At 72.6% G+C, this 47858-nt stretch carries 50 protein-coding genes; 9 read left to right on the forward strand and 41 right to left on the reverse strand.

Going from position 1 to position 47858, the window contains the following annotated elements:
* Positions 1–176 precede the first annotated feature (176 nt).
* Positions 177–1250, forward strand: a complete 1074-nt coding sequence (locus tag AB1673_11520) for a hypothetical protein (protein ID MEW6154600.1) — start codon at positions 177–179, stop codon at positions 1248–1250.
* On the opposite strand, the gene AB1673_11525 is transcribed toward AB1673_11520, so the two are convergent.
* The 11 genes from AB1673_11525 to AB1673_11575 all read right to left on the reverse strand — a co-directional run bounded on the left by AB1673_11525 (position 1203) and on the right by AB1673_11575 (position 11449).
* Positions 1203–1604, reverse strand: a complete 402-nt coding sequence (locus AB1673_11525; protein MEW6154601.1) for an NUDIX domain-containing protein — start codon at positions 1602–1604, stop codon at positions 1203–1205. The genes AB1673_11520 and AB1673_11525 overlap by 48 nt on opposite strands.
* Entirely contained in the window at positions 1601–2089 is a 489-nt protein-coding gene (locus tag AB1673_11530; GenBank protein ID MEW6154602.1) for a GNAT family N-acetyltransferase, read from the reverse strand. Before AB1673_11530 ends, AB1673_11525 begins: the two co-directional genes overlap by 4 nt.
* 620 nt (positions 2090–2709) lie before the next feature.
* The gene (locus AB1673_11535; protein MEW6154603.1) at positions 2710–3168 is read right to left on the reverse strand and encodes a DUF4193 family protein; all 459 of its coding nucleotides are present in this window, start codon (positions 3166–3168) and stop codon (positions 2710–2712) included.
* Positions 3169–3598: 430 nt separating this feature from the next.
* The gene (locus AB1673_11540) at positions 3599–5206 is read right to left on the reverse strand and encodes an FAD-dependent thymidylate synthase (GenBank protein MEW6154604.1); all 1608 of its coding nucleotides are present in this window, start codon (positions 5204–5206) and stop codon (positions 3599–3601) included.
* Between the two features lie 13 nt (positions 5207–5219).
* Positions 5220–6407, reverse strand: coding sequence for a M20 family metallopeptidase (locus AB1673_11545; protein MEW6154605.1), 1188 nt, complete (start codon positions 6405–6407; stop codon positions 5220–5222).
* 166 nt (positions 6408–6573) lie between these two features.
* Positions 6574–6729, reverse strand: a complete 156-nt coding sequence (locus tag AB1673_11550; GenBank protein MEW6154606.1) for a CsbD family protein — start codon at positions 6727–6729, stop codon at positions 6574–6576.
* A gap of 82 nt (positions 6730–6811) precedes the next feature.
* On the reverse strand, positions 6812–7417 hold the full coding sequence (locus AB1673_11555; GenBank protein ID MEW6154607.1) for a hypothetical protein: 606 nt from the start codon (positions 7415–7417) through the stop codon (positions 6812–6814).
* Positions 7417–10071, reverse strand: a complete 2655-nt coding sequence (locus AB1673_11560; protein ID MEW6154608.1) for a DEAD/DEAH box helicase — start codon at positions 10069–10071, stop codon at positions 7417–7419. Before AB1673_11560 ends, AB1673_11555 begins: the two co-directional genes overlap by 1 nt.
* A 1-nt stretch (position 10072) precedes the next feature.
* Positions 10073–10816 (reverse strand): twin-arginine translocase subunit TatC, encoded by a 744-nt coding sequence (gene tatC / locus AB1673_11565; GenBank protein MEW6154609.1) that lies wholly within the window; start codon positions 10814–10816, stop codon positions 10073–10075.
* A 27-nt stretch (positions 10817–10843) separates the two neighbouring features.
* Positions 10844–11236, reverse strand: a complete 393-nt coding sequence (locus AB1673_11570) for a twin-arginine translocase TatA/TatE family subunit (GenBank protein ID MEW6154610.1) — start codon at positions 11234–11236, stop codon at positions 10844–10846.
* A gap of 9 nt (positions 11237–11245) precedes the next feature.
* Positions 11246–11449 carry a hypothetical protein gene (locus AB1673_11575; GenBank protein ID MEW6154611.1) on the reverse strand — a complete coding sequence of 68 codons (204 nt, stop codon included), beginning with the start codon at positions 11447–11449 and terminating at the stop codon, positions 11246–11248.
* 62 nt (positions 11450–11511) lie between these two features.
* Between AB1673_11575 and AB1673_11580 the strand changes: the two genes are divergently transcribed.
* Positions 11512–12219 carry a glycerophosphodiester phosphodiesterase gene (locus AB1673_11580; protein MEW6154612.1) on the forward strand — a complete coding sequence of 236 codons (708 nt, stop codon included), beginning with the start codon at positions 11512–11514 and terminating at the stop codon, positions 12217–12219.
* A gap of 22 nt (positions 12220–12241) precedes the next feature.
* Here the strand turns inward: AB1673_11580 and lepB are convergent, their stop codons facing one another.
* The 3 genes from lepB to AB1673_11595 all read right to left on the reverse strand — a co-directional run bounded on the left by lepB (position 12242) and on the right by AB1673_11595 (position 14782).
* On the reverse strand, positions 12242–12874 hold the full coding sequence (gene lepB / locus AB1673_11585) for a signal peptidase I (GenBank protein ID MEW6154613.1): 633 nt from the start codon (positions 12872–12874) through the stop codon (positions 12242–12244).
* A gap of 61 nt (positions 12875–12935) precedes the next feature.
* Positions 12936–13871: a WYL domain-containing protein gene (locus tag AB1673_11590; protein MEW6154614.1), complete on the reverse strand. Its 936-nt coding sequence runs from the start codon at positions 13869–13871 to the stop codon at positions 12936–12938.
* Positions 13859–14782 (reverse strand): WYL domain-containing protein, encoded by a 924-nt coding sequence (locus AB1673_11595; protein MEW6154615.1) that lies wholly within the window; start codon positions 14780–14782, stop codon positions 13859–13861. Before AB1673_11595 ends, AB1673_11590 begins: the two co-directional genes overlap by 13 nt.
* Positions 14783–14896: 114 nt before the next feature.
* Between AB1673_11595 and AB1673_11600 the strand changes: the two genes are divergently transcribed.
* Positions 14897–15556 (forward strand): HTH domain-containing protein, encoded by a 660-nt coding sequence (locus tag AB1673_11600; GenBank protein MEW6154616.1) that lies wholly within the window; start codon positions 14897–14899, stop codon positions 15554–15556.
* Positions 15557–15566: 10 nt separating this feature from the next.
* Positions 15567–16628 carry an acyl-CoA dehydrogenase family protein gene (locus tag AB1673_11605; GenBank protein ID MEW6154617.1) on the forward strand — a complete coding sequence of 354 codons (1062 nt, stop codon included), beginning with the start codon at positions 15567–15569 and terminating at the stop codon, positions 16626–16628.
* Here the strand turns inward: AB1673_11605 and AB1673_11610 are convergent.
* A complete protein-coding gene (locus tag AB1673_11610) occupies positions 16612–17610 on the reverse strand; it encodes a DUF3866 family protein (GenBank protein ID MEW6154618.1) in 999 nt (332 codons plus the stop codon). The two genes, AB1673_11605 and AB1673_11610, sit on opposite strands and share 17 nt — an antisense overlap.
* 14 nt (positions 17611–17624) lie before the next feature.
* Complete coding sequence (pafA, locus tag AB1673_11615) at positions 17625–18983, reverse strand: Pup--protein ligase (GenBank protein MEW6154619.1); 1359 nt, start codon at positions 18981–18983, stop codon at positions 17625–17627.
* A 25-nt stretch (positions 18984–19008) separates the two neighbouring features.
* Between pafA and AB1673_11620 the strand changes: the two genes are divergently transcribed.
* On the forward strand, positions 19009–19329 hold the full coding sequence (locus AB1673_11620; GenBank protein ID MEW6154620.1) for a hypothetical protein: 321 nt from the start codon (positions 19009–19011) through the stop codon (positions 19327–19329).
* Between the two features lie 7 nt (positions 19330–19336).
* On the opposite strand, the gene AB1673_11625 is transcribed toward AB1673_11620, so the two are convergent.
* The 5 genes from AB1673_11625 to AB1673_11645 all read right to left on the reverse strand — a co-directional run bounded on the left by AB1673_11625 (position 19337) and on the right by AB1673_11645 (position 26195).
* Complete coding sequence (locus tag AB1673_11625; protein MEW6154621.1) at positions 19337–20140, reverse strand: ABC transporter permease; 804 nt, start codon at positions 20138–20140, stop codon at positions 19337–19339.
* Positions 20140–20898, reverse strand: a complete 759-nt coding sequence (locus tag AB1673_11630; GenBank protein MEW6154622.1) for an ABC transporter permease — start codon at positions 20896–20898, stop codon at positions 20140–20142. Before AB1673_11630 ends, AB1673_11625 begins: the two co-directional genes overlap by 1 nt.
* A 91-nt stretch (positions 20899–20989) precedes the next feature.
* Positions 20990–21814, reverse strand: a complete 825-nt coding sequence (locus AB1673_11635; protein MEW6154623.1) for an ABC transporter ATP-binding protein — start codon at positions 21812–21814, stop codon at positions 20990–20992.
* Positions 21811–22773 (reverse strand): ABC transporter substrate-binding protein, encoded by a 963-nt coding sequence (locus AB1673_11640; GenBank protein ID MEW6154624.1) that lies wholly within the window; start codon positions 22771–22773, stop codon positions 21811–21813. Before AB1673_11640 ends, AB1673_11635 begins: the two co-directional genes overlap by 4 nt.
* 188 nt (positions 22774–22961) lie before the next feature.
* Positions 22962–26195: a BTAD domain-containing putative transcriptional regulator gene (locus tag AB1673_11645; protein MEW6154625.1), complete on the reverse strand. Its 3234-nt coding sequence runs from the start codon at positions 26193–26195 to the stop codon at positions 22962–22964.
* A 104-nt stretch (positions 26196–26299) separates the two neighbouring features.
* Here AB1673_11645 and AB1673_11650 point away from each other — a divergent pair, with 104 nt between their 5' ends.
* Positions 26300–26659, forward strand: coding sequence for a DsrE family protein (locus AB1673_11650; protein MEW6154626.1), 360 nt, complete (start codon positions 26300–26302; stop codon positions 26657–26659).
* A gap of 55 nt (positions 26660–26714) precedes the next feature.
* Here AB1673_11650 and prcA read toward each other — a convergent pair whose 3' ends face one another.
* The 5 genes from prcA to arc all read right to left on the reverse strand — a co-directional run bounded on the left by prcA (position 26715) and on the right by arc (position 31844).
* A complete protein-coding gene (prcA, locus tag AB1673_11655; GenBank protein MEW6154627.1) occupies positions 26715–27398 on the reverse strand; it encodes a proteasome subunit alpha in 684 nt (227 codons plus the stop codon).
* Positions 27395–28201 (reverse strand): proteasome subunit beta, encoded by an 807-nt coding sequence (gene prcB / locus AB1673_11660; GenBank protein ID MEW6154628.1) that lies wholly within the window; start codon positions 28199–28201, stop codon positions 27395–27397. Before prcB ends, prcA begins: the two co-directional genes overlap by 4 nt.
* A 154-nt stretch (positions 28202–28355) precedes the next feature.
* Positions 28356–28550: a ubiquitin-like protein Pup gene (locus tag AB1673_11665; GenBank protein ID MEW6154629.1), complete on the reverse strand. Its 195-nt coding sequence runs from the start codon at positions 28548–28550 to the stop codon at positions 28356–28358.
* Between the two features lie 12 nt (positions 28551–28562).
* Entirely contained in the window at positions 28563–30053 is a 1491-nt protein-coding gene (dop, locus tag AB1673_11670) for a depupylase/deamidase Dop (GenBank protein MEW6154630.1), read from the reverse strand.
* Positions 30054–30137: 84 nt separating this feature from the next.
* Complete coding sequence (arc, locus tag AB1673_11675; protein MEW6154631.1) at positions 30138–31844, reverse strand: proteasome ATPase; 1707 nt, start codon at positions 31842–31844, stop codon at positions 30138–30140.
* Between the two features lie 271 nt (positions 31845–32115).
* Here arc and AB1673_11680 point away from each other — a divergent pair, with 271 nt between their 5' ends.
* A complete protein-coding gene (locus AB1673_11680; GenBank protein ID MEW6154632.1) occupies positions 32116–32352 on the forward strand; it encodes a ferredoxin in 237 nt (78 codons plus the stop codon).
* Positions 32353–32409: 57 nt separating this feature from the next.
* A complete protein-coding gene (locus AB1673_11685) occupies positions 32410–34482 on the forward strand; it encodes a SpoIID/LytB domain-containing protein (protein ID MEW6154633.1) in 2073 nt (690 codons plus the stop codon).
* 6 nt (positions 34483–34488) lie between these two features.
* Here the strand turns inward: AB1673_11685 and AB1673_11690 are convergent, their stop codons facing one another.
* The 14 genes from AB1673_11690 to AB1673_11755 form a co-directional block, all read right to left on the reverse strand.
* Complete coding sequence (locus AB1673_11690) at positions 34489–35577, reverse strand: glycosyltransferase family 4 protein (GenBank protein ID MEW6154634.1); 1089 nt, start codon at positions 35575–35577, stop codon at positions 34489–34491.
* Complete coding sequence (locus AB1673_11695; protein MEW6154635.1) at positions 35574–36839, reverse strand: glycosyltransferase family 4 protein; 1266 nt, start codon at positions 36837–36839, stop codon at positions 35574–35576. The genes AB1673_11690 and AB1673_11695 overlap by 4 nt, the downstream gene beginning before the upstream one ends.
* On the reverse strand, positions 36823–38133 hold the full coding sequence (locus AB1673_11700) for a methyltransferase domain-containing protein (GenBank protein ID MEW6154636.1): 1311 nt from the start codon (positions 38131–38133) through the stop codon (positions 36823–36825). Before AB1673_11700 ends, AB1673_11695 begins: the two co-directional genes overlap by 17 nt.
* Positions 38130–39314 carry an ABC transporter ATP-binding protein gene (locus AB1673_11705; GenBank protein ID MEW6154637.1) on the reverse strand — a complete coding sequence of 395 codons (1185 nt, stop codon included), beginning with the start codon at positions 39312–39314 and terminating at the stop codon, positions 38130–38132. Before AB1673_11705 ends, AB1673_11700 begins: the two co-directional genes overlap by 4 nt.
* Positions 39315–39319: 5 nt before the next feature.
* Entirely contained in the window at positions 39320–40171 is an 852-nt protein-coding gene (locus AB1673_11710) for an ABC transporter permease (protein ID MEW6154638.1), read from the reverse strand.
* A 195-nt stretch (positions 40172–40366) separates the two neighbouring features.
* A complete protein-coding gene (gene msrB, locus AB1673_11715) occupies positions 40367–40804 on the reverse strand; it encodes a peptide-methionine (R)-S-oxide reductase MsrB (GenBank protein MEW6154639.1) in 438 nt (145 codons plus the stop codon).
* Between the two features lie 79 nt (positions 40805–40883).
* On the reverse strand, positions 40884–42047 hold the full coding sequence (locus AB1673_11720; protein MEW6154640.1) for a MarP family serine protease: 1164 nt from the start codon (positions 42045–42047) through the stop codon (positions 40884–40886).
* Positions 42044–42844, reverse strand: coding sequence for a tRNA (adenine-N1)-methyltransferase (locus tag AB1673_11725; protein ID MEW6154641.1), 801 nt, complete (start codon positions 42842–42844; stop codon positions 42044–42046). The genes AB1673_11720 and AB1673_11725 overlap by 4 nt, the downstream gene beginning before the upstream one ends.
* A gap of 48 nt (positions 42845–42892) precedes the next feature.
* Positions 42893–43114 carry a hypothetical protein gene (locus AB1673_11730; protein ID MEW6154642.1) on the reverse strand — a complete coding sequence of 74 codons (222 nt, stop codon included), beginning with the start codon at positions 43112–43114 and terminating at the stop codon, positions 42893–42895.
* On the reverse strand, positions 43114–43329 hold the full coding sequence (locus AB1673_11735) for a hypothetical protein (GenBank protein ID MEW6154643.1): 216 nt from the start codon (positions 43327–43329) through the stop codon (positions 43114–43116). Before AB1673_11735 ends, AB1673_11730 begins: the two co-directional genes overlap by 1 nt.
* Positions 43326–43658 (reverse strand): hypothetical protein, encoded by a 333-nt coding sequence (locus AB1673_11740; GenBank protein ID MEW6154644.1) that lies wholly within the window; start codon positions 43656–43658, stop codon positions 43326–43328. Before AB1673_11740 ends, AB1673_11735 begins: the two co-directional genes overlap by 4 nt.
* Positions 43659–43712: 54 nt before the next feature.
* The gene (locus tag AB1673_11745) at positions 43713–44330 is read right to left on the reverse strand and encodes an LON peptidase substrate-binding domain-containing protein (GenBank protein ID MEW6154645.1); all 618 of its coding nucleotides are present in this window, start codon (positions 44328–44330) and stop codon (positions 43713–43715) included.
* A gap of 62 nt (positions 44331–44392) precedes the next feature.
* Positions 44393–45817 (reverse strand): D-alanyl-D-alanine carboxypeptidase/D-alanyl-D-alanine-endopeptidase, encoded by a 1425-nt coding sequence (gene dacB / locus AB1673_11750; protein MEW6154646.1) that lies wholly within the window; start codon positions 45815–45817, stop codon positions 44393–44395.
* Between the two features lie 35 nt (positions 45818–45852).
* Positions 45853–46476: a TetR/AcrR family transcriptional regulator gene (locus tag AB1673_11755; protein ID MEW6154647.1), complete on the reverse strand. Its 624-nt coding sequence runs from the start codon at positions 46474–46476 to the stop codon at positions 45853–45855.
* A 62-nt stretch (positions 46477–46538) separates the two neighbouring features.
* Between AB1673_11755 and AB1673_11760 the strand changes: the two genes are divergently transcribed.
* Complete coding sequence (locus AB1673_11760; protein MEW6154648.1) at positions 46539–47288, forward strand: fatty acid desaturase; 750 nt, start codon at positions 46539–46541, stop codon at positions 47286–47288.
* A gap of 313 nt (positions 47289–47601) precedes the next feature.
* On the opposite strand, the gene AB1673_11765 is transcribed toward AB1673_11760, so the two are convergent.
* Positions 47602–47858, reverse strand: a 257-nt coding sequence (locus AB1673_11765; protein ID MEW6154649.1) for a transketolase C-terminal domain-containing protein, incomplete at its 5' end; no start/stop codon positions are given.

Consider the following 47858-nt stretch of genomic DNA (forward strand, 5'->3'; position numbering starts at 1 on the left):
GCGATAGGCGCACCGCCGACCGCCCCCCCCGAGGGAAGCGACCCGACGGTCCGCAGCCAGGCCGGGAGCGGGCGGCCGCCGGCCCCAACACGTCCCGGCCGAGGCCCAAGCGGCTGAACGCCGGACGAGCCCACCGTGAGGCTGTCCTGCAGAGCCTCGCCCCCGAGGAGCGGGCCGTGGCCGAGCAGGTGCTCCGAGGGGGCGTGCCCGCCGTGCGCCAGGCCGTCGAGGACCAGAACGCGACCGCCCGGGCGGCCGGTGGTCCCGAGGTCAAGGCCGGTCCCCTGGTCGCCCTGGCCGAGCAGCTCCTCCCCCGCCTGCGCTCAGCCGAGTGGCACGACCGGGCCGATGCGGCCGTGGCCGCCGGGCCCGACGTCGCCCTTCGCGACCTGCGGGCGCTGGTGGCGGGTTCCGACGCAGCCCGGGACGAGGAGGCACGAGCGTTGGCTGCCCGGTTGCGCCAGACGCTCGAGGAGCGCAGCGCAGCCGAGCGCCAGGCCTGGCTCACCGAGATCACCGATGCCCTAGACGGTGGTCGGGTCGTCCGCGCCCTGCGCACGAGCTGCCGCCCGCCCGAGCCCGGTGCCCGCTTCCCCGGTGAGCTGGCCGAGCGCCTGAGCGCGGCGGCGGCCGAGGCAATGGGCCCCGACGTGGCCCCCGACCGGTGGGCCGCCGTGCTGGAGGCGCTCACCACGTCGCCCGTGCGCCGTTCCGTCGAGCCCCGGGGCCTCCCGGCCGAGCCGCCCGCGGAGCTGCTCCATATGGTGCGCCAGGCGGCCGACCGGGTCCCCGGCCTGGCCCGCCTGCCAGGGGTGAACCTTGGCCCGCCGCCGACCATCGGCGCCCGGCGGCCGGGCCCCCCTCCCCGCCCACCCCGACCGGCCCGTCCCGGCCCACCGCCTCCTGCTTCTTCTGCGTCGACCATCTCCACGCCGGTCGGTGTGGCCCCTTCGTCGGCCCCCGCCCCGGGCACCGACCCAGCTCCGGAAGGCACGGCGGCTCCGGCGCGGCCCGCGGCCGGGACCGCCGAGGTCGCGCGTGCCCCGGAACGTGCGGGCGACCCCGAGAAGGAGACGGCGCCCGCCGGCACGGCCGTGCACCCCGAGCCCCCCGGCGACGCCGAGCCCCCGGCCAACGGCGTGTCGGCCGATGACAGGCGCCCGTCGGGCGGCGAAGGCGGCGAAGCCCACGGCCAGAGTCAGTCAGGTGATGACGGAGACGATGCCGTGCTCGTGGAGGAGCTCGGCTAGCCCTTCGGTGAGGCGGCGATGGAGTACCTCGTCGAGGGGCACCCACTCGGCCTCGGCGGCATCGCTCCCCGCTCGCGGTTGCCCGGGCTCGAGGACGGTGACCCGGAAGTCCAAGATCACGTAGTGGGACCCGGCTTCGATGCGCTCGACCCATCCCACCAGCCGGTCGCACACGCCTTCGACCCCCGTCTCCTCGGCCAGCTCCCTGACCACCGCCTCGGCCAGAGTCTCGCCCGCCTCGACCCGCCCGCCCGGCACCGACCAGTCGCCGGCCGCCGGGCCGTGGCCCCGCCGTACGAGGAGCAGGCGGTCGTCGTAGACCGCGATCGCCCCTACGCACAGCTGCGGTCTCATGGCTCGGGCCGGGCCTCGGCCTCCAGCGAGTGGTACATGACAAGCTTGCGGGCCGTGAAGCCCGACTCCTCGAAGAAGTTCTTCGTGGACCGGTGGCCGGGGAGGGCCATGGCGTCCATCCCTACGCACCCCTTCTGCCGGCACCAGGCGACCAGGTCCTCCATCATGGCCTCGCCCAGCCCGACCTCGCGGGCACCGGGGTCGACGTAGATGTCCTCGACGACTCCCAGCCGGGTGCCGTCGCCCAGTTCCTCCACCCGGGCGACCGCGTAACCGAGGGGCACGCCCGCGATGGTGCCCACCAGGGCCCGGGCGTCGTCGTCGGCCAAGTCCCGCCGCAGGGATTCCTCCAGGGGCTCGCGGCGGGCCTCACGCGCCCTCCAGATGGCCCCACCCCGCATGGGGGCCAGTTCGGCTATGGCGTCGCGTGCCAGCCGGGCGACGGCGGCGACGTCGGCGTCGGTCGCGGGCCGGGCTTCTTCCATTCCGGTAGCCAGGTCAGGGCGTGGCCCGGAGCTGGGCCACCCGCAGGAGGATGGTCTTGCGGCTCCGCGACCCCTCCTCGTAGGTCCGCACCGCCTCGAGCTCGTCGGCCGTCAAGCCGGGCAGCCGCTGGACCACCTGGGAGGCCGACAGGCTGTCGTAGCCTGGTATCGGGAGCTCGGAGGCCCCGGGAACGTCTTTGCCGCTCTCGGCTGTGCCTTCGCCGTGGCCCCCCCGCCGGCTCCCGCCGGGGCTGGGCCCGGGACGCGCCCTTGGAGCGTCGGGACGATCGGGGCCGTCGGCCGCTCCCGGCCGGCGACCCGGTGCCTGCCGGGGCCGGGGCCGGTGCCGTGCCCTCGGTGGTCGGGCGCTCGGGCGCCAGGAGGCTGCCCAGCGCGCTCTCGACCTGGCGGCGGCCCTGGGCCACGGCCATCTGGCCGACCATGCGGGCCAGGCTGGCCTGGGGGCCGAACTTGGCCCGGGCGTGGGAGGCCAGCTTCGGCACCTCCTCGCCGGCTCGTAGCACCAGCCCCAAAGGGGCGTAGAAGACCACGTCGAGCAGCCGGTCGAGGGGGCCGGGGCCGGAGCTCATGTCCGCCGGGCCCTCACCGGTGGGCGGGCCTCATACGCAGTCCCGGCACAGCATACGGGCCGGGTCGGCCAACTGGCTGGGGTGCTTGAGCAGGAAGCACGACTCGCAGCGGAACTCCCCGGGACGCTTCGGGAGGACTTTGGTGGACCCGTCGCCACGGTCATCTGCATCGGGGGCCTCGTCCTCGTCGTCGTCTTCGTCGACCGCCACCAAACGGTCCTTGAGGATGACATCTAGGCCGGCCTCGACGTCGTCGGGATCGAGCACGTCGTCTTCGTCGTCGTCGTCGTCATCGTCGTCCGCCGAGGCCGGCTCTCCGTCGCCGCCGTCCGCCTCTTCGTCTTCGTCGCTGTCGACATCGAGGGCGTCGTCGAGGTCTTCGATCTCGTCGTCGTCATCGAGCAGGTCGTCGTCGTCCAAACCCTCGAGATCGACCGCGTCAGGGTCATCAGGCTCGTCGGTCTCGTCGAAGTCGTCATCATCGGCCATGCAAGAAGGTCCTCACCCCGGCGCTCGGGGCCGGGAGTGTAGACGACCCTGGGAGTCGTCGGTGCCGCGCCCGGTCCCAGGCCCGCGGTCGGGCCCACTGGTCGGCAGGGAAGCCAGGGGACCGTTGGTGCCGTTCGTTAGCCCGCCGCCCTCCGTCTCGAAGAGAGCTGCGGGTTATTTGAACGTTGTCTACTTGGTCCCCCGTGCTCCCTGCCTTGCCCTTCCACCACCCCTTCGGGGCCGCCACTCGTTCGTGCGGCCCCGAAGCCCACGACCAGGTGTGGGGGCTTCAGGGACGGATGTACCTTCGCTGCTCGGTCGGCCCCTGTCAACTCGTTCGAGGGCTCTCGGCAACCCCCGTGACCAGCCACTTCGCGTAACGCCCCAGGTCAGGCAGGGCGCGTGGATTGGCTCGACAATCGGTTTAGAGTTAGCTCCCGGCAGCCGCCTGGCGACGCTTGGTAGCGGCCCTGCGCTCTCCCTCCAGGCGCTCCAGGCCGGCGTGGCTGTGGTCCACGAAACCCATGGCCGCGGCCACCGCCCGGTGCCCGGCCTGGTCGGCGATGAGCCGGTGCATCTCCTGGCAGACCCGCCGGTAGCCGGGGTGGCCCGCGGGCTGGGTCCGCAGCTCGAGCAGGTGGAGCGCCGACCGGGCGTTGATGTCGATGGCGTAGCGGGCCCGGAAGGCCAGGGCCACGGCGTAGGCGGCCTGGGACGGGAACCGGTCGGCCAATGCCCCGTGCAGGGCCGCCGAGCGGCCCAGGGCGTCCTCGAAGCGCTCGGCCACCCCGGCGGCCGTTATCTCCTCGGGAACCTCCCAGCCGTGGTCGGGGGCCAGCGGCTGCCACTGGATGGTCAGCATGCGGTGGCGCTGGAGGTCGCGGAAGGCCCCGTAGTCGCTGAGCACGTCGAAGCGGTAGGACACCGTCTCGAGGGCCCGCCCCGGCTTGTGGCGCCGGTTGGACCTCTCCCCCACCCAGGCGGCCAGCAGTTCCTCGCGCTCGGACGGGCTCAACCGGGCCACGATGGCGCGCAGCTGGGTGTCGGGGAGGTTGGAGTGGGGATAGAGGACGGCGGCCAGAAGCTTGTCCTCGGCGTCGGGGTCCCAGTCGACGAGGGTGACGGCCGGGGCCGGTTCGGGCTCCACCCCGGCGAGCAGGCGCCCCGCGACCTCGGCGGTGGCGGCCGCGGTGGACGCCAGGTAGGCCGTCCACGCTCCCCCCCGGTCAGGACGGTCGACCCGGGTGAGAAAGGAGGGGATGACCTTGCGCAGCTCGGCCAGCACGAGGTCGGCATAGGCCCGGGCCTCGGGCAGCGGGTGGGCCCGCATCCGCAGCACGAGGTGCTCGTAGGCCTGCCCGCTGCCGTAGATCCCCACGTTGGACAGCGAGGCAGCCGGGAGCAGGCCCCGCAGCGAGTCGAAGGCCTTGGCCCGGATGGCCCGGCGGTACACCAGGTCGGGGTCGCCGGCCTCGCGGGGGTGGCGCTCGCGGAACCACTCGACCATCACCGGGAGCAGTTCGGCGTAGGTCTCGAACATGAAGTCGAGGTCGGCCACATAGCGGGTGCCCAGCGGAGAGGAGAGCACCTCGGGCGGCCGGTGGTAGCGGTAACGCCCTCCCAGGCGGGTGTCGTAGGCCAGGTAGCGGGTCGACTGCTCCAGGTAGGACATCAGCCGACCCCACTCCAGCACCTTGGTGAGCAGGTTGGAGGCCTGCTCGCAAGCCAGGTGCACGCCGCCCAGCTGGGCCACCGAGTCGTCGCCGTACTCGAAGAAGACCCGCTGGTAGAGCTCCTCGGCCCGCTGGAGGCCGACGGTGGCGTCGACCGATGCGTCCCCGGTGGTGTCCAGCTCGCCCACGAACTCGTCGAGGAACAGCCGGCGCAGGCTCTTGTGGGTACGCGAGTAGCGGGCGAACAGGGCCCCTTTGACCACCTCGGGCAGGTTGACCAGGGCGAAGACGGGCCCGTCGAGGTTGGTCACGTAACGCCGGAGGACATCCGCCTCCTCCTCGGTCCACTCCTCCTCTACGTACATCGCGCAGGGGAGACTACGGCCCAGGGGCGAACGCAGCGCGGATGTCGGCCGCCGCCCCCGGCCGCACCCACACGTCGACGGCTGTCATGGCCATGGCCGCGGCCCCGTCGAGCACGGCCTGGCGGGCTTCGGGCGTGGCCCCCGCCCAGCGGGCGAACTCCTCGGTGTGCAGGGCCACGCCCGGCGGGGCCACGGCCACCAAGGGGTGGACCGAAGGGACGGCCAGGCTCACGTTGCCCATGTCGGTGCTCACGGTCACCCTGCGGTCGGCCCCCGGCCCGGGGTCGGGCACCGGCCGCCCCAGGGACTCGCTGTTGGCCTGGTACATCTCGACCATCGGCCGGTTGGTACGTAGCTCGGAATACTCCGGGCAGGTCGGGGTGATCTCGATCTCGCAGCCCGCGGCCACCGCCCCGGCCTGCAGGCAGGCCCGCACCCGGCCCTTGAGGGCGGCCAGGCCGGCCAGGGTGGGCGAACGCACATACCACTCGGCCACGGTGTGGGACGGGACGATGTTGGGCTTGTCCCCGGCCTTGGTGAAGACGCCGTGCACCCGCTCGCGCGGCCCGATGTGCTGGCGCAGGGCGGCCACCGCGTTGTAGCCGAGCACGGCCGCGTCGAGGGCGTTGCGCCCCTGCTCGGGGGACGCGGCCGCGTGGGCGCCGACACCCCGGTAGTCGACCCGCCACGATGCGATGGCGATCACGTCTGCCTCGGACACGTCGACGGCCGCCGGGTGGACCATCATGGCCGCGTCGACCCCCTCGAAGGCTCCCGCTTCCAGGAGCTTGACCTTGCCCCCGCCCCCCTCCTCGGCGGGCGTGCCCAGGACCACGAGACGGCCTCCGGCCTCGGCCGCTACGGCAGCAGCCGCCAAGCCGGCACCCAGGCCGGCGGCCGCTATCAGGTTGTGCCCGCACCCGTGGCCGATGCCCGGCAGGGCGTCGTACTCGCACAGCACGGCCACCAGCGGGCCGTGGCCGTTGCCGGCGCGGGCCGCGAACGCGGTGGGCACACCGTAGGCCCCTCGCTCGACCTCGAGGCCGGCCGCCTCCAGTTCGGAGGCCAGGAGCCCGGCCGCGAAGTGCTCCTCGTAGAGCAGTTCGGGCCGGGCGTGGACCTGGGCGGCGATCTCCTGGAGCCGCCCGTCGAGGCGCTCGACCTCGGAGCGGACGCGCTGTTTGGCCGTCTCCAGGTCCACCCCGCGAGCCTAAAGGACGCGGGGGGTCGGCTAGGAGGCTGGTGTCCTTCGCGTTCGGCGCTGCGCGCCGAGGCAACCGACCTACACCCCCACCAGCACCTTTGCGATACCGCCGAGCCGCGAACTGGGCGGTCGGCCGCCGAAGGAGGGTCTAGACACCACCCTCCTAGTCGCCCTTCAGCTTGTCCCCGATCTTGTCGACGGCGTCCTTGACCTTGCCCTTGCCCTGGTCGAGCTTGCCCTCACGCTTGAGATCGTCGTCGTCAGTCAGGTCGCCGGCCGCTTCTTTCATCCGGCCCTTGGCTTCGTCGTAGCTGCTCATGGTGCCTCCTGGGACGTCTGGGACTGGTCCCTCGGTGGTACCCACCGGCCCAGTCCCCGGAAACCCGCCCGTCAACCCGCCCTCAGGCCACGACGACCAAGGCGTCGGGCAGGGCTCTCACTTCAATCACCGTGGCCCGGCCCACGGGTACGCCGTCGAGGCGCACAGGCAGCGGCCGGGCCAGCTCGGTCCGGTGGGCGGCCGTGCGGCGCTCGCGGATGGCCGGGTGGGGCAGGTGGGCGCCGTGGTGGAGCCGGGCCCGCACGGCCGCCAACTGGCCCAAGGGGAGGCGGGCGTCGTAGGTGTCGAGCAGGCCGTCGTTGGGGTGGGCGCGCGGCCCCAGGTTCCAGTCGCCCAGCCACTGGGCGTTCATGGCCACCAAGGCCCTGGTCCACAGGCGGTTACGGGCCACCAGGTGGGCCACGAACAGGTATGGCCGGCCGTCGAGCACGGCCTCGCCCACGTCGAGCGTGAACCGGGTGCCCGCCCCCGCCTCGAGCCGGTCCCCGCCCCCGCCCAGGGTGTGGCACAGGTCGCCGCCGAGCAGGCCCAGGGGGGGGAAGGGCCGGCCCCCGGCCCGGGCCTCCTCCAGCACCGAACGGGCCTCGCCGTCGGAGGCCACCAGGCGGGTGCCGGGGGGTAGGGCGTCGACCGGCTCGCCCCAAGGCTGGCCCTTGGCGATGGGCATCAGGGGCCGACGACCGACGAGGCCGACACCACGCCCCGGAACAGGCGGTCGGCCGCCTCCCGGGCCGCCTTGGCCGTCGCCGGTTCGGGGGCCACGTCGCCCAGCTGGCGCAGCAGGTCGATGAGCTGCTTGACGTTGCGCACGAAGTCGCCGCCGGTGATCTCCTCGTCGGCGATGACCTCGGCCAGGCCCTCTCCGGCGGCCCAGCCGTAAGCCGCCGCGAAGAAGCCAGGGTCGGGTGGACGGGTGAGGGGCAGGCCGGCTTCGTCCTCGGCCTGGTTGAGGTCACGGGCCAGTTTCTCCAGTTCGGCCCACCGCCGCTTGACCCGGGCCGAGGGGAACCATGGGGCGGGGCGGGCGGCCGATGCCGCCGGGCCGCGGGTCTCGTAGGTGAAGGCCGACGCCAGGGCGGCCACAGCCGCCGGGTCCAGGCCGTCGAACAGGCCGGCTCGCACGGCCTCGGCCACCAGCAGGTCACACTCGTGGTAGATGCGGGTCAGCAGTTCGCCGCCGGCCGTGAGCGACCACTCGTCGACATAGCCGAACGCCCCCATGACCCGTAGCACCCGGTCGAACTGGCGGGCGATCGACTCCGTCCGCCCCGCGATGGTGCGCTCCAGGCGGCGGATGTCCTTCTCCATGCGCTCGGCCCGTTCCAGCGCACGCACGTGGCGGCGGCGGTCGGGGCAGGTGTGGACGGGGTGGTTGACGGGGCCGGCCGGCCCTGCTTCGGGACCGGCCCGGCCCCGGCGCCGGTCACGGTTGCGGGCGGCCGTGACGGGCCGGCGGGCGGGCCGCAACCGGGCCCGGACGAGGGCGTCGGCCACCTTGCGCTGGAACCCCGGGTTCCGCGGGGCGTAGGGCGTGGGCAGGCTGACCCGGCCGACAACGGCCGGTGGGACGGGGAAGTCCCGGGCCGACAGCGTGAGGTAGCGGCGGTCGGCGCCCACCGCCCCCAGGCGCACGTCGCCCCCCTTGCGGTGACTGACCGACACGACCACGGCCGGCCCGCCCGACTTGCCGCCCTCGACTACGACAACGTCGCCCAGGCGCACCTCGTCGAGCGTCCCGGCCTTGGCGAGGGGTGCGGGGCGGGCCTCCCCCGCTGCCGCCCGCACCAGGTCGCGGTAGGTGGCCACGTCTCCTAGTTCGCACTCGGCGTCACGGCGGAACCCGGCCAGCGAGCGCTCCGACCGTTCCAGCTCGGCCTCCAGGCGGACGACGTCGCGGTCGGCCCGGTACTGGGCGAAGGACAGGTTGAGCAGGTGGTGGGCGGCCTCGGGCGGGTAGCGCCTGACCAGGTTGGCGGCCATGTTGTAGGTCGGGCGGAACGACGAGGTCAGCGTGTAGGTACGGGTCGAGGCCAGCCCGGCCACCTGGTCGAAGGGGACGAACGGCGACCACAGGACCACGGCGTTGCCCTCGGGGTCGATCCCTCGCCTCCCGGCCCGGCCCGTGAGCTGGGTGTACTCGCCGGGGGTCAGGAACTCGTGGCGCTCGCCGGTGAACTTCGAGAGCTTCTCGATGACCACCGACCGGGCCGGCATGTTGATCCCCAGGGCGAGCGTCTCGGTGGCGAACACGACCTTGACCAGCCCGGCCGAGAAGGCGGCCTCGACGGCCTCCTTGAACGGGGGCACCATGCCCGCGTGGTGCGCCGCGAACCCCGCCTGCAGGCCCGCCAGCCAGCTCCCGTAGCCCAGGACGGCCAGGTCGTCGTCGCTGAGCATGTCCGCCTTGGCCTCGGCGATGGCCCCGATCGCCTCCCGTTCCTCGGGGGACGTGAGGCGCAGCCCGAAATCGAGGCACTGGCGCACGGCGTCGTCGCACGCCTGGCGGCTGAAGATGAAATAGATGGCGGGCAGCATGGCCTCGTCGTCGAGGCGCTCGACGACATCGGCCCTGGTGGGCGTGTGCAGGCGGCCGCGGGGCCGCGAGCGCCAGCGGTCGCCGCCCGCCCGGCCGCCCCGCACCGAGCTGGCGTCGAGGCGGACGGCTTCGGGGTTAGGCCGCTCGTCGACGAAGGTGGGCAGCAGGTGCAGGCGTTCGGACTCCCGGTCGCCGACCAGGTAAAGCTGGTTGAGCACGACCGGGCGCTTCTCCTCGATCACGGCCGCCGTCGGGCCTCGGACAGTGGCTATCCAGTCGGCCAGCTCCTCGGCGTTCGACACGGTGGCCGACAGGGCCACCAGGCCGACGTCGGGGGGCGAGTGGATGATCACCTCCTCCCACACCGACCCGCGGTAGGCGTTGCCCAGGTAGTGGACCTCGTCGAGCACCACGTAACGCAGCCCGTCGAGGGTGGGCGAGGCCGCGTAGAGCATGTTGCGCAGCACCTCGGTGGTCATCACCACCACCGAGGCCTCGCCCGAGATCGAGTTGTCGCCGGTGAGCAGGCCCACCCGCCCGGGGCCGTGGCGGCGCACCAGGTCCCCGTACTTCTGGTTGGAGAGGGCCTTCAGGGGTGTGGTGTAGAACGCCTTGCCGCCCTCGGCCAGGGCCTTGGCCACGGCGTACTCGGCCACCACCGTCTTGCCCGAGCCTGTGGGGGCGGCCACCAGCACCGACTCCCCCCGGTCGAGGGCGTCGAGGGCTTCGGCCTGGAAGGGGTCGAGGCCGAACGGGTAGGCGGCCGCGAACTCGGCGCGGTCCATGTCAGCGCTTGAGGATCCTGCCTATGACGATGGAGGCCTCGTAGAACAGGTACATGGGCCCGGCCATGAGGAACAGGGTGTACGGGTCCTGGCTGGGCGTGATCAGGGCGGCCAAGGCGACGATTATCACGATCACCGGTCGCCGCCAGCTCCGCAGCTTGCGGCTGGAGACCACCCGGGCGAGCTGGAGGAACACCAGCAGGACCGGGAACTCGAAAGCCACCCCGAAACCCACGATCATCTGGAGCAGTAGCCCGAGGTACTTCGAGGGGCTGAAGAAGGCGTCGAGGTTCTCGCCGCCGATCCCGATGAGGAAGCGCAGGGCCTGGGGGAAGCTGAAGATGGCCAGGGCCGCCCCCAGCAGGAACAGCAGGATCGAAGCGACGATGAACGGGATGGCGTACTTCTTCTCCCGCTTGTGCAGGCCCGGGGTGATGAAGCGCCAGATCTGCCACAGCACGACCGGCGAGGCCAGGACCAACCCCCCGAAGGCCGCCACCTTGAGCCGGGTAGTGAACCCTTCGAGAGGATCGGTGATCAGGAGCTGGGTGCGGCCCGTGAGGTCGGTGTAGGGCCCGATGAGAAAGTCGAGGATGCGGTTGTAGGCCATGAAGGCCACGACGGTGCCCAGCACCGTGGCGATGACCGAGATGATGAGCCGGCGGCGCAGCTCGGTGAGGTGCTCGACGAGCGACATGCGCTCACCGAGGTCGGCCTCGTCTGAATCACCCAGGAACGTGGCCACGGCCGGCCTCCCTCGGGGCGGTCCGGCCTAGGGCCGGGGCCCGTCGTCGGTCGTCGGGTCGGGCGCGACCGCGGGCGCGCCCGAGTCCTGGGCGCGCTCGGCGCCCTCGTGGGCCTGGGCAGGCGGCTCGGGGGTCGGTGTTGGAGGGGATGGTTCGGGTTCCGTGACAGGCGGCCCGTCGGAGGGAAGGGGTTGGTAGTCGGTGTACGAGGGCGGGGCCGTGCCCGGACGGGCCTGCGACTCGGCCTCGGCGTCGAAGGCCTGCTTGACCTCCGAGCGCATGTCGGAGGTGAACCGGCGGATCTCCGAGAGGGTCTTGCCCACCTGCCGCCCGGCCTGGGGCAGCTTGGCGGGCCCGAGGACGATCAGGGCCACGATGACGATCACCAGGATCTCCGCCGGGCCGAGCGAGGACGGCATGGCCCCAGCTTACTGCCGGCGCTTCTCCTCCATGGTCTCGGCCAGCTGGCTCATGTCGCCCGCCAGCCTCTGCAGGCGGGGGCCCATGTCACCCAGCTCGGCCAGGCCCTGGCGGACCTCGGCCATGGCCGCGTTCAGGCGGAAGAAGGCCCGCAGCAGGAAATAGACCCCGACGACGAGGACGACGGCGGGGATCAGCCAGAGCGCTTCCATGTCCACGATGGTAGCCCCCTGGCAGGCTTGCGGGCGGGGTTACAGTCGCCGGCGTCGAGCCCATGCGTCGTCCACCCATCGCGTTCGCCCATCGAGGGGGCCGGGCCCACCGCCCCGAGAACACCGTCGAGGCCTTCAGCCACGCCCTGGCCCTGGGGGCCACCGGGCTGGAGACCGACGCCTGGACGACGGCCGACGGCCACGTGGTGCTCGACCACGACGGCCTGGCCCGCCGGGGCCTGCGCCGCCGACGCATCGCCGAGGTGCGCCGTGACGAACTGGCCCCGTCGGTGCCGACCCTGGCCGAGCTGTACGAGACGTGTGGGACGGCCTTCGACCTCTCGGTCGACATCCGTGACCCCCAGACGGCCCCAGCGACCGTGGAGGTGGCCCGGGCCGCCGGGCCGGCCGCCCCCAAGCGCCTGTGGCTGTGCCATCCCGACCATCGCCAGCTGGCCGAGTGGCGGGCGTCGTTCCCCGACGTGCGGCTGGTCAACAGCACGCGCGTGCGGGACGTCAAAGAGGGGATGGAGCGCCGGGCCGCGGAGCTGGCGGCCACGGGTATCGATGCCGTGAACCTGCACGTCACCGAGTGGTCGGGCGGGCTGGTGGCCCTGTTCCATCGCTTCGAGCGCCTGGCCTTCGGGTGGGACGCCCAGTACGAGCGCCAGGTGCGTGACCTGGCCCGGATGGGGACGGACGGGATCTACGGCGACGACGTCGAGCGGCTGGTGGCCGTCCTCGGGCTGGGCCCCGGCCGGGCCGGCTGACCGGCGGGGGCTGAGATCACGTTCAGAACAGGCGGATCTTGTTGAGCGGCCAGACCCGCACGAACGCCTTGCCGATTATCAGGTCCTCGTCGACGGCGCCGAAGAAGCGGCTGTCCTTGGAGTTCCCCCGGTTGTCACCCATCACCCAGTAGTGCCCGGGCGGGACCGTCTGCGGCTCCAGCGGGCCGGTGGTGATGCCGTCGCCCAGGTAAGGCTCGTCGATGACCTGGCCGTCGACCAGGACCTGGCCGTCACGGGCCTCGACCGTCTCCCCGGGCAGGCCGACGACCCGCTTGATGAGGTCCTTCACCTCGCCGGGCGCCTGGTCGGGGCCGCGGAAGACGATCAGGTCCCCCCGGTCGACGTCCCCGAACCGGTAGGAAAGCTTGTTGACCAGCACCCGGTCCTGCTCCTGGAGGGTGGGGAGCATGGACCCCGAGGGGATGTAGAAGGCCTGCACCAGGAACGTCTTGACCAGGAAGGCCACCAGCAGAGCGCCCACGATGATGGCCGCCCACTCGGCCAGGTTGCGCATCCCCGAGACGTGGCGCTTCTCCTTGCCCTGGGGGGGAAGGGGGGGCAGGGCGCCGCCGGCCGGCTCGGCCGGCGGGGGGACGCGGGGAGGGGGGGTCGGCCAGGGCCCGGGCTGGCTCATCTGGAGGGCAGGCTACCCGTAGCCCGGCGCCTGTGGCGTTCGGCGCACCGCCGAGGCTCGCTCAGGGCCGGTAGCGGGCCAGGAGCCGGCAGGCGGCTGTCCGGCCGGTGCCCACCTCGCCCTCGACCACCCGGGCGTCGGGCCCCAGGCGCAGCAGCAGACGCTCCAACCACGCCCGCTCGCTGACCGCGATGGTGGCCCGGGCGCGGCCATCGGCCATCTCCTCGACCTTCTCGACCGGGTACTGGTCGACCACCCACCGGGCCGAGGCCGAGAGCTCCACGACCACCCGGGGGTCGTCGGGCCGGGGGCTGAACAGGTCGGGTTGGACGGGGCCCTCGGGCGCGTCGAAGCCGGTCTCGAGGGCCGAGGCGGCGCGGACCCGGTCGACCCGGAAGAGGCGCTGGTCGCCAGCCGAGTGGCAGAAGCCGGACACGTACCACTGGCCGGCGGCCGAGAAGACCGAGTAGGGGTCGATCGTCCGGGTGCTCCAGCCGTCGCGCCCGAAGCTGTAGTAATCGATCTCGACCTGGCGGCGGCCGGCGGTCGCCTCTGTCAGCGTGGCCATGACCTCGGCGGCCGCCGGAGCCAGGTCGACAGCGACCGCCTCGGTCCCGCCCACACCCAGGGCGCCGGCCAGCTTGGCCAGGCCTCGGGCCAGCGGCCCTTCGCTCTCCGCGGCCGGGCTGGCCAGCATGGCCTGGCCGGCGGCCAGGAGGGCCAGTCCCTCGGCGGGCGTCAGGCGCAAGGGCCGGGCGAAGTAGTCGGCGTAGCGGATCCACACCCGGCCGTCGGCGATGTCGACATCGATCAGCGTGTCGGGGGTGTAAGGGTGAAGGCCGCACAGGAACAGCAGGTTGACGTCGTCGGCCAGCTCCTGCTCGGTGCACCCGAAGCGGGCGCACACCTCGCTGACCAGCGGCCCGTCGTGGGCCGCGACCCACGGCACCAGGGCCAGGAGGCGGTGCAGCCGGGCGTCGGCGCTCAGCCGCGACACATCGCCTCCAGCCACCCGACCATGTCGTCGCGCAGTTCGGCCGGCCCCAGCAACTCGGCATGGTCGAGGAACCCGAGGACGAACGACCGGAAGGCGGCCCGGTTGGACACCTCCATCTGGAGGACGACAGCCCCGCCGGGCCGATGTTCGACGACGGCCTCGGGGCCGACGTGGCCCACGGCCCACACCGCCTGTTCGGCGTCGACCAGCAGCCGGGCGGTCACCACCGCCTCGGTGCCCAGCTCCCACGGGGCGGCCGGGGCGGCCACCTCGGCCGGCGGAGCACCGGCACTGGCGGGGGCCGAGAGCTCCAGCGGGGCCTCGACCCGGTCGAGGCGGTAGGACCGTTGCTCACCTGCGTCGCGGTCGAGAGCGGACAGGTACCAGTGCCCGTTGCGGAACGACAGCCGGTGGGGGTCGACGTTACGGGGCCGTCCCCGGTAGCCGAAGGTCACCGCCCGGCGGGCGGAGATGGCCCCGAAGAGAGGGGCCAGCAGGGCGGCACCGGGCAGGGCGGCCACCGCCGGGCCGGGCCCGGGACCGGCGCCCGCCACCTCGCCCCCCAGCTTCCACAGGGCCTCGACACCGTTGGCCACGTCCATGTGCACGGTGGAGGCGGCCAGGTGCAGGGCCGCCAGCTCGTCCTCCGCCAGGCCCGGGTCGGGCAGGTAGTAGGCCTCCTTGGGTACCCGGTAACCGTCGACCGGCGGGTCGGTGCCGGGCACGGGCTCCACGCTCACGGGGATGCCCAGCTCGCGCAGGGTCTCCTTGTCGCGCTCGAAGGCCCGGCGGAAGGACGCCTTCTCGTCGGGGTAACCCGGCACCCGGCGGCGCAGCTCGCGGGCGCTGAGGGGCTGGTCGGCGGCCAGCAGGGCGGCGACCAGGTTGATGAGCCGCTCGAGCCGGTTCACGAGGCCACCGTAGCCAGGTGCGGCGCCCGTGCCGGCGACGGCCACGAGCACGAGGACAGGTCCGGTGGCGGGGCGTGACCGGGGGCCGGCGGGGCCGGGTAACCTTTCGCGTTGGTGACCACCCGGCGAGAGCTCCTGCTCCTGCTTCGTACCCGCCCGGGCATCACGGTGCACGAGCTGGCCGACGAGCTCTCTCTGAGCGAGGTGGCCGTGCGCCGGCATCTCGACGTGCTCGCGGCCCAGCAGGTGGCCGAGCAGGTGACGGCGGCCAAGCCGGCCGTCGGAGCAGGACGGCGGGCGTCGGGCTGGCGCCTGTCGCGGGCTGGCCTGGAGCTGTTCCCCCGCCGCTACGACGCCCTGGCCCTCGAGGTCCTCGAGGACCTGGAGGAGGAGGCCGGCCCCGAGCTCGTGGAAGCGGTGTTCGCCCGGCGCACCGACAAGCTGGCCGCCCAGTACGAGGCCGCCCTCGACGGGGTATCGGGGACGCGCGAGAGGGTGCGGGCCATCGCCGCCCTGCGTGACCAGGGTGGCTACCTCACCGCGTGCCGCAACGGGGAGGGGGCCGACGGCGAGGTCCTGCTCGTGGAGAACAACTGCGCCGTTCACCGCGTGGCCGAGGGCCACCCGGTCGTTTGTTCCATGGAACTGGTCCTCTTCCGGCGGGTACTGGGGCCCGACGTGGAGGTCACCCGGGTGTCGCACACCATGGCCGGCGACCCGGTGTGCTGCTACAGGATCGCGCCCCGCCCCGCGGAGGACGGCGACCGTAGCTGACGTCCACGACGTGCTGGCTCCGGGCCCGGGCGGGCCGCCGGGGCCGGGAGACGACCGGTCCGAGGCGGCGGTGGCCGCCGCGCGGGCGATGGCGGCGGTCGTCCTGCGCCCGGCGGCCGAGGCCACCGACCAGGCCGACGACGTCCCCCCGTCGCACCTGCGGGCGCTGGCCGAGGCCGGCCTGTACGGCGTGCAGTGCCCCGGGCACGGGGTGAGCGCGGCTGCCGCCCGGGAGGTGTTCGAGGTGCTGGCTGGGGCGTGCGGGGCCACGTTCTTCCTGTGGGTGCAGCACCACGCTCCGGTGCGCCTGCTGGCGGCCTCGCCCAACGGTGAGCTGGCCGGCCGGTGGCTCCCCCGCCTGTGCTCAGGCGAGGTGTACGGGGGCGTGGCCTACGCCCACCTACGCAGGCCCGGCCCACCCGCGGTGGTGGCCTCCCCCCGCCCGGGCGGAGGCTGGTCGCTCACCGGGGAGGCCCCGTGGGCCACCGGGTGGGGGTCGGTCGGGGCCATGGCAGTGGCCGCCCGGGCCGGGGAACGGGTGCTCTTCGTCATGGTCGAGGCCGGCGAGAGCGCCTACCTGCGACCTTCGGCCCCCCTGCGCCTGCTGGCCATGACCGCGACCCGTACCGTGAGCCTGACCCTGCGCGAGCTCGAGGTGGGGCCCGAGGACGTCATCTGCGACGTGGCCTTCGAGGACTGGCTGGCTCAGGACCGGGTGATGACGGCCCGCCCCAACCCGGCCGTCTTCGGGGTGGCGGCGGCCGCCACCGGCCTGCTGGCCGACCGCGACCGAGGCGCGGCCCGCGCCCTCGAACAGGAGCGGCTGGACTGCCGGGGCCAGGCCGAGGCTGCCGATCCCGCAGACATCGACCGGCTCGTCGGCCTGCGGGCCTGGTCGCTCGACATCGCCCAGCGGGCGGCCCACGCCTTGGTGGTGGCCACCGGGGGGCGGGCAATGGCCCTCGACCACCCAGCCCAGCGACTGGTACGCGAGGTCACCTTCTACGCCATCGTGGCCCAGACCGGGCCGCTGCGCCGGGCTGTGCTCGACCGGCTCACCCGGGGGCCCTGACCCGGCTGGCCAGCACCCCGGCGGCCGCCGCCCAGCGGAAGAAGTCCGGGTCGTCGGACGGGTGACGGCCCATCGATTCCACGTCCAGCTCGACCGGGGGCAGGACAACCGGGACCACGTGGTGGCGCTCGGGCTGGAGGTCCTCGGGCACGGGCTGGCCCGCGGGGTGGGCCACCCACACGGGCCACTGGCTCAGGGCCAGGACCGTGGCCGTGTGGTGGCTCAGGCCCCGGTGGCGGGGGCGGGGGTCGGCACCCGACCAGCGCACGGCCACGATGGGCAGGCCCCCCAGGCGGGTCACGGCGTCGATGGTGCCCAAGGCGTCGAGGCTGCCGAAGCCGAGGGCCGTCCCCGTACCCACCGTCCCCGGCCCCGGCCCTACCACCACGGCATCGGCCTGCGCCCGACGTGCGGCGACGGCCAGGGCGGTGTGCGCGTTGACCGCCTCGTAGTCACCGCCGAAGGCCTGCCCGGAGGTGACGGTGGCGGCCAGCACCCCCCGCTGGCGAAGGCCGGCGACCAGGTCGGACAGGGCCAGGGGCAGGGCGGCCGAGTCGGTCATGACGTAGACCAGCCGCCGTCCGGGGGCGGTGGCCGCGTAGGCGGCCGCCACCACGCCCACCTGGCTATGTAGGTCGCACACGATGACTGGTACCCCGATAGGCCCGCTCAGGTCGCCGTCGTGCTCCTCAGCCACGCCCACGTCGGTCTGCAGGGACGTGTAGCGCAGCTTCATGACGTGTCCGCCACCGGGGGCGCCCCACGCCTCGCGCTCGAGGTTCCAGTGCACAACGTGCCATCCTCCGGTACCCAGTCCCAGGTCGACGGCCGTGGTGTTGACCACTACCCGGTCGCCCACAGCCACCGGCCCGATCAGCCCGGTGAGCACGTAGGCCCGTCCGCCGCCGTCGAGCCCGACCCGCTGGAGGCCGGGCCGCTCGGAGATGAGTACCGCCACGGTGGCGGTCGCGAAGCCGGGCACCGTCTGCCAGGGCGCTAGAGGCTGGCGATGAGCTTCTCGACCCGCTCGTCGTGGGACTTGAAGGGGTCCTTGCACAGCACGGTGCGCTGGGCCTGGTCGTTGAGCTTGAGGTGGACCCAGTCGACCGTGTAGTCGCGCTTGCGCTCCTTGGCCTTGCGGATGAACTCCCCCCGCAGCCTGGCCCTGGTCGTCTGCGGAGGAGTGTTCACGGCCTTGTCGATGGCCGCGTCGGTCACCACCCGTTCGAGCAGGCCGTGCTCCTGCATGCGGTAATAGAGGCCCCGGCGTCGGTTCACGTCGTGGTACTGGAGGTCGAGAAGGGCGACCTTGGGGCTGCTGAGGGTCAGTCCGTGGCGCTCCCGGTAGGCCTCGACCAGGCGGTGCTTGATGACCCAGTCACACTCGCGGTCGAGCGAGAGCGGGTCGACCTCCAGTTTGGTGAGGCAGTGCTCCCACATCTTGAGGGCCTGCTCCTCCAGCGGGGACAGGCCCCGGGTCTCGGAGTAGCGCTTGGCCCGGGCCAGGTACTCCTGCTGGACCTGGATGGCGGTGAGCTCCCGCCCGTTCTCCAGGCGCACCTTGCGCGTGCACGTGATGTCGTGGCTGATCTCGCGGATGGCCCGGATGGGGTTGTCCAGGGTCATGTCCCGCATGACCACCGACGGGTCCTCCAGCATTCGTAGCAGGATCGACGTGGCCCCCACCTTGAGGAAGGTGGCGTACTCGCTCATGTTGGAGTCACCCACGATCACGTGCAGCCGCCGGTAGCGCTCGGCATCGGCGTGGGGCTCGTCGCGGGTGTTGATGATGGGCCGGCTGCGGGTGGTGGCCGACGAGACGCCCTCCCAGATGTGCTCGGCCCGCTGGCTGATGCAGAAGGTGGCCCCCCGGGCGGTATTGAGCACCTTGCCGGCCCCGGCGTACACCTGGCGGGTGACGAAGAACGGGATCAGCACCTCGGCGTAATGGCCGAAGTCGTCGCGCCGGCTGGTGAGGTAGTTCTCGTGGCAGCCATAGGAGTTGCCGGCCGAGTCGGTGTTGTTCTTGAACAGGTAGACGATCCCCCGGATCCCCTCCTCCCGCAGGCGCTGCTCGGCGCTCGACAGGAGGCCTTCGAGGATCCTCTCCCCGGCCTTGTCGTGGGCCACCAGGTCCTCGATCGAGTCGCACTCGGGGGTGGCGTACTCGGGGTGGCTGCCCACGTCGAGGTAGAGGCGGGCACCGTTCTCGAGGAACACGTTGCTGCTGCGGCCCCACGACACGACCCGCCGGAACAGGTAGCGGGCCACCTCGTCGGGGCTGAGACGGCGCTGGCCGCGGAGGGTGCAGGTGACCCCGTACTCGTTCTCCAGGCCGAAGATGCGCCTCTCCATGGACGTCACGCTACCGTTGGTCCCGATGGAAGGAGCCCGGATGGTGCGGTTGACGACCGTGGCCCATCCGTTCCACGCCCGCGTCATCGCCGCCCGGGTCGGTTGTGAGGGCATCGTGACCGAGCTCCGGGGGGCGGTCGAGGGGCCCTACCCCATGGGCGACATCGACGTGTACGTCAACGAGATCGACCTCCCAGTGGCCACCGAGCTCCTGTTGGCCGACGAGGTCGAGTCGGCCTTCGACGACGGGGACGACGACCCCCCCGAGGGCCCGCCCCACGAACTGTGGATCGTTCTCTGCGCCCTCTTCCTGCTGGCCGCCCTGCTCTTCTTCCGCCAGTTCTGAGCTCCCCTCAGCGTGGGGGGTGATGGCGGAAGAGGCGGGCCTCCAGGGCCGATACCAGGCCGCTGACGGCCAAGCTGAACAGCCCGGCCATCAGGATGAGGCCGTAGACCTGGCCGGCCAGGTAGCTGCGCTGGGCCACGGCCATCAGGGCCCCGATGCCGCCCACCCGGGTCAGGATCTCCACCAGCAGGGTGATCACCAGGGCGACGGGCGCGGCCACCCGCACCCCCACGAAGATCCACGGGGCGAGGGCCGGCAGCAACACCTTGCGGGCCGTGTCGAGGCGGCTCAGGTGGAGGGACCGGGCCGTGTCGACGAGTACTGGGTCGATGCCCCGGATACCCGCCCGGGTGTTGAGCAGGACCGACCAGACGGCTGCGAACGTGACCACGGCTACCTTCATCTGCTGGTCGAAGCCCAACAGCAGGGCGGCAATGGGCACGACGGCCGCGGGCGGGATGGCCCGCAGGAACTCGAAGGTCGGCCCCAGCGCCCGGTCGGCGGCCTTCGAGGTCCCGACGGCGACGCCCAGAGCCGTGCCCAGCACGGCGGCCACGGCCAGTCCGGTCCCGAAGGTCACCAGGGTCTCGCCCGCCGCCGGGACCAGCGCCCCGCTACGCCCCAGGTCCGCGAGCCCCGCCAACCACTGCGACGGCGTGGGGAAATAGGGGGACGAGGGGTCCCCGGCGACCTGCCACACGGCCAGGGCGGCGGCCAGGGGGACCAACCCCCGCAGTGGCGGGAACCCGCCCCGGCCCCGTCCATCCCTGGGCGCCGGCCCCGGGCGGGCCACGGTAGCGACGGCGTCCACTACGCCCGTTCCCGGGGACCGGCCGACAGATGGGGAACGAGGCGGCCGGCAGCGGCCCCCAGGGCGGCATTGAGGGCGATCCCGGCCAGCCCGATGGTGGTCACGTAAGCGAACATCTGCTCGGGTTGGAGGGCATGCTGGGCGCGGACGAGCGCGTTACCCAGTCCCCGGGGGTTGCCGATCATCTCGGCTACCACCGCCAACACCAGGGCCAGGGACATGGCCAGGCGCAGGCCCACGACGATCGACGGCATGGCCGCGGGCAGGACCACCTTGCGTACCGTCTCCAACCGACCGAGGCGGAGGGACCGGGCCACGTCGCCCAACTCCCGGGGCACGGACCGGACGCCTTCGATGGTGTTGACCAGCACGGTCCACGCGGCCACGTAGACGACCAGGGTCAGCTCCATCCGCAGCGAGAAGCCGAAGGCCAGCAGGGCCACCGGGACCAGGGTGATGGGCGGGACGGCCCTGACGACCTCGATGCTGGCCATCGACCAGCGCCACGCGCCCCTCGACAGGCCGAGCCACAGGCCCAGGGCCACCCCGAACACGGCCGCCACGGTCCAGCCCACCAGGGTCGACCGCAGCGTGTGCAGGGTGTGCCCGGCCAGGTCCCCCGAGGCGGCCAGGGGCCCGACGGCGCGGGCGATGGCCGACGGTGCGGGCAGGTACTGGTAGTCGAGCGCCCCGGTACGCACGACCAGTTCCCACCCGCCGGCCAGGGCGGCCATGGTGGCCAGCCCGACGACGTTCACGCGGGCCCGAACGGCAAACCCGCGCGGGAACCGTGGGCGTTTCGCCCACGGTGCCCGCGCGGGTTTCGTGGGGTTGACCCGTCCCCCCCGGCTAACCATCTCGGCCCACGATGCGGTCGTAGACGAGGCGGCGCAGGCGCAGGAACTCGGGGTGTTCCCTGGTGGTGAGCTGGTGGCGGGGCCGGGGCAGGTCGACGGCGATGTCGTCGACGACCCGGCCCGGCGGCCCGCCCAGGACCACCACCCGGTCGCTCAGGTAGACGGCCTCGTCGATCTCGTGGGTGACGAACACGATGGTGGGCCGGGCCTGGTGGTGGACGGCCAGGAGCTGGTCCTGTAGGGACGCCTTGGTCATGGCGTCCAGCGCCCCGAAGGGCTCGTCCATGAGCAGGACGACCGACCGCATGGCCAGCGCCCGGGCCAGCTGTACCCGTTGCTGCATGCCGCCCGACAGCCGCCAGGGGTAGTCCTGGGCCCGGTCCTCGAGGCCGACCGTGGCCAGGGCCTCGCCCACCCGCCGCCTGAGCTCGGCCTTGGCCACCCGGCCCTCGATGCCGAGCGCGACGTTGCGCTCGACGGTGCGCCAGGGGAGCAGCGATGCCGCGTAGTTCTGGAAGACGAAGACCGCCCCCTCCGGAGGCCCGTCGACCGGGGCCCCCCGCATACGCACGACCGATCCCGGGGTGGGCTGCAACAGGCCGGCCAGCACCCGGAGCAGGGTCGTCTTGCCGGTCCCGGACCGGCCCATCACAGAGACGAGCTCACCTTCGTGCAGCTGGGTGGTGATCCCTTCGAGGACCTGCCGAGGGCCGTCGCTGGACTCCAAGTCGACACCCAAGTCAGTGCACTCGCACGCCGGGGGGCGCCGGCCCGCGCCGGGCCCCCCGGTGTCGGCCGCGGTCAGCAGCGCGTTCATGAGGCCAGCACGAGCTTGGCCGGGTCGACGGTGCCGCCGAACTGGCCGATGTCCTTGAGCACGGTGACCCACGTGGCCAGGTCGCGCGCCCTCACTTCGAAGTCGTAGGTGGGCAGGGGCACCGAGGCGGCCACCGGCGCGGGCATGCCGGTGTAGCCCTGGAGGACCTGGCGGGCGTCGGCCGGGTTCTGCTCGATGAACCGCTGCGCCTCCCGGAGGGAGGCGACGAACCGTCCGATGGCGTCGGTGTTGGCCCGGGCCCATGTCCCCTGGGCGATCCAGAAGTTGGTGGCCAGCGGGTCGGCGATCTGGGAGAAGGGGTCCCCGATGGACACAAACCCGTCGCGCTTGAGCTGGCTGGCGAACGGCTCCAGGGCCTGAACCGCGTCCACGCGGCCCGCCTTGAGCTGGTCGGGAAGGTTGGGCGAAGGGACCTCCACGCCCCCGATCGACGACGGGTCGACGCCGGTCTTCTTGGCCCAGAACTGGACTCCGGCGTGGATGACGCCGCTGAGGGTGGGGCTCCCGATGGTCTTGCCCCGCAGGCCCGTGACATCGACGATGCCCGAGTCGGCGCTCACGATGACCTGGACGAACGGGTTGGCCGCACTGCTCACCGTGTTGCCGGCCACCTGGACCACGTCGATCCCGGCCCCGCCCGCCCGAATGAGGTCGGTGGCCGTACCCAGGGCGATGTCGAACTGGCGGCCCAAGGTGGCGGGGACCTCGGAGATGTTGGCCGCCTGCTCCAGGGTGACCTCCAGGTTGTTGCGGGCGAAGATGCCCTGGACGTGGGCCACGTGCAGGGGCAGCACGGTCGTGGCCGGCACATAGGCCACCCGCAGCGCGGTCGGCCCAGCGGCGGTGGTGGGCGTGATGTCGGGGGCCTGGGCACTGCCGGTGCCTCCCCCGCCGCCGCAGGCCGTCGCCACCATCCCGAGCACGGCCACCGCGGCCATCGCCCGGGCTGGGCGCCCCGCCCGCCGGCTCCGAGCAGAGCCGCCGGCCGGACGGTGGTTGCCGAGCGTGGGGGACCTTCGGGACAGCATCATGTTCGTTCCTCCTGGAGGGGACCTGTGATGGGCGTCACCGTCCCCCCGGCCGTTGCACGGCCGTTGCGCCCCGGTTGCGCGGGAAGGACCCTGTTTCAGCCCCGGGTGGCCAGGGCCCGGGCGAGGCGTCCCCCGCGAACGAGGGCCTCGCGCAGCTCAACCGGCAGGCCGGCCGCCACCCGCCCGAGCGCCTCCGCGGCGGCCGGGCCGGGCGCGACCTCGGCCACCAGCAGGTCAGAGCCCGTGGCGGCCGCCGCCTCGGCTGCTTCGGTCCTCCGGCCCAGGTGGCCGAGGGCCAGTGCTTCGTACTTGCGCGATCCCCGTTGGCGGGCCAGGTCGAGCAGCTCGTCGGCCTCGCCGTCGGCCGGCCCCAGCCGGCAGCGCACGTCCCTCAGCCTCAGCTCCGCTCGCCACCGGAAGGGGAGCCATCCCTCGAGCAGCGGCTCGGCCCGGGACACGAGTCCGTGGGCCTGGTCGGGGTCGCCAGCCTCCAGCGAACACTCGGCCAAGGCGAGCAGGGCGTGTAGCTCCTGCTCGACCTGAAGGGCCCCGGCGGCCACCTCGGCGGCTTCCTGGAGGGCCTGCTCGGCCAGGTCATGGGCCCGGCCTGGCTGCCCCAGCTCCCGCCACACCCACGACAGGGTGGTGTCGGTACGGGCCCGGTAGAAGTGGACCTCGTACTGCTCCAGCAGCCGCCGCTTGCGTTCGAGAGCTCGTAGTGCCCCGCCGAAGTCGCCCAGATTGGCCCGGGCCAGGCCCGCGAAGAACAGCGTGCGCAGGAGAGGGCGGAACGCCCCGGTGCGGGCCGCCTCGGCGGCCGCCTGGTCGAGGGTGTGGCGGGCCTCGGCAAAGCGGTCGCCGTGCTCCAAGAGGGCGCCCAGGCAGCTCAGGGCCGAGGCTCGCGTGGCCCCGTCGGGCTCCCGGGCCAAAGCCGCTTCGTAGGCCTCGGCCGCCCCGGCGATGTCCCCCGCCCAGTGACGGGTCCGGCCCACGAGCACCAGGGCGCTGGGCAGCGCCACCGGGAAGGCGGCCGCCGACTCGGCCAGGTCGGCGGCCTGGGCCGCCAGTTCCCCGGCGGCCGCCGAGTCCCGCCCGTAGTAGGCCGTCCAGCCCAGACGTTCGAGGGCGGCCGCCTCGATCTCCTCGTCACCGAGCTCGCGGGCCGTAGCCAGCGCCGCCGCGTGGTCCCGCCGCGCGCCCTCGTAGTCGGCCAACTCCTCTCGCATCTGGCCCCGCCGCAGGCGGGCACGCGCGCCCGCCCTCAGGTCGCCGGCCTGGCCGGCGGCCTCGATGGCCTCCCCGAAGAGGCGCTCGGCGTCGCGGATGGCGAACGCCCGTACCGCCTGTTCGGCGGCTGCCGTCGAGGCTGCCCACGCCTCGGGCCATGCCCCCACCTGCCGGTGATGGGCGGCGGCCGCCTCCGGCCGGTCGGCCAGGCGGGCTGCGGCCCGGCGGTGGCGGCTGGCCCGCACCGGCTCGGGGGTCGATTCGTACAGGGCCTCGCGCAAGGCGCTGGCTGCGAACTGCAGGCGCGGCCCCTGGCTGGTGAGCAGGCCGGCGGCCAACGCCCGTTCTACGAGCCGGCTGGCCTCCTCCTCGTCGACCGAGGCCAGCTCGGCCACGAAGTCGAGGTCGAACGACGTGCCCAGCACGGCCGCCACCCTCAGGAAGTCCTCGACGTCGCGGCCCAACTGCCGGACGCGGTCGAGGACGGCCGCGGCCAGCGACGGTGGGGCCCCGTCCGTACCCGTCTGGTGCTGGCGGAGGGCCTCCACGACGAACTGGGCGTTGCCCCCGGTGGCATCGAGGAGCGCGCCTGGGTCGAGGTCCGGACGACTGGCGGTCTCCGCCAGTTCCTGCACGGCCGCGAGGGTCAGCGGCCCCAGCTCCAGGAGGTGCGCGCCCGGCCCCAGAGCCTCGGCCACCTCGGGGGCGGCGCCGCCCACGGCCGTCCCCAGGACCAGGAGGGGCGCGCCCGCTCCCCGCCGGAGCAGGAACTGGAGGGCAGCCAGAGTCGAGTCGCCGGCGTGGTGCAGGTCGTCGAACACGGCCAGGACCGGGTTGTCGCGGGCCATGGACCTGACCACCGCAGCCACCGCCTGGAGCGACCGCCGGTACTCCAGCTCGGCGGTGCCCGGGTGCCCATCCTCCGGGGGAAGGATGGCAGCCAGGTCGGGAGCGAGCCGGGCCAGGACACCGGCGTGCTCGCCGGCCAGGGCGCGGGCCCGCTCGGGGGCCAGCCCGGCCAAGTGACCTTCGAGGGCGTCGACGACGGGCTGCAGGAACAGCGACCGCTCGGCCTGGTGGCAGGTCGCCCACAGGACCACTCCTCCGGCCGCCCGGGCCCTGTCAGCCAGCTCGGTGCTGATCGCCGTGCGGCCTGAACCGGACGGCCCGGCCACGACGACCGCCCCCGGGTGCCCGGCCACGGCCGCGGCCCACCTCTCGGTGAGCCGCTCCAGCTCCTGGTCGCGGCCCACCAGCCTCGTCGGGCCGGGGCGGGCCCCGGTGGCGGCCGGCCCCGGGGCGGGCCCAGGTCCTTCCGCGGACAGGTCCTCGCCCCGCAGCACGGCCAGGTATAGCTCTTCGGTCGCGCCGCTGGGGCTGACCCCCAGCTCCTCGGCCAGAAGGTCCCGCAGGCGGGTGTAGGCCTCCAAGGCCCGGGCCGAGTCCCCGCTGAGGTGGAGGGCGCGGATGGCGGCGCGGTGGGCCTCCTCGTCGAGGGGGCTGACCCGCACGGCCTGTTCGGCCAGGGCGAGGGCGGCGGCATGGTCGCCAACGGCCATCGTCGATTCCCACCCGGTGCGGTAGGCCCGGCGGGCCAGCGCCTCGGTGCGGCGGCGGCCGTCCTCGGCCCAGGCCGCGTAGGGGTAGTCCTCCAGGAAGGGCCCGGTCGCCAGGACGGCCAGTGCCCGAGCGACCGCCGACGACGCCAAGGACGGGCGCCCAGCCCGCTGCTGGGTGGCGGCCTCGGCCACCAGCGCCTCGACCTCGTCCACGTCCACGTCTAGGCCTGAGGTCTCGAAGCGGTAACCGGTACGCCCCCCGGTGATGGCGTCCTGGCCGAGAACCGCCCGTAGGCGACTGACGAGGGACGAGACGTTCTGGGCGGCCCCCGGGGGCGGACCGCCCTCCCACAGGGCGTCGATCACCTCGTCGGCCGCCACCAGCGAGCCCCGGCGGGCGACGAGAAAGGCGGCCAGGGTGGTGGCCTTGCCGGCCGGTAGGCGGAGGGGTTGGTGCTGCCCGCCCAAGGTCAATCGGAACGGCCCGAGCAAGCCGGCCCGCAGCCGCGCCTCCCGCGCCCCCGCAAGACCCCCACCGGCCATGGCGTGAAGCGTGCCACCTCCCGGACCGGGCCGTGCAACGGCTGTGCAACCGCGCACCGGACGATGAGCCGGACCGCCCTGCCGAGGAGGCACATCAGACCGCCATGAGACTCATCTTCTTCGTGTCCGTCGATCCCGCGACCGACGCCATGGCGGTCGCCAGTGCCTTCCGACTGGCGGCCACCGCGGCGGGCGCCGAGCTGGCGGCCGAAGTACGCCTGGCGGGCGCGGCCGTCCTGGTGGCCGACCCGGCCTACGCGGCCACCGTGCCCGACGCCGAGCGCCTGCGGGCCGAGATCGACGGGTCCGCCCGCAGCGGTGCGACGGTGTCCGTCTGCCCCCGCTCCGTCCAGGCCCGGGGTATCACCGCCGACCAGGTGGCCGCCCTAGGTGCCCGCCCCCGGCCCCTCACCGAGATCCTGACCGAGGTCGCAACCGGCCAGTCCTTCCTCGTCCACCTGTAGGCGCGCTCGTTCTTGCACAACGCGGCTCGGGTCGGTGGGCCCGCAGGCCGACCGCTCAGGTGGACAGCAGGGTGGTGAGCTCAGGAGGGTCGAGGCGGCGGAAGGCCCGGCGGCCGTTGCCCCGGTCGAGGACGGCCACCTCCAGCTCCGACGGGGAGATCTGCCGGTCGGGGCCGGCCAGCGCACCCACGGCGGCCCGCACGGCCGGGCCCAGGGCCATGGCCTCGGTGTACGCCGCCTTGATGCGGTCCGAGATCGTGTCGGCGTCTCCCCCGAGCACGGTGAAGCGCTGTTCGTCGACCACCGTGCCGTCGTAGAGGATGTGGAAGAGCTGGTCGGTCCCCACCTCGAGGCCGACCTCGGCCACCAGGATCTCGACCTCGAGGGGCTTCATCTCGTGGGTGAAGATCTGGCCCAGGTGCTGGGCGTAGGCGTTGGCCAGCGAGCGGGCGTCGACGTCCTCGCGGGAGTACTGGTAGCCCTTCAGGTCAGCGATGCGCACCCCGGCGGTGCGCAGGCTGTCGAACTCGTTGTACTTGCCTACGCCCGCGAAGGCAATGCGGTCGTAGATCTCGCTGATCTTGTGGAGAGTGCGCGACGGGTTCTCGGCGGCCAGCAGCACTCCCCCCTCGTACACCACCGCCACCAGCGGGCGGCCCTTGGCGACGTTCTTGCGGGCGAAGTCGGCCCGGTCCTTCATCGCCTGCTCGGGCGACACGTAACCGAACGGCATCGTCATCGGGGCTGGCCCTCCGCGCTCTTGCGGGCGATCAGCGCCTGGAAGCGCTCGGCCACCTCGGCGTCGCCCACCCGTTCGAAGCCGCCCTCGGTGATGGTCGCCACTGTCGGGTAGATACCCCGCACGACATCAGGCCCCCCGGTGGCCGAGTCCTCGTCGGCCGCCTGGTAGAGCCCCTCGATGGCCAGCTCGATGGCCCCCTCGCGGTCCATGTCCTCGCGGTAGCCGAGCTTGATCGTCGTGCGGGCGTCGCGCCCGCCCGAGCCGGTGGCGTGGAAGTCGTCCTCCTCGTAGCGCCCGCCGGTGATGTCGTACTTGAAGATGCGGCCCGTGCGCCGGCGCAGGTCGTAGCCCGCGTAGATCGGGACCACGGCCAACCCCTCCATGGCCATCCCCAGGTTGGCCCGGACCATCTGGCCCAGCTTGTTGGCCTTGCCCTCGAGGCTGAGGGCCACACCCTCGACCTTTTCGTAGTGCTCCAGCTCGGTCTGGAACAGCTTGACCATCTCGACGGCGAAGCCGGCCGCACCGGCGATCGACACGCCCGAGTGGCGGTCGGCGGGGTAGACCTTTTCGATAGCCCGGTGGGCGATGCTGTAGCCCTCGGTGGCCCGCCTGTCACCGGCCATCACGACGCCGTCGGCGTACCGGATGGCGACAATGGTCGTGCCGTGGGGGACGTGGACGGCCGCGGATGGCCCCGGAGGCCCGGGCGCCACCGGCGACGCCGCGCCGGAGCGGCGCAACAACTCGGAGAAGCTCGGGCCCGGGTCCTGCCCGGCCCCGAAGACGGGAAGGCTCATAGACCCCGCAGGCTAACTGCCCCGGCGGTGCCCTCCCTGCGGCCCGCCCCCTGGGGCCGGCCCCCGCCAACCGGCCCGGCGCGCCCTGAGGTCGGCCAGCCGCGGGCATAGTCGATATAGGGGGGGGTGCGCCTATCGGGGCTAGCAGCGCTGCCTATTGGCCGCCCTTCTGAACGTATGATCTTACGAACTCCTCAGCATTGTCCTCGAGGACTTCGTCTATCTCGTCCAGTAGGTCGTCGAGTTCGGCCTTGAGCTTCTCGCCCTGGCGGGCGGGGGCGGTGACGGCCTCCTGCACCTCGTCGGTGCGGGCGGGGGCCTGCTTCCTCTTCTGCTCTCGTTCTGCCATCTCGTGGTCCTCCTAGGAACCCAGCGCTTCAAGCAGCTGCGCCGGGGTGTCGCAGGCTGCCAACAGAGTATCGACGTGTGCGGCCGTTCCTTTTAGGGGTTCCATCATCGGCACCCGGCGCAGCGGGTCGCTGCCCAGGTCGAACACCAGCGAGTCCCAGTTGGCGGCCGAGATCGAGGGGGCCCAGCGTTGCAGGCACTTGCCCCGGAACCAGGCCCGGGTGGTCCTGGGGGGCTCGGTCATGGCTGCTACCACGTCGGCCTCGTCGACCAGTCGCTCCACATTGAGCCGGGCGAACAGCGACCGGCCGGGCCGCACGTCGTGGTACTGGAGGTCGAGGGCGGCCAGGCGGGCGTCGCCCCAGCCCAGGTCGTGGCGCTGGCGGTAGGCGTCGACCAGTTGGTACTTGGCCACCCAGTCGAGCTGGCCGGCCAGGGTCATGGGGTCAGACTCCAAAGCGGCCAGCACGTCCTCCCAGCGACGCAGGACGTCGCGGCCGACCTCCTCGCCCACGGCGTCCAGCCCCCGGCTCTCAGCCCACTTGCGGGCCCGGTCGAGCAACTCCCACTGGACCTCGACGGCCGTCATGCGCCGGCCGTCGGCCATCTCCAGGGGCCGAGCCAGCGACAGGTCGTAGGACACCTGGCGGTGGGTCGGCACCGGGTGGGCGAGGACCAGGTCTTCGCCCCCGAGGTCGTCGTCCTCGATCATGGCCAGCACGATGGCCGTGGTGCCCACCTTGAGGTAGGTCGACACCTCGGACATGTTGGCGTCGCCCACGATCACGTGCAGCCGCCGGTACTGCTGGGAGTCGGCGTGGGGCTCGTCGCGGGTGTTGACCAGGGGCCGCTTGAGCGTGGTCTCGAGCCCGACCTCCTCCTCGAAGAACTCGGCCCGCTGGCTGATCTGGAAGCGGATGTCAGCCGCCCCCGAGCCCGGGGCCTCGCTGCCCACCTTGCCCGCCCCGGCGAACACCTGGCGGGTGACGAAGTGGGCCGTCACCTGCTGGGCGATGCGGGTGAAGGGGACGGCCCGGTCCATCAGGTAGTTCTCGTGGCAGCCGTAGGAGTTGCCCTTGCGGTCGGAGTTGTTCTTGTAGACGACCACCTCCTGGCCCGCGGGCAAGAAGTCGGAGGCGGCCTCGATGGAGCGGGCCAAGATCCGCTCGCCCGCCTTGTCCCAGGTGACAATCTCCAGGGCGTCCGAGCACTCGGGGGTGGAGTACTCGGGGTGGGCGTGGTCCACGTAGTAGCGGGCGCCGTTGGTCAGCACGGCGTTGACCAGGTGGGTCTCGACCTCGGGGGCCATGGACCCCTCCCGGGCGAAGCCCCGGGCATCGCGGCCCGGGCTTTCGTCCTCGAAGTCCCAGTCGACCTTGCGGGCCAGCCGCGACACGTAGGCGTTTATGAGCAGCGACGACGCCGCGATCGGGTTGGACTCGGCCGCCCCCCGCAGCACGATCCCGTACTCCGTCTCGATGCCGCACACCTTCCGGATGGCCACAAGCTGACCCTACCCCCTGCCCATGCCAACCGGTGCCCGGCCGCCCGTGCCATGACGGCCCCGGGCTGACCCGCCCGGCCCGCCCTACAGGTACTGGCCTGTGCCCACCCGTTCGATGGCGCGACCGCCCTTGGCTTCCTTGCCCTCGGACATGAGGGTGCGGACGTAGACGATGCGCTCGCCTTTCTTGCCCGAGATCTTGGCCCAGTCGTCGGGGTTGGTGGTGTTGGGCAGGTCCTCGTGCTCTTTGTACTCCTGCTTGATCGAGGCCAGCAGGTCCGACACCCGTATGCCCCGGCCCTCACCGGCGATCGTCCGCTTGATGGCCAGCTTCTTGGCCCGGCGGACGATGTTCTCGACCATGGCCCCCGAGGAGAAGTCCTTGTAGAACAGGATCTCCTTGTCGCCGTTCTGGTAGGTGACCTCGAGGAACCGGTTGTCATCGCCCACGTCGTACATCTCGACGACGGTGCGCTCGATCATGGCGTCGACCGCCTTCTGGCGGTCGCCACCGCCGAGCGACTCGACCTCGGCCTCGTCGAGGGGCAGGTCGGCGGTCAGGTAGCGGCTGAAGATCTGGCGGGCAGCGGCCTCGTTGGGCCGCTCGATCTTGATCTTCACGTCGAGGCGGCCGGGACGCAGGATGGCCGGGTCGATGAGGTCCTCGCGGTTGGAGGCGCCGATCACGATCACGTTCTTGAGGGTCTCGACGCCGTCGATCTCGGCCAGGAGCTGGGGGACGATCGTGGCCTCCATGTCCGAGGAGATGCCCGTGCCCCGGGTGCGGAACAGCGAGTCCATCTCGTCGAAGAACACGATGACGGGCACGCCCTCCTCGCTCTTCTCGCGCGCCCGCTGGAACACGAGCCGGATCTGGCGCTCGGTCTCGCCCACGTACTTGTTGAGCAGCTCAGGGCCCTTGATGTTGAGAAAGTAGCTGCGGGCCGACTTGTTGCCGCTGACCTCGCTGACCTTCTTGGCCAGGGAGTTGGCCACCGCCTTGGCGATGAGGGTCTTGCCGCAGCCCGGGGGACCGTAGAGCAGGATGCCCTTGGGGGCCGGCAGCTTGTGCTCGGCGAACAGGTCCTGGTGGAGGAAGGGCAGCTCGACGGCATCGGTGATCTGCTCGATCTGGTCGTCGAGGCCGCCCACGTCTTCGTAGGACACGTCGGGGACCTCTTCGAGGACCAGCTCCTCGACCTCGGGGCGGGGCAGCTTCTCGAGCAGCAGGCCGCTGCGGGCGTCGAGCAGCATGGTGTCGCCCGCCCGGAGCTTCTCGCCCAGCAGGCCGTCGGACAGCTCGACGACCCGCTCCTCGTCGGCCCGGCCCACGATCATGGCCCGGGTGCCGTCCTCGAGCAGCTCCTTGAGGGTGACGACTTCGCCCTGGACCTCGCCGGCGCGGGCCATCACCACGTTGAGGGACTCGTTGAGCACGACCTCCTGGCCCCGGTGGAGCTCGTCGTCCTCCAGGGCCGGGTGCAGGGCGACGCGCATCTTGCGGCCGCCCGAGAACACGTCGACCGTGCCGTCGTCGTTGCGGCCCAGGAGCGTGCCGTAGGCCGACGGCGGCTGGGTGAGCTTCTCGACCTCCTGGCGGAGCTCGGCGATGTGGTCGCGCGCCTCCCGCAGGGTGTAGGTGAGCTTCTCGTTTTGGGCTACGGCCTGGGCCAGCTGGCCCTTGGTCTCCAGCAGCCGCTCTTCGAGGGTGCGGACCCGCTTGGGGGCGTCCTGGAGCTTGCGGCGGAGGTTGACCACCTCCTCCTCCAGGGTCTTGACCTGCTCGAGCATGACGCCGACCTGCTGCTCGTAGGCGGACAGGCGGCGCTCGTACTCCGAGCTCGATGAAGGGCTCACTCGAACCTCAACACAAGCACATCACCTCTTGCGGTCACCATACACCGGGACCCCCGATATCAAGTGGGCATTGTGGCCCGGCTTGGGGCCGCCCGGGGGGTGCCCGGGGGGCTCGGCCGCCTGATTTGGTTTTACCGGCCAGATCCGGGTAAATTGGTCCCGTACAGCCCAGCGAACTCACGAGGCGAGGCAAGACGACATGGCCATGAAGGTCTGGATCGACCAGGATCTCTGCACGGGCGACGGCATCTGCGAGGAGATCGCCCCCGACGTCTTCACCCTGCTCGACGACGGGCTGGCTTACGTCAAGGAGGGCAGCAAGGTCTTCAGCAACCCCGGTGGGGTCGAGGGCCTGGCGCTGGTGCCCGCCGGCCAGGAGGAAGCCACCATCGAGTCGGCCGAGGAGTGCCCCGGGGAGTGCATCTTCATCGAGGTCGAGTAGGTCGCTGAGCCGGGGGTCCTTGCCATGGGCCCCTCGCGTGGGCGACGCTGTCGCCTGGTGCCGACCACTTCCCCCCGGTCCCGCCTGCGCGGCGGGGCAATGCCGTTGGTCCTGGTCCTGGTGGCGACGGCGGCCGCCGTCGTGCCCGTGCCCGGCCGCGCCGCCTCCGCTTACCCCACGGCCAACGTGGAGATCGACGGCCACGGCTGGGGGCACGGCCGGGGCATGGGCCAGTACGGCGCGCTGGGTTATGCCCTCAACCACGGGCGGGACTACCGCCAGATCCTGGCCCACTACTACAGCAACACCGTCGTGGGCGAGGTCCCGGCCGGCTCGGAGATGACCGTGATCCTGCGTTCGTTCGACCGCCAGGACACCTTGGTGGCCCAGGAGCGGGGCCAGATGACCACCAACGCGGCCGGAGGCACGTTCTCGGCCCTGCGGGCCGTGATGATCGGCCCCAACCGGTTCCGGGTCGACAGCGGCCCCACGTGCGCCGGGCCGTGGACGCAGGTGCAGGCCGACATGGCCGGGCCGGTGGTGATGGCCCCCGTGAACCGCAACGACGACCGCCAGGACATGCTCCAGGCCTGTGAGCCCAACGGCAACCGCCGCTGGTACCGGGGCGAGATCCGGGCCGTGGAGGGCCTCGATGGCACCAGCCGCACGATCAATGCCACCGACCTGCAGAGCTACCTCCGGGGCGTGGTGCCCCGGGAGTCCCCGGCCTCGTGGGGAGACCTGGGCGGCGGGGCGGGCATGCACGCCCTGCGGGCACAGACGGTGGCCGCCCGCTCCTACGCCATGGCCGGCAACCTGGCCCATTACGCCAAGACGTGCGACACCACGGAGTGCCAGGTCTACGGCGGGCGGGCCGTCCAGAGCGGGCCCAACTTCTTCGACCTCGAGGACCCCCGCTCCAACCGGGCCATCGACGAGACGGCGGGCGAGGTCCGGTTCCTCAACGGAGTGCCGGCCCGCACTGAGTACTCGTCCTCGACCGGGGGCTACACGGCCGGGGGGACGTTCCCGGCCGTGGTCGACGAGGGCGACTCGGTCTCGCTCAACCCCAACCACAACTGGCGGGCCTCGGTCCCCGTGGGCCAGGTCGAGGCCGCCTTCCCCCAGGTGGGAACGCTCAACAACATCGTCGTGACCAGGCGCAACGGCCTGGGCGACTTCGGGGGCCGGGCCATCGACGTCGAGGTCCAGGGCTCGGCCAGCACGGCCCGCATCAGCGGCGAGGCCTTCCAGTGGGCGCTGGGCCTGCGGTCGAACTGGTACCGCATCAGCGGTACGACGGTGCCCGCCCCCACGACCACGCCCACGACCTCGGGCACGACGCCGACGACCCTGCCCGTGCCCAGCGGTGGTTACTGGGTGGCCGGGGCTGACGGCCAAGTCTACGCATTCGGGGGTGCCCCCTTCTTGGGGTCGATGGGCGGCACGCCCCTGCTGCGCCCCGTCGTGGGGGTGGCAGCCACGGTGACGGCCGGGGGTTACTGGCTGGTGGCCAGCGACGGGGGCCTGTTCACGTTCGGCGACGCCAAGTTCCTGGGCTCGATGGGCGGGGCCCCGCTCAACCAGCCCATGGTCGCCATCGCCCCCACCCCCTCGGGCAACGGGTACTGGACGGTGGCGACCGACGGCGGCATCTTCACCTTCGGCGACGCCCCCTTCAAGGGGTCGATGGGGGCCACTCCCCTGGTCCGCCCCATGGTCGGCATGGCCGGCACCTCCAGTGGCCAGGGTTACTGGACGGTGGCCAGCGACGGCGGCATCTTCACCTTCGGCGACGCCCCCTTCCTGGGGTCGATGGGCGGAGCCCCCCTGCGCGAGCCGGTGGTGGGCATGGCCCCCAGCCCGTCGGGCAACGGCTACTGGCTGGTGGCCAGCGACGGCGGCATCTTCACCTTCGGCGACGCCCAGTTCAAGGGTTCGACCGGGGCCATGACCCTGGCCCGGCCTATCGTGGGCATGGCCCCCACCCCGTCGGGCAACGGCTACTGGCTGGTGGCCAGCGACGGCGGCATATTCACCTTCGGCGACGCCCAGTTCTTCGGCTCGGTCCCGGGTGTGGCTCCGTCCCCCACCGCCAAGGTAGGTATGGCCACCGCCACCGCCCGGTAGGCCAGGTCAGGCGCCGGCGGCGCGGCGCACAGCGGCGACGACCAGTTCGTCGCGGGGGACGGAATCGAGCACCGTCAGGCGGCGGGCCTGGGCCGCGAGCACTCGTGACCGCAGACCGTCGTCGGCCGCGACACGGGCCACGGTCTCGGCCACGGTGGCTGGGTCGAGCGTGCCCACCAGCAGGCCGGCCCCGCCCATCGTCTCGGCGACGGCGCCGCCACCGGAGTATGCGACCACGGGGCGGCCCTGGCGCATGGCTTCGACCAGGGGCAGACCGAAGCCCTCGTGCTCGGACAGCGACACGTACACGTCGGCCACCTGGTAGTGGGCCGCCAGGGTGGCTTCGGTCACCGACCCGCAGAAGGCCACGCCTTCGCGGCCGAGGCGGTCCCGCAGGGCGAGCAGGGCCCGCATGTACGGGTCGGGCCCCCATGACCCCACCAGGAACAGGCGGGCGCCGGGGTCGACGGCCGCCCGGTAGGCGGCGAACATACGCAGCAGGTGGAAGTGGCCCTTGTTGGGCACGATCCGGCCTACGGCCAGGATGTCGGTCCCCCGCTTCGACCGCCGTAGCCACTCGGCGTGGGTGGGGTTGGGGGCGGCGTCGACCGTCGGTGGCAGGTAGGGGGGCATGACCGTCACGTCGCCCACGCCCAGGTCCTTCAGGTCGAGGGCCGAGTACTCGGAGTTGGCCATGAAGACCTGGCCGGTTGCCGCCATCGTCTCCAGCTCGCGCCGGCCCTCCTCGAGGTTGAGGGCGGCTACCGGCGCGTAGTGTTCGAAGAACCGGGCGGGCGTGATGTTGTGGTAGTAGACGACCTTGGGCTCAGGACGGGCGGCCACCATCTTGGCCATGCCCCGTGACCCCGTCGACGCCTGGTAGACGAGAACGTTGGTCCCTCGGCGGGCCGACCGCAGGCGGGGGTAGCGGTCGGGGGGGTGAGCGGCGCGGGCCAGGTGGCCGTGAACCTCCTCGGCCCAGATCGCCCCCTTGACCCCGGCCGCGGCCAGCGCCCGGTGGGTCTGCAGGGTGTGGCTACCCACCGCGTCGCGGTAACCCAGGCTGGGCAGGAAGTGATGGGCCTCGTGCCTCACGTGACGGCCGGGGCGGTGACGCGGCTGGTGACGGGGGCTGTCACCCGGGTGTCCGCCAGCCAGGAGTAGGCGGCCGCATGGAACCGTTCGAGCACGGCCCCGGGCGAGTACTCCGAGCGCACGTAGGCCCGCCCGCCCCGGCCCAGGGCGTCGCGTAGGGCGGCGTCGGCCAGCAGCCGGTCGAGCACCGCCTCGAACTCGGCGTAGTTGGAGAACCACAGCCCGCCCCCGGAGCGCTCGCAATGGTCGCGGGTCACGGCCGCCCGGCCGTGGACCAGCACCGGGCGCTCGGCCAGCCAGGCCTGCATCATGACGATCGAGAGCGACTCGTTGACACTGGGCTGGCAGAACACGGTGGCCGCCCGGTACATGGCGTCGCGGTGGCGCCAGTCGGGCTTGAGGTCGACGACGTCGGGGCGCCGGGGCAGGGCCACATCACCCGAACCAGCCTGCACGAGCACCAGGTCGCCCCCTCGCCGGTGCTTGTAGCGGCAGAAGTGCTCGATCAGCAGGGGCACGTTCTTGCCCCCCTCGCGGCGGCCCACCGACAGCAGGAGCGGGCCGTTCCCCAGCCGGTGGCGGCGGCGGAAGGCGGCCGCGTCGCCGACCGGGTCGGGCTCGAAGCCCATCCCCACCATCGTCCACCTCTCGATCTCGCCCACGAGGGACCGGGCGAAGTCGGCCTCGGCCCAGGCGTTGAACAGCACCCCCCGCGAGCCCCGCAGCATGTCGCCCACGATGGCCAGGCGGGCGTAGGCCTCGTCGTGCAAGCAGGGGACGACGGCCAGCTTGGGCGCGGCCACCTCGTAGGCGAAGTAGGTGGTCCCGAACAGGTAGGGGGCGGCCACCACCACGTCGAGGGTGTCGAGGTGGTCGGCCAGGTGGTCCTCGAGGGCCAGGGAAGCGACCCCGTGGCGCATCCACAGCCGCTCTTCCTCGCGCGACAGCGGGTAGCCGCCCACGATGGCCCGCTCCAGTTCGCCGTGAACGCCGAGGTCACGGTCGTCGACCGGGAACCGACGGACCACGACGGGCCCGTCCTGGGAGCGGCCCGGCGGCAACTGGTTGCGCCAGGTGAAGTGGTCGGCCGCGCACGTGGTCAGCACCTCGACCCGGTGGCCGGCCTCGGCCAGCCGCCAGGCCAGGTCGCGGCACAGAAGCTCGGCCCCCCCGTGGGTGTCGGGCCCGTAGCGGGGCACGACGATGGCCACCTGCAGCGGCGGCCCGGGGGCCACCGCCGCAGGCTCAGCGGTGAGCGACAACGGCGAAGTCCTGGGGGCCGAAGAGGATGTCGTCGATGCGCCGGAAGTTCTCGTCGAGGCTGGCCACGACCGGGGCCAGGGGACCGTCCTGCACCGGGCCCACGGGCTGAGGCCGGAACTCGGGCGGCGGGGGCGCCATGTACTCCAGCTCGACCTTGGAGAACCCCGCCTCCCGGGCCAAGAACTCCAAGGTCAGCGGGTGCAGCGGGCGGCTGTGGCCGAGGTCGACGTAGAAGGCGTGGGCGAACACGAACAGGCTCTCGGGGTTGATGGTCTCGACCACCAGTGGGGCTCCGGGGGCGAGGGCGTCGGCCGCCAGGTCGAAAAGGCTGGGCACCTCGGCGGGGGCGAGGTGCTCGACCATCTGGGCACAGAAGATCCCCCCCAGCGAACCCCGCTCGAGCGACGCCAGGTGGGCCAGCGTGTCGGCCTCGATGACCTCCAGCCCCTGGCCGGCCACGGCCGCCACCATGTCGGGGTGGCGGTCGACCCCGTAGCAGGGCACGCCCGCGCCAGCCAGCAGGCCCAGCATCTCCCCCCGCCCGCAGCCCAGGTCGACCACCGGGAGGGTGGCCTCCCGGAACAGGTCGACGTAGTGGCGCTGGCGGTCGGCGATGACCTCGGGGTCCCCCCGGAACCGGTTCTCGAAGGCCAGGTAGTCGAAGCTGCGCTCGGCCCGCCGGCTGGGGGCCATCGACGGTCCGCCGTCGGAGCGACCCGCAACGGCCCCCACAGTTCCCCCGGCCCCCCCGGCCGCTCCCTCTTCCAGTCGCTCCCGCAGCTCACGCACCGCCCGTTCGAGCCGGCCCAGCCGCTGGGGGACGGTCTCGGCGTCCATGGCGGCCTGCCACTCGTCGGCCGCGGCCAGGCGCCGTTCGAGGCCGTCGATGCGGGCGTCGAGCTGGTTGGTGCGCTCGGACAGCAGCCCGGCCGAGCGCACGGTGTTGTCGTTGAACCGGTTGACCTGCTCCAGGATGCCGTTCATGTACCAGGTCAGCGAACTTCGTATGGCCCGCCGGGCCTGGGAGATGAGGGGGGCGATGACCGGCTTGCGCGACGCCGTCGTGACCAGGCCGCTCACGTGGGAGGAGCGCTGGAGGTCGACCAGGGCCGAGGCCATCACGCCGGACGTGCGGGCCCCGGAGTCGCCGCCCGGGGCGCCCGGGTCGCCTGCCGCGGCCGACGTGTCGATCTCCACCACCACGTCAGGCGGGTAGAGCCCCTCGGCCCGCTTGCGGGCCACCTCGGCTTGGATCTCGTCCATGACCTCGCGCACGTCGACCCCTTCCGTCATATCCGATCGACCTCGATCTTGGGGTCGAGGTGCAGGACCCCGCTGTCGATGTTGAGGCTGAACACCTTGAACGAGATCTGGCGCTCCAGCCAGTGGTACTGCACGGCCTCGTCGCGGGAGTGGACGGCCACCGTCACGAAGTACTGGCCCTCGACCATGGGGATGGGCCCGAAGTCGAAGCGCACCCGCCGCTTGCCCGACAGCGTGCCCATGTGTACGCCCCGGATGCCGGTGTTCGTGCCGTAGATCATGGTGTCGAGGTGGTTGTAGATGGCCACCCCCACGACCGGGTCCTCGACGGGCTCGTGGCCGTCCAGCATGACCTCGACCCCGAGGCGCTCGCCCGACTCGAAGCGGGCCTTGTCCTTGCCGTGGCCGTCGGTCACCCGGATCCCGGTGATGGTGAGCTGGCCCGTGCCCCGGTCGTCCTCTTGGACCTCGACTTGGGCGGCGTAGCGCTCGCGGAAGGCCCGGGTGGCCTCCTGGGGCTTGCCGTCGACCACGATCTCGCCCTTGTCGAGCATGATGACCCGGTCGCAGAGCTGGCGCACGGTGTCGATACCGTGGGTCACGAGCACGATCGTGCGCCCGTCGCGCTGGAACTCGCGGATGCGCTTCATGCACTTGCGCTGGAAGGGCTCGTCGCCCACGGCCAGCACCTCGTCGATGAGCAGCAACTGGGGGTCGACGTGCACGGCCACCGCGAAGGCCAGCCGCACGTACATGCCCGACGAGTAGAACTTCACCTGGTTGTCGATGAACTTCTCGATGCCCGAGAAGTCCACGATGTCGTCGAAGTACTTGTCGGTCTGGCGGCGGGTCAACCCCAGGATGCTGGCGTTCATGTAGACGTTCTCCCGGCCCGTCAGGTCGGGGTGGAACCCGGCGCCCAGCTCCAAGAGGGCGGCCATGCGACCCCGGCGCTCGACGTAGCCGGTCGTGGGCGTGAGGATCCCGGCGATGAGCTTGAGCAGTGTGCTCTTGCCCGAGCCGTTGGCCCCGATGAGCCCCAGGGTGTTCGACTCGGCCAGGTCGAAGCCGACCCCCCGCAGCGCCCAGAAGTCCTCGTCGGACCCCTTGCGTACGTTGACCAGGCGCTCCTTGAGCGACTTGTCGTGGTGGAGGTTGAACCGCTTGGAGACGTCCACCACCCGCACGATCGGGTTCGCACCCTCGACCATGGTGCCTACAGCTCCTGGGCGAAGTTGCCCTGGGCGCGGGCGAACACCCGCTGGGCCAGCCACACGAGGGCCGACGACAGCAGGATGACCCCCACCATGCGGGTCACATAGGTCCCCATGGACGCCTGGTAGAGGGTCTTCACGACCACACCGTTGGCGTCGACCACCTCGAGGTGCTTGTAGATGGCCCGCTGGAAGCCGATCACCACGTTGGCCAGCGGGTTGAGCATGTAGATCGACGACAGGCTGACACCGAACACCTCCCGCCTCGACAGCACGTCGAAGGCGAAGTTGATCGGGTAGACGATGGGCGTCAGCCAGAACCAGAACAGCAGGAAAACCTCGATCAGGTGCTGGACGTCACGTAGGTAGACGTTGGCGGCCGCCAGGAACAGGCTCATGGCCGTCAGGAAGATCACCAGGGCGACCACGGCCAGCGGCAACAGCAGCAGGTTGGGGCCGAAGAAGTCGTAGCCGAAGAGCACCAGCACGCTGAACACGACCACCAGTTGCAGCCCGAAATGGACCAGGCCGGCCCCGATGGTGGCCAGGGGCAGGATCTCGCGGGGGAAGTAGACCTTCTTGATGAGGCCGGAATTGCTCACGATCGACGTGGTGGCCGCGCTCAGGGTGGACCCGAACAGGTCCCAGGCGATGAGCCCGGCGAACAGGTAGAAGGCGAAGTTGGGGATGTTCGAGCGCAGGAACTTGCCCAGCACCAGCCAGTAGATCATCAGCAGGCACAGGGGCCGCAGCAGCGACCACAGGAACCCCAAGAAGGAGTTCTTGTACTTGACCTTCAGTTCCTTGCGGACGAGGTTGCCGAGCAGCTCGCGGTACGCCCAGATCTCGCGCACGGACCGGCCGAACCCCCGCACGAACGTCTGGGGGGCGTTGACCCGTACGAGCGTTCGGTCATCGGGCTGGGCAGTCAGGTAGGAGCTCCGCGGTCGGCGGTCAGGGACGCTAAACGATACTGCGGCCCTGCCCGCCGCCCCTCGCCGCCCTTCGTCAGCCCTCGGCCGGCGCCCGTGGCCGGCGCCCGGCGGCCGTCAGGTGGGGCGTTGGGCACCCTGCTCGCCGGGGGTGGCGGGGTCGAGGTCGAGAGAGCAGGAGTTGATGCAGTAGCGCTGGCCGGCGGGGCCGGGGCCGTCGTCGAAGACGTGGCCCAGGTGCCCTCCGCAACGCCGGCAGACCACCTCGGTGCGGACCATGAAATGGCTCCGGTCACGGCGCAGCTCGACGGCCTCGGCCACGGCCGGCTCGGTGAAGCTGGGCCAGCCCGTGCCCGAGTCGAACTTGGCGTCGGACCGGAACAGCTCGGCGCCGCACCCCGCGCAGCGGTAGACGCCGTCCGCCTTGGTGTCGAAGTAGCGGCCCGTGAACGGGCGCTCGGTGCCCTTGCCCCGCAGCACCTGGTACTGCTCGGGGGTCAGCTTCTCCCGCCACTGGTCCTCGGTCATGTCCATCGTGCCCCGGTCGTCGCCCATCGGGCCCTCCTGTGTGGTTGTGCACCCGTCAACACCTCGGGCGCGCCCTCCTGTTCCACGTCCCCGCGTGCCGCCCCGGTCAGCAGCGGCCGGTGTCGGCCGGTACCGACCGGTCGAGCTCGAGCAGAGGCCTCAGCTCGTCGGCCACCACCGCGAAGGCCACCCCCGAGCGCGAGTTGCTCACCGCGAACGCCACCCCGGCGACGTCGCCGTCGGGGGTCACCAGGGCACCCCCCGAGTCACCGGGGGCGAGGTGGGCGGCCAGGACGAAGATGTTGCGCCTGGCCGGCTGGTCGAGCCCCACGTCGCGGACCGTGGCCACCAGCTTCTGGCGGATCTCGGCGGGCGAGACCTCCAGGCTGTCCTGGCCCTCGGGATGGCCGAAGACGGCCGCCGCCGACCCCTCCCGGGCCGTCCCCAAGGGCAGGGGTTCCTGGCTGAGCCCCGCCACCCACAGCAGGGCCAGGTCGCGTTCGAGGTCGAACACCACCACCACGGCGTCGAGGCGCCGCCCGTCGGGCCGGACGACCTTGGACGCCTTCTCCCCGGCTACCACGTGGGCGTTTGTCACCACCAGGTCCGTGTCCACCGCGAACCCACTGCCCTTGCGGGCCGTGCGGCAACTGTCGCCCACCACCTGGACCGTGCTGGCCGACACCCGGCGCACCACGTCGGCGTCGAGGGCCAGCGTGGTCGGGGGCGGGCTGCTGTCTCCCGCCGGGCCCAGGGCGGTCAGGACCTCGGGCTGGGCCAGCGGTGCGGTCAGCCAGCGCCGGGCGTCGGTGGTGTCCGGGGCGGCGGGCAGGGCGGACCGCACTCCCCCGGCGATGGCCGACTCCCGGGCCAGCTCGGAGGGCCAGCCGGGCGCCTCGTCCATGGGTGGCAGCACGACCAGCCACAGCAGGACGAGCGTCAGGACCGGGCCGGCGGCCGCACCCAGCAGCCGATCGGTCCCCCGGGCGTCGTCGGGCACCAGCCGCTGGCGGAACGCCGAGCCGACCCACCGGCCGGCCAGTTGACCGCCCACCCCCCCGGCCACGAACAGGGCCAACCCCAGGACGAGCCGCAGCCCGACGAGGTCGCCTCCGATCCCCTCCACCACGACCGGGGTGGAGAGCGAGGCCACCACCAGGCCCTGGATCAGGAACACCCAGGAGGTGGCCCCGGCCATCAGGCCCAGGCGGTGGCCGCCCCAAACCGAGGTGGCGAAGATAGCCACCAGAGCGGCGTCGAGCGCGTTCACGCCCCGGCTACCGGGCCCGTCCCCTCGTCGCCCGAGGAAAGCAGCCGGGCCGAGGTCAGGAACCCGGTGTGGGCCACCATCCGGTGGTCGGGCCTTACCGACTGGCCCTTGACGTGCCACGAGCGCACGAGGACCTCGACGGTGCTGGCCAGGCCGAAGGCCGACGCCTCGAGGGCCTCGCGCAGCTCGGCCACCTGGCCGACCGTGGGCAGGTAGGCCAGGAAGATGCCCCCGGGGTGGAGGGCGTGCTCGGCGTGCTTGACGACCCGCCACGGTTCGGGCAGGTCGAGGACCACCCGGTCGAGGTCGTCCTCGCTGATGCCTTCGTAGACGTCGCGCATGGCCACCGTGTAGGGCTGGTCGGGCCCGAGGAAGCGTTCGACGTTGGACCTGGCCACCTTGGCGAAGTCTTCCCGCAACTCGTAGCCCGTCACACGTGCGCCCGCCCGCAGCAGGGCCATCGACATGGCCCCGGAGCCCACACCGGCCTCGAGGACGTGGGCTCCCGGGAAGATGTCGGCCATCATCAGGACGTGGCCCAGGTCCTTGGGGTAGATGACCTGAGCGCCCCGGGGCATCGACAGGACGAAGTCGGCCAGCGTCGGGCGCAGGGCCAGGTAGCGGGCGCCGCCGCCCGAGCGCACGGTCGTGCCTTCCGCCGCGCCGATCAGGTCGTCATGGGGGGTGACGCCGGCATGGGTGTGGAACTCGCCGCCGGTGGCCAGCCGGACCAGGTAACGCCGGTTCTTGCTGTCGACGAGCAGGACCTGCTCACCGGGGAGGAAGGGTCTGCTCACCCGCCCATGATCGCGTGCCCGCCGCAGGTGACGGCCGCGGCCGGCGCGTCAGTCTTCGGGGGACTCTCCCTTGCGGAACCGGCGTACGACCAGGGTCTCGCCCGGCTCGAGCTTGTGCGACCAACTGGCCTTGGGATCGCCGCTCTTGCGCCTCATCCACTGGGCGGCCCCGGCGGCCAGGCCGACGACCAACCATCCCCGGCTGCCGGGACCGATGGTGAGCCCCTGGCGCAACCCCTTGCGGGACAGGGCCCGCAGCAAGGCCCCCATCAGAACCGCTTGATCTCCACGACCGTCGAGGAGCGGCGGCCCCGGCGCTTGCCGATCAGGTACACGGCCACGATCAGCACCACCCCGGCCACCGCCGCCCCCATGGTGCCGGCCTTGGTAGCCGCCTCGCCGGCGGTGTCGACCTCGCCCCTGACCTGGCGGAGCTTGGCCTCGATGTCCTGGCGGGTGATCCTCGCCGGCGCGGGAGCGCTCATCTGCGGGCGTCCTCCTTCTTCTTTCCGCCGATGGCCTTGGCCGCACCTGCCACGACGGCCCCGCACAGGACCACCGTGACCAGGTAGGGGATGAACCTCAGGTGGCCCCGGAACAGGCTGCCGGTCTCCTCTTGGAGCAGGCGCAGGACCCCGAGGAACAGCACGAGAAGGCCCATGCTGACCAGGACCGAACCGGCCAGGCCGAAGGCCACGAACCGCTTGAGGCCACGGATGGGCTCGACGGTCTCCTGCTTGACGTAGGCGATGACCATCTTGGTGAGGTCCTGGACGTGGCCCGGCAGCTCGGTGGGATCACTCGGTTCGGCCACGCCCCTCCCTTCGCCTCATGTCTCCGTCGTCCTTACCCCGTCGGGCCAGCCTACCTACTGCCGCCCGGCCCGCAGGGAGAGCAGCTCGATCTGCTCGTCCAGCAGCGATGCCACCAGGGCCAGCCGGGCCCCGACGTCGTCGGCCTCGAGGACCCGCTGGCAGTCCGCGGGCCCGAGCACGCCCACGGCCGCGGCCTGCCACCCGGCCAGTACCGGGTCGGGAGCGAGCGCGGGCTCGGCCACCTCGGGGTGCCACTCCCCCAGCGCCACCTTGAGGGCCAGGGCGCGGTGGACCTTGGCCACGATGGCGTCCCGGGCGGCCGGGTGGCCCGCGAGGGGCGGGCGGTCGTCGAGCAGCTCCACCTCGGCCCGCGGGAAGGGCTCCTCGGCCAGCCATCGCCTGACGCGGGCCCGGCGCTCACCGGCGACGGCGATGAGCCACCGGCCGTCGGGCAGGGCCACGGCCTCGGCCAGGCGGGCTTGGGTCCCTACCGCGAAACGCACGTCGCCCCCGCCCACCTCGCTCCCACGCTCGATGAGCACCACCCCCAGCCGCGGGTCGTTCTCCAGGCACCAGGCCGTGAGCGCCCGGTAGCGGGGCTCGAAGACCTGCAGAGGCACGGCCGTCCCCGGGAACAGCACCGACCCCAGGGGGAACATGGGCAGCTCCACGACGGTGTCACCGGGGCCTGGGCCGGGGCTGGGACTGCCCTGGCCGGTGTTGCCGGGCCCGCTCAGGGCGACGCCGGGGCCAGCGCCCGGGGCGGCTGGGGGCCGATGGACTCGACGGGCGGTGCGTCGGGGAAGGCGGTCAGTACGTCGGCGACTTGGCCTTGAAGGGCCGTGCCGGCCCCGTCGAAAGGCAGGTTGTTGGCGACCAGGGAGAAGGTGATGGTCTGGCCCCCCGTGCCCGTGGCATATCCCGACAGGGCCACCACGCCCCGGAGCGAGCCCGTCTTCGCCCGGACCCGGCCGGCGGCTGCCGTCCCCACGAACCGGCGGGTCAGCGTCCCCGTGGACCCGGCCACCGGCAGGCCGTCGGCCAGCGGCCCGCACGGGCCGTGCAGGGCCAGCAGGTCCATGAGCAGCCCGCACGTCATGCGGTTGCCCCGGTCGAGGCCCGACCCGTCGGCGTTGCGCAGGCTGTCGACGCGCAGGCCGAGATCGGCGGCCGTGCGGCGCACGACCTCGGTGCCGGCCGCGGTCGTCCCCCCGCCCCCGAAGCGGGCTCCCAGCTCCTTGACCAGCAGCTCAGCCACCAGGTTGTCGCTGTCGCGCAGCATGACGGCTACCGCCTCGCTGATGGGCGGCGACTCGATCTGGGCCACGGCTGGCAGCCCTGCAGGCGCCCGACCCTCGCCTGTGGCCCCCACGGTGATGCCCCGGGCCCGTAGGAGGTCGGCCAGCACGGCCGCGGCGTGGGCCGCCGGGGCAGGGGCGGGCACGGCCCGGGGACGCCACTGGACGAACCCGCCGTTGAGGTTGAGGGCGCTCTGGGGGCCGACCTCGGGGTTGGTGGCGTAGTGGGGCTCCCAGGTGGCCACGTAGCGCTGGCTGTCGTATCGGGACTCGTCCCCCAGGACCCGGGCCACTCGGCGGACCCCGGCGTTGAACACCCGGTCGGCCAGGGCCTCCAGGGACGTGGCCGGGCGGGGAGTCTCCAGCCACCCGGCGATGGCCGCGAAGTCGGCGGTGGCCAGCAGGGGGTCACCCGACCCCACCAGCCACAGGTCGCCCACCGTCCCGTCCGAGCTGACGGCCGCGGCCCGCGCGGGCGTCACGTACACCTCGTCGGCTCCGATCCGGCTGAGGACGGCGCTGGCCGTGAGCAGTTTCATGGCCGAGGCGGGGATGAGGGCGGAGTCGGTGCCTTCGGAGTAGAGCAGGTCGCCGCCGGGGCCGCTCACCACCAGGCAGCTCCGAGGCCGGGCGCCCGTGAGCACGGGTTGGCCCAGGGCATCCTCGAGGCCGGCGGACAGGCGGGCCTCGGCCACGGTGACGGCCAGGGCGGGGGCCGCCCGTCGGGCGCTGAACACTGGGGTCGTGGGTTCGCTGTCGCGCGCCACGCCCTCAGGGGTGCGCAGCGTCGGGACCACGGCGACGGCCCCGCTGAGGGCCGAGAGCAGGGCGAGGGCCGCGGTGAGGGACCGGGCGTGCACGACCGGTCAGGATACGGCCACCGTGGACCGGGCGATCAGCGGGCGGCGGCGGGCACCTCAAGGGCGGCCTTGAAGAGCGCCCGCACGTGTTCGAGGCGGGCCTCCAGCAGGTCGGCAGCCATGGGGTCGCGCTCCATCAGGGCCTGGAGCAGGCCCAGGTCGCTGAACGAGCTGACCAGGGCTCCGTAGCAGGTGACGAACAACTGCTCGGGGTCGTAGCGCCGCAAGCGGCCCGCCGCCATCTCCCGTTCGAAGAAGGCCACGGCCCGGTCGAAGAGGGGCCTCAGCCCCGCGCCCAGCTCAGCGGCCATTCGGCTCTGACCTTCGAGGGCCTCGCGGCGCACCAGGCGGACGAGCTCGGGGTGCTCCTGGAAGAAGCCGAACCCGGCGCTCAGGATGCGGTCCACCTGGGCCCAGCCTTCCCGAGGTCCCTCAGACGCCTCTTCCACCCTCTGGTACCACCCAGCCAGGGCGCCCACGAAGACCTCCTGGTAGAGGGCTTCCTTGGACGGGAAGTGGTGCAGCAGGCTGGGCCGCCGGATGCCGACGCCCTCGGCGATGTCGTTGAGCGAGGTCCCTTCGTAGCCCCGCTCGGCGAAGAGGCGCAGGGCCTCGGCCAGGATGGCGTCGCGGGTGGAAGGGCCGGGGCGATTGTTCACGGGCCACCGTAGCCCGGCCTGGCCGCTCCGCCCTACCTACCGGTAGGTAGTACGGTTGGCGGATGCTCCGCTCGTTCTCCGCCACGTTCGTGGCCGCGGCCGTCGTGACCCAGATCGCCATCCTCACGACGACCGTCTACCTGCACCGCACGCTGACCCACCGGGCCGTCGCCCTGCGCCCGGGTGCGGCTGCCGTCTTCCGTACCCTGACCTGGGTCACCACTGGCATCCGGCCCCGCCAGTGGGTCGCCGTCCACCGCCTCCACCACGCCCACGCCGACGAGGAGGGCGATCCCCACTCGCCCCGCCTGCTGGGGTTCGGCATGGTCCAGTTCGCCAACGCTTACCTCTACCGCCGGGCCGCGGCCCGGCCCGAGGTGGTCGAGCGCTACGCCCGGGACATCAAGGTCGACCGCTGGGACAGGGCCCTGTTCGACCATGCGCTCGTGGGCCTGGGGCTGGGCATCGCCGTGCTGTGCGTCGTGCTCGGCCCCGCCCTGGGCCTGCTGGCCGCGCTGACCCACGCCGTGGGCTACCTGCTGCTCAGCGCGGCGGTCAACGCCGCCGGCCACCTCTGGGGCCGCCGGCCCCACCCCAACGCCGCCGGCAACCTGGCCTGGCTGGCCTGGCTGGCCGGCGGTGAGGGCCTGCACAACAACCACCACGCCGTGCCGACCGCGGCCCGGCTCTCGTTCTCCCGGGGCCAGGTGGACCCGGGCTGGTGGGTGATATCGATGCTGCGGCGAGCGGGTTGGGCCACCGTCCGCCTCGACCCGGCCGCCGTGTCCGCCCGCCAGCGCGCCACCGCCTGAGGCCCTAGGAGGCTGGTGTCTTTCGCGATCGGCGCTTCGCGCCGAGCGGCCGACCTGCCCCTGACCAGCACCTCTGCAATGTCGCCGAGCCGCGAACGGGGCGGTCGGCCGCCTGGGGAGGGTTCAGGCACCAGCCTCCTAGGAGGCTGGTGTCTTTCGCGATCGGCGCTTCGCGCCGAGCCGCCGACCTGCCGTCTTTCGCGATCGGCGCTTCGCGCCGAGCGGCCGACCTGCCCCTGACCAGCACTTCGTAGTTCGGCCGAGCCCAAGACTGGGCGGTCGGCCGCCTGGTGAGGGTATAGGCACCAGCTTCCTATCCGACCAGCTTGCGGGCCGCGTCGGCGATGGCGGTGGCGTCGATGCCGGCGGCCGCCACCAGCTCGTCGGGCTTGCCCGAGGTGGGCATGGCCGACACGGCCAGCGCCCGCAGGTGCAGGGGGCCGTCGGTGGCTGCGGCCAGGGCCTGGGCCACGGCGTCGCCCAGGCCGCCCTCGGCCCAGTGGTCCTCGGCCACCACCACCCGGCCCCCGCAGTCCCGGGCGGCCTCGGCCAAGGTGGCGGCGTCGACGG

It is taken from the genome of Actinomycetota bacterium, assembly GCA_040754375.1.
Lineage (GTDB): Bacteria > Actinomycetota > Acidimicrobiia > Acidimicrobiales > AC-14 > JBFMCT01.

Excerpts from the sequence above, each read along its gene's own strand:
- AB1673_11730 (MEW6154642.1), bottom strand. The coding sequence starts at position 43,114 with ATGGGGGCCTTGCTGCGGGCCCTGTCCCGCAAGGGGTTGCGCCAGGGG.
- AB1673_11645 (MEW6154625.1), bottom strand. The coding sequence starts at position 26,195 with ATGGCCGGTGGGGGTCTTGCGGGGGCGCGGGAGGCGCGGCTGCGGGCC.
- msrB (MEW6154639.1), bottom strand. The coding sequence starts at position 40,804 with ATGGGCGACGACCGGGGCACGATGGACATGACCGAGGACCAGTGGCGG.
- AB1673_11705 (MEW6154637.1), bottom strand. The coding sequence starts at position 39,314 with ATGGTCGAGGGTGCGAACCCGATCGTGCGGGTGGTGGACGTCTCCAAG.
- arc (MEW6154631.1), bottom strand. The coding sequence starts at position 31,844 with ATGCTCGAGCAGGTCAAGACCCTGGAGGAGGAGGTGGTCAACCTCCGC.
- AB1673_11640 (MEW6154624.1), bottom strand. The coding sequence starts at position 22,773 with ATGGCCGCGGTGGCCGTGCTCGGGATGGTGGCGACGGCCTGCGGCGGC.
- AB1673_11525 (MEW6154601.1), bottom strand. The coding sequence starts at position 1,604 with ATGAGACCGCAGCTGTGCGTAGGGGCGATCGCGGTCTACGACGACCGC.
- AB1673_11575 (MEW6154611.1), bottom strand. The coding sequence starts at position 11,449 with ATGGAAGCGCTCTGGCTGATCCCCGCCGTCGTCCTCGTCGTCGGGGTC.
- AB1673_11535 (MEW6154603.1), bottom strand. The coding sequence starts at position 3,168 with ATGGCCGATGATGACGACTTCGACGAGACCGACGAGCCTGATGACCCT.
- AB1673_11760 (MEW6154648.1), top strand. The coding sequence starts at position 46,539 with ATGCTCCGCTCGTTCTCCGCCACGTTCGTGGCCGCGGCCGTCGTGACC.
- AB1673_11665 (MEW6154629.1), bottom strand. The coding sequence starts at position 28,550 with ATGGCAGAACGAGAGCAGAAGAGGAAGCAGGCCCCCGCCCGCACCGAC.
- AB1673_11680 (MEW6154632.1), top strand. The coding sequence starts at position 32,116 with ATGAAGGTCTGGATCGACCAGGATCTCTGCACGGGCGACGGCATCTGC.
- AB1673_11635 (MEW6154623.1), bottom strand. The coding sequence starts at position 21,814 with ATGAACGCGCTGCTGACCGCGGCCGACACCGGGGGGCCCGGCGCGGGC.
- AB1673_11555 (MEW6154607.1), bottom strand. The coding sequence starts at position 7,417 with ATGCCCATCGCCAAGGGCCAGCCTTGGGGCGAGCCGGTCGACGCCCTA.
- AB1673_11540 (MEW6154604.1), bottom strand. The coding sequence starts at position 5,206 with ATGTACGTAGAGGAGGAGTGGACCGAGGAGGAGGCGGATGTCCTCCGG.
- pafA (MEW6154619.1), bottom strand. The coding sequence starts at position 18,983 with ATGGAGAGGCGCATCTTCGGCCTGGAGAACGAGTACGGGGTCACCTGC.
- AB1673_11580 (MEW6154612.1), top strand. The coding sequence starts at position 11,512 with ATGCGTCGTCCACCCATCGCGTTCGCCCATCGAGGGGGCCGGGCCCAC.
- AB1673_11650 (MEW6154626.1), top strand. The coding sequence starts at position 26,300 with ATGAGACTCATCTTCTTCGTGTCCGTCGATCCCGCGACCGACGCCATG.
- prcB (MEW6154628.1), bottom strand. The coding sequence starts at position 28,201 with ATGAGCCTTCCCGTCTTCGGGGCCGGGCAGGACCCGGGCCCGAGCTTC.
- AB1673_11560 (MEW6154608.1), bottom strand. The coding sequence starts at position 10,071 with ATGGACCGCGCCGAGTTCGCGGCCGCCTACCCGTTCGGCCTCGACCCC.
- lepB (MEW6154613.1), bottom strand. The coding sequence starts at position 12,874 with ATGAGCCAGCCCGGGCCCTGGCCGACCCCCCCTCCCCGCGTCCCCCCG.
- AB1673_11530 (MEW6154602.1), bottom strand. The coding sequence starts at position 2,089 with ATGGAAGAAGCCCGGCCCGCGACCGACGCCGACGTCGCCGCCGTCGCC.
- AB1673_11570 (MEW6154610.1), bottom strand. The coding sequence starts at position 11,236 with ATGCCGTCCTCGCTCGGCCCGGCGGAGATCCTGGTGATCGTCATCGTG.
- AB1673_11550 (MEW6154606.1), bottom strand. The coding sequence starts at position 6,729 with ATGAGCAGCTACGACGAAGCCAAGGGCCGGATGAAAGAAGCGGCCGGC.
- AB1673_11620 (MEW6154620.1), top strand. The coding sequence starts at position 19,009 with ATGGAAGGAGCCCGGATGGTGCGGTTGACGACCGTGGCCCATCCGTTC.
- AB1673_11735 (MEW6154643.1), bottom strand. The coding sequence starts at position 43,329 with ATGAGCGCTCCCGCGCCGGCGAGGATCACCCGCCAGGACATCGAGGCC.
- prcA (MEW6154627.1), bottom strand. The coding sequence starts at position 27,398 with ATGACGATGCCGTTCGGTTACGTGTCGCCCGAGCAGGCGATGAAGGAC.
- AB1673_11700 (MEW6154636.1), bottom strand. The coding sequence starts at position 38,133 with ATGACGGAAGGGGTCGACGTGCGCGAGGTCATGGACGAGATCCAAGCC.